General features: G+C 59.6%; 56 protein-coding genes. 37 read left to right on the forward strand and 19 right to left on the reverse strand.

What is annotated here, in order from left to right:
• Positions 1–121 precede the first annotated feature (121 nt).
• Entirely contained in the window at positions 122–1,630 is a 1,509-nt protein-coding gene (betC, locus tag J7399_RS13370) for a choline-sulfatase (RefSeq protein ID WP_209086853.1), read from the forward strand.
• Between the two features lie 128 nt (positions 1,631–1,758).
• Here betC and betI read toward each other — a convergent pair whose 3' ends face one another.
• Entirely contained in the window at positions 1,759–2,343 is a 585-nt protein-coding gene (betI, locus tag J7399_RS13375; protein WP_209086855.1) for a transcriptional regulator BetI, read from the reverse strand.
• A gap of 160 nt (positions 2,344–2,503) precedes the next feature.
• Between betI and betB the strand changes: the two genes are divergently transcribed.
• The 3 genes from betB (at position 2,504) to J7399_RS13390 (ending at position 6,045) form a co-directional block, all read left to right on the forward strand.
• Positions 2,504–3,955, forward strand: coding sequence for a betaine-aldehyde dehydrogenase (betB, locus tag J7399_RS13380; protein ID WP_209086857.1), 1,452 nt, complete (start codon positions 2,504–2,506; stop codon positions 3,953–3,955).
• A 42-nt stretch (positions 3,956–3,997) separates the two neighbouring features.
• Positions 3,998–5,653 (forward strand): choline dehydrogenase, encoded by a 1,656-nt coding sequence (gene betA, locus J7399_RS13385; protein WP_209086859.1) that lies wholly within the window; start codon positions 3,998–4,000, stop codon positions 5,651–5,653.
• Positions 5,654–5,805: 152 nt separating this feature from the next.
• Positions 5,806–6,045, forward strand: a complete 240-nt coding sequence (locus J7399_RS13390) for a DUF465 domain-containing protein (protein ID WP_209063901.1) — start codon at positions 5,806–5,808, stop codon at positions 6,043–6,045.
• Between the two features lie 117 nt (positions 6,046–6,162).
• Here J7399_RS13390 and J7399_RS13395 read toward each other — a convergent pair whose 3' ends face one another.
• From J7399_RS13395 to J7399_RS13405, 3 genes are all read right to left on the reverse strand, one after another.
• Positions 6,163–6,837: an outer membrane beta-barrel protein gene (locus tag J7399_RS13395; protein ID WP_209081124.1), complete on the reverse strand. Its 675-nt coding sequence runs from the start codon at positions 6,835–6,837 to the stop codon at positions 6,163–6,165.
• A 280-nt stretch (positions 6,838–7,117) separates the two neighbouring features.
• On the reverse strand, positions 7,118–8,518 hold the full coding sequence (locus J7399_RS13400) for a helix-turn-helix transcriptional regulator (RefSeq protein ID WP_209086861.1): 1,401 nt from the start codon (positions 8,516–8,518) through the stop codon (positions 7,118–7,120).
• A gap of 132 nt (positions 8,519–8,650) precedes the next feature.
• The gene (locus J7399_RS13405; RefSeq protein WP_209086863.1) at positions 8,651–9,865 is read right to left on the reverse strand and encodes a multidrug effflux MFS transporter; all 1,215 of its coding nucleotides are present in this window, start codon (positions 9,863–9,865) and stop codon (positions 8,651–8,653) included.
• 249 nt (positions 9,866–10,114) lie between these two features.
• On the opposite strand from J7399_RS13405, the gene J7399_RS13410 reads away from it, so the two are divergent.
• From J7399_RS13410 to J7399_RS13440, 7 genes are all read left to right on the forward strand, one after another.
• Positions 10,115–11,647 (forward strand): acyl-CoA carboxylase subunit beta, encoded by a 1,533-nt coding sequence (locus tag J7399_RS13410; RefSeq protein WP_209086865.1) that lies wholly within the window; start codon positions 10,115–10,117, stop codon positions 11,645–11,647.
• Positions 11,648–11,695: 48 nt separating this feature from the next.
• A complete protein-coding gene (locus J7399_RS13415) occupies positions 11,696–12,121 on the forward strand; it encodes a hypothetical protein (protein ID WP_209063895.1) in 426 nt (141 codons plus the stop codon).
• A gap of 109 nt (positions 12,122–12,230) precedes the next feature.
• Positions 12,231–12,632: a cupin domain-containing protein gene (locus J7399_RS13420; protein WP_209086867.1), complete on the forward strand. Its 402-nt coding sequence runs from the start codon at positions 12,231–12,233 to the stop codon at positions 12,630–12,632.
• Positions 12,629–12,982 (forward strand): hypothetical protein, encoded by a 354-nt coding sequence (locus J7399_RS13425; protein WP_209086869.1) that lies wholly within the window; start codon positions 12,629–12,631, stop codon positions 12,980–12,982. Before J7399_RS13420 ends, J7399_RS13425 begins: the two co-directional genes overlap by 4 nt.
• A complete protein-coding gene (locus J7399_RS20980) occupies positions 12,979–13,473 on the forward strand; it encodes a DUF6497 family protein (protein WP_247738778.1) in 495 nt (164 codons plus the stop codon). Before J7399_RS13425 ends, J7399_RS20980 begins: the two co-directional genes overlap by 4 nt.
• Before the next feature lie 202 nt (positions 13,474–13,675).
• Positions 13,676–13,822, forward strand: coding sequence for a hypothetical protein (locus tag J7399_RS13435; protein WP_209063885.1), 147 nt, complete (start codon positions 13,676–13,678; stop codon positions 13,820–13,822).
• 108 nt (positions 13,823–13,930) lie between these two features.
• Positions 13,931–14,284 carry a hypothetical protein gene (locus J7399_RS13440; RefSeq protein WP_209081114.1) on the forward strand — a complete coding sequence of 118 codons (354 nt, stop codon included), beginning with the start codon at positions 13,931–13,933 and terminating at the stop codon, positions 14,282–14,284.
• Positions 14,285–14,370: 86 nt separating this feature from the next.
• Here the strand turns inward: J7399_RS13440 and J7399_RS13445 are convergent, their stop codons facing one another.
• Entirely contained in the window at positions 14,371–15,519 is a 1,149-nt protein-coding gene (locus J7399_RS13445; protein ID WP_209063881.1) for a DcaP family trimeric outer membrane transporter, read from the reverse strand.
• 644 nt (positions 15,520–16,163) lie between these two features.
• Between J7399_RS13445 and J7399_RS13450 the strand changes: the two genes are divergently transcribed.
• The 3 genes from J7399_RS13450 (at position 16,164) to J7399_RS13460 (ending at position 19,555) form a co-directional block, all read left to right on the forward strand.
• Positions 16,164–16,367: a hypothetical protein gene (locus J7399_RS13450; RefSeq protein ID WP_209063879.1), complete on the forward strand. Its 204-nt coding sequence runs from the start codon at positions 16,164–16,166 to the stop codon at positions 16,365–16,367.
• Between the two features lie 172 nt (positions 16,368–16,539).
• A complete protein-coding gene (locus J7399_RS13455) occupies positions 16,540–18,567 on the forward strand; it encodes an acetyl/propionyl/methylcrotonyl-CoA carboxylase subunit alpha (protein WP_209063877.1) in 2,028 nt (675 codons plus the stop codon).
• 73 nt (positions 18,568–18,640) lie between these two features.
• A complete protein-coding gene (locus J7399_RS13460; protein WP_209086870.1) occupies positions 18,641–19,555 on the forward strand; it encodes an aldo/keto reductase in 915 nt (304 codons plus the stop codon).
• 43 nt (positions 19,556–19,598) lie between these two features.
• Here J7399_RS13460 and J7399_RS13465 read toward each other — a convergent pair whose 3' ends face one another.
• Positions 19,599–20,072 carry a DUF4174 domain-containing protein gene (locus J7399_RS13465; protein ID WP_209086871.1) on the reverse strand — a complete coding sequence of 158 codons (474 nt, stop codon included), beginning with the start codon at positions 20,070–20,072 and terminating at the stop codon, positions 19,599–19,601.
• 111 nt (positions 20,073–20,183) lie between these two features.
• Between J7399_RS13465 and J7399_RS13470 the strand changes: the two genes are divergently transcribed.
• From J7399_RS13470 to J7399_RS13500, 7 genes are all read left to right on the forward strand, one after another.
• The gene (locus tag J7399_RS13470; RefSeq protein ID WP_209086872.1) at positions 20,184–21,140 is read left to right on the forward strand and encodes a hypothetical protein; all 957 of its coding nucleotides are present in this window, start codon (positions 20,184–20,186) and stop codon (positions 21,138–21,140) included.
• A gap of 17 nt (positions 21,141–21,157) precedes the next feature.
• Complete coding sequence (scpA, locus tag J7399_RS13475) at positions 21,158–23,293, forward strand: methylmalonyl-CoA mutase (RefSeq protein ID WP_209086873.1); 2,136 nt, start codon at positions 21,158–21,160, stop codon at positions 23,291–23,293.
• A 200-nt stretch (positions 23,294–23,493) separates the two neighbouring features.
• Positions 23,494–24,102, forward strand: coding sequence for a VOC family protein (locus tag J7399_RS13480; RefSeq protein WP_209086874.1), 609 nt, complete (start codon positions 23,494–23,496; stop codon positions 24,100–24,102).
• Positions 24,099–24,578: a GNAT family N-acetyltransferase gene (locus J7399_RS13485; RefSeq protein WP_209086875.1), complete on the forward strand. Its 480-nt coding sequence runs from the start codon at positions 24,099–24,101 to the stop codon at positions 24,576–24,578. Before J7399_RS13480 ends, J7399_RS13485 begins: the two co-directional genes overlap by 4 nt.
• Before the next feature lie 42 nt (positions 24,579–24,620).
• Positions 24,621–25,298 (forward strand): molecular chaperone DjiA, encoded by a 678-nt coding sequence (locus tag J7399_RS13490; protein WP_209063862.1) that lies wholly within the window; start codon positions 24,621–24,623, stop codon positions 25,296–25,298.
• Positions 25,298–26,323 carry an endonuclease/exonuclease/phosphatase family protein gene (locus J7399_RS13495; protein WP_209086876.1) on the forward strand — a complete coding sequence of 342 codons (1,026 nt, stop codon included), beginning with the start codon at positions 25,298–25,300 and terminating at the stop codon, positions 26,321–26,323. The genes J7399_RS13490 and J7399_RS13495 overlap by 1 nt, the downstream gene beginning before the upstream one ends.
• A 25-nt stretch (positions 26,324–26,348) precedes the next feature.
• Entirely contained in the window at positions 26,349–26,741 is a 393-nt protein-coding gene (locus tag J7399_RS13500; protein WP_209086878.1) for a hypothetical protein, read from the forward strand.
• Positions 26,742–26,785: 44 nt separating this feature from the next.
• On the opposite strand, the gene J7399_RS13505 is transcribed toward J7399_RS13500, so the two are convergent.
• The 4 genes from J7399_RS13505 to J7399_RS13520 form a co-directional block, all read right to left on the reverse strand.
• Positions 26,786–28,321 (reverse strand): Ppx/GppA family phosphatase, encoded by a 1,536-nt coding sequence (locus tag J7399_RS13505; RefSeq protein WP_209086880.1) that lies wholly within the window; start codon positions 28,319–28,321, stop codon positions 26,786–26,788.
• Between the two features lie 86 nt (positions 28,322–28,407).
• Positions 28,408–30,582: an RNA degradosome polyphosphate kinase gene (locus J7399_RS13510; RefSeq protein WP_209086882.1), complete on the reverse strand. Its 2,175-nt coding sequence runs from the start codon at positions 30,580–30,582 to the stop codon at positions 28,408–28,410.
• A gap of 162 nt (positions 30,583–30,744) precedes the next feature.
• Positions 30,745–31,686 (reverse strand): sterol desaturase family protein, encoded by a 942-nt coding sequence (locus J7399_RS13515; protein WP_209086884.1) that lies wholly within the window; start codon positions 31,684–31,686, stop codon positions 30,745–30,747.
• A gap of 163 nt (positions 31,687–31,849) precedes the next feature.
• Entirely contained in the window at positions 31,850–32,227 is a 378-nt protein-coding gene (locus J7399_RS13520) for a helix-turn-helix domain-containing protein (RefSeq protein ID WP_209086885.1), read from the reverse strand.
• A gap of 190 nt (positions 32,228–32,417) precedes the next feature.
• On the opposite strand from J7399_RS13520, the gene J7399_RS13525 reads away from it, so the two are divergent.
• Entirely contained in the window at positions 32,418–33,182 is a 765-nt protein-coding gene (locus tag J7399_RS13525) for a nuclear transport factor 2 family protein (protein ID WP_209086886.1), read from the forward strand.
• 56 nt (positions 33,183–33,238) lie between these two features.
• Here J7399_RS13525 and J7399_RS13530 read toward each other — a convergent pair whose 3' ends face one another.
• From J7399_RS13530 to J7399_RS13540, 3 genes are all read right to left on the reverse strand, one after another.
• A complete protein-coding gene (locus tag J7399_RS13530; RefSeq protein ID WP_209086887.1) occupies positions 33,239–33,907 on the reverse strand; it encodes a DnaA/Hda family protein in 669 nt (222 codons plus the stop codon).
• A 6-nt stretch (positions 33,908–33,913) separates the two neighbouring features.
• Entirely contained in the window at positions 33,914–34,999 is a 1,086-nt protein-coding gene (locus tag J7399_RS13535) for an AI-2E family transporter (RefSeq protein WP_209086888.1), read from the reverse strand.
• Between the two features lie 113 nt (positions 35,000–35,112).
• Positions 35,113–36,798: an ATP-binding protein gene (locus tag J7399_RS13540; protein ID WP_209086889.1), complete on the reverse strand. Its 1,686-nt coding sequence runs from the start codon at positions 36,796–36,798 to the stop codon at positions 35,113–35,115.
• A gap of 461 nt (positions 36,799–37,259) precedes the next feature.
• Here J7399_RS13540 and proS point away from each other — a divergent pair, with 461 nt between their 5' ends.
• The 4 genes from proS to J7399_RS21100 all read left to right on the forward strand — a co-directional run bounded on the left by proS (position 37,260) and on the right by J7399_RS21100 (position 41,059).
• A complete protein-coding gene (gene proS / locus J7399_RS13545) occupies positions 37,260–38,612 on the forward strand; it encodes a proline--tRNA ligase (protein ID WP_209086890.1) in 1,353 nt (450 codons plus the stop codon).
• 208 nt (positions 38,613–38,820) lie between these two features.
• Complete coding sequence (locus J7399_RS13550) at positions 38,821–40,107, forward strand: lipoprotein-releasing ABC transporter permease subunit (protein WP_247742899.1); 1,287 nt, start codon at positions 38,821–38,823, stop codon at positions 40,105–40,107.
• Complete coding sequence (locus J7399_RS13555) at positions 40,100–40,783, forward strand: ABC transporter ATP-binding protein (RefSeq protein WP_209086891.1); 684 nt, start codon at positions 40,100–40,102, stop codon at positions 40,781–40,783. Before J7399_RS13550 ends, J7399_RS13555 begins: the two co-directional genes overlap by 8 nt.
• A gap of 153 nt (positions 40,784–40,936) precedes the next feature.
• The gene (locus J7399_RS21100; protein WP_280637799.1) at positions 40,937–41,059 is read left to right on the forward strand and encodes a hypothetical protein; all 123 of its coding nucleotides are present in this window, start codon (positions 40,937–40,939) and stop codon (positions 41,057–41,059) included.
• A gap of 59 nt (positions 41,060–41,118) precedes the next feature.
• Here the strand turns inward: J7399_RS21100 and J7399_RS13560 are convergent, their stop codons facing one another.
• On the reverse strand, positions 41,119–41,781 hold the full coding sequence (locus J7399_RS13560; RefSeq protein ID WP_209086892.1) for a DNA-3-methyladenine glycosylase I: 663 nt from the start codon (positions 41,779–41,781) through the stop codon (positions 41,119–41,121).
• Positions 41,782–42,122: 341 nt separating this feature from the next.
• Between J7399_RS13560 and J7399_RS13565 the strand changes: the two genes are divergently transcribed.
• The 7 genes from J7399_RS13565 to J7399_RS13595 all read left to right on the forward strand — a co-directional run bounded on the left by J7399_RS13565 (position 42,123) and on the right by J7399_RS13595 (position 48,384).
• Entirely contained in the window at positions 42,123–42,764 is a 642-nt protein-coding gene (locus J7399_RS13565; RefSeq protein ID WP_209086894.1) for a hypothetical protein, read from the forward strand.
• Positions 42,765–43,834: 1,070 nt separating this feature from the next.
• Complete coding sequence (locus tag J7399_RS13570) at positions 43,835–44,467, forward strand: ATP-dependent Clp protease proteolytic subunit (protein WP_209063822.1); 633 nt, start codon at positions 43,835–43,837, stop codon at positions 44,465–44,467.
• Between the two features lie 134 nt (positions 44,468–44,601).
• The gene (clpX, locus tag J7399_RS13575; RefSeq protein WP_209063820.1) at positions 44,602–45,867 is read left to right on the forward strand and encodes an ATP-dependent Clp protease ATP-binding subunit ClpX; all 1,266 of its coding nucleotides are present in this window, start codon (positions 44,602–44,604) and stop codon (positions 45,865–45,867) included.
• A gap of 235 nt (positions 45,868–46,102) precedes the next feature.
• Positions 46,103–46,372, forward strand: coding sequence for a glutaredoxin (locus J7399_RS13580; protein WP_209086896.1), 270 nt, complete (start codon positions 46,103–46,105; stop codon positions 46,370–46,372).
• Positions 46,373–46,635: 263 nt separating this feature from the next.
• Positions 46,636–46,977 (forward strand): hypothetical protein, encoded by a 342-nt coding sequence (locus J7399_RS13585; protein ID WP_209086898.1) that lies wholly within the window; start codon positions 46,636–46,638, stop codon positions 46,975–46,977.
• A 102-nt stretch (positions 46,978–47,079) separates the two neighbouring features.
• Positions 47,080–47,463: a RidA family protein gene (locus tag J7399_RS13590; RefSeq protein WP_209086900.1), complete on the forward strand. Its 384-nt coding sequence runs from the start codon at positions 47,080–47,082 to the stop codon at positions 47,461–47,463.
• Positions 47,464–47,499: 36 nt separating this feature from the next.
• Entirely contained in the window at positions 47,500–48,384 is an 885-nt protein-coding gene (locus J7399_RS13595; protein WP_209086902.1) for a DMT family transporter, read from the forward strand.
• A 3-nt stretch (positions 48,385–48,387) separates the two neighbouring features.
• Here J7399_RS13595 and J7399_RS13600 read toward each other — a convergent pair whose 3' ends face one another.
• Positions 48,388–49,503, reverse strand: coding sequence for a Hint domain-containing protein (locus J7399_RS13600; protein ID WP_209086904.1), 1,116 nt, complete (start codon positions 49,501–49,503; stop codon positions 48,388–48,390).
• Positions 49,504–49,712: 209 nt separating this feature from the next.
• Here J7399_RS13600 and J7399_RS13605 point away from each other — a divergent pair, with 209 nt between their 5' ends.
• The 4 genes from J7399_RS13605 to J7399_RS13620 all read left to right on the forward strand — a co-directional run bounded on the left by J7399_RS13605 (position 49,713) and on the right by J7399_RS13620 (position 51,565).
• Positions 49,713–50,123, forward strand: coding sequence for a glyoxalase superfamily protein (locus tag J7399_RS13605; protein ID WP_209086906.1), 411 nt, complete (start codon positions 49,713–49,715; stop codon positions 50,121–50,123).
• 102 nt (positions 50,124–50,225) lie between these two features.
• A complete protein-coding gene (locus J7399_RS13610; RefSeq protein ID WP_209086907.1) occupies positions 50,226–50,615 on the forward strand; it encodes an NADH:ubiquinone oxidoreductase subunit NDUFA12 in 390 nt (129 codons plus the stop codon).
• A gap of 7 nt (positions 50,616–50,622) precedes the next feature.
• Positions 50,623–51,072, forward strand: a complete 450-nt coding sequence (mlaD, locus tag J7399_RS13615) for an outer membrane lipid asymmetry maintenance protein MlaD (RefSeq protein WP_209081031.1) — start codon at positions 50,623–50,625, stop codon at positions 51,070–51,072.
• Position 51,073: 1 nt separating this feature from the next.
• The gene (locus J7399_RS13620) at positions 51,074–51,565 is read left to right on the forward strand and encodes a DUF2155 domain-containing protein (protein ID WP_209086908.1); all 492 of its coding nucleotides are present in this window, start codon (positions 51,074–51,076) and stop codon (positions 51,563–51,565) included.
• Here J7399_RS13620 and aat read toward each other — a convergent pair.
• From aat to J7399_RS13640, 4 genes are all read right to left on the reverse strand, one after another.
• The gene (aat, locus tag J7399_RS13625; RefSeq protein ID WP_209086909.1) at positions 51,496–52,146 is read right to left on the reverse strand and encodes a leucyl/phenylalanyl-tRNA--protein transferase; all 651 of its coding nucleotides are present in this window, start codon (positions 52,144–52,146) and stop codon (positions 51,496–51,498) included. The two genes, J7399_RS13620 and aat, sit on opposite strands and share 70 nt — an antisense overlap.
• Positions 52,147–52,165: 19 nt before the next feature.
• Positions 52,166–53,518 carry an acetyl-CoA carboxylase biotin carboxylase subunit gene (gene accC / locus J7399_RS13630; RefSeq protein WP_209086910.1) on the reverse strand — a complete coding sequence of 451 codons (1,353 nt, stop codon included), beginning with the start codon at positions 53,516–53,518 and terminating at the stop codon, positions 52,166–52,168.
• Positions 53,519–53,528: 10 nt separating this feature from the next.
• A complete protein-coding gene (gene accB / locus J7399_RS13635) occupies positions 53,529–54,032 on the reverse strand; it encodes an acetyl-CoA carboxylase biotin carboxyl carrier protein (RefSeq protein ID WP_209081025.1) in 504 nt (167 codons plus the stop codon).
• A gap of 334 nt (positions 54,033–54,366) precedes the next feature.
• The gene (locus J7399_RS13640) at positions 54,367–54,909 is read right to left on the reverse strand and encodes a helix-turn-helix transcriptional regulator (RefSeq protein WP_209081017.1); all 543 of its coding nucleotides are present in this window, start codon (positions 54,907–54,909) and stop codon (positions 54,367–54,369) included.
• Positions 54,910–54,977 lie beyond the last annotated feature (68 nt).

Consider the following 54,977-nt stretch of genomic DNA (forward strand, 5'->3'; position numbering starts at 1 on the left):
GGTGGGGCAGACCAAGATGTGAGCGCTCACAGGTCGCGACATTGCGGTGTCGCCTTTGAGATTGCGCCATGGGTGGGGTCGCGCCTAGTGTCGCGCAAAGCCGGCAACAGGAGGACCCCATATGACTCGCCCCAATATTCTGATTTTTATGGTGGATCAGCTCAATGGGACGTTGTTTCCCGATGGGCCTGCAGAGTGGCTGCATGCGCCGAACCTGAAAAAGCTGGCGGCGCGCTCCACACGGTTTCAGAACGCCTATACCGCCAGCCCCCTGTGCGCGCCGGGGCGGGCGAGCTTTATGACCGGGCAACTGCCCAGCGACACGCGGGTTTATGACAATGCGGCGGAGTTTGCCTCTTCTATCCCCACTTACGCGCACCATTTGCGCCGGGCGGGTTATCAGACCTGTCTGTCAGGAAAGATGCATTTTGTCGGCCCTGACCAGCTGCACGGCTTTGAGGAGCGCCTGACCACAGACATCTATCCGCCAGATTTCGGTTGGACGCCGGACTATCGCAAACCCGGAGAGCGGATTGAGTGGTGGTATCACAATATGGGCAGCGTCACCGGCGCGGGTGTCGCGGAAATCTCCAATCAGATGGAGTATGACGATGAGGTGGCCTATCACGCCACACGCAAGGTCTATGATCTGGCGCGGGGGCATGATGAACGGCCCTGGTGTCTGACGGTCAGTTTCACCCACCCGCATGATCCCTATGTGGCGCGCAAGAAATATTGGGATCTTTATGAGGATTGCGCGCATCTGCTGCCGGAGGTGGGGCCGATCCCCTATGAAGAGCAGGACGCGCATTCCAAGCGGATCTTTGATGCCAATGACTGGCGCAGTTTTGACATCACCGAAGAGGATGTGCGCCGCTCCCGTCGGGCCTATTTTGCCAATATCAGCTATCTGGATGACAAGATTGGCGAGGTGATGGAGGCGCTGGAGGCGACCCGTCAGGAGGCGATCATTCTGTTCGTGAGTGATCACGGCGACATGCTGGGCGCGCGCGGGCTGTGGTTCAAGATGAGCTTTTATGAAGGCTCAAGCCGGGTGCCAATGATGGTGGCGGCGCCGCAGATGCGGCCGGGGCTGGTGAACACGCCGGTGAGCAATATCGACGTCTGCCCCACGCTTTGCGATCTGGCGGGGGTGAGCATGGAGGAGGTCATGCCCTGGACCACGGGGGAGAGCCTTGTGCATCTGGGGCAAGGCGGCACGCGGGATACGCCGGTGGCGATGGAATATGCGGCGGAGGCCTCTTATGCGCCGATGGTGTCGCTGCGCTATGGCAAGTGGAAATACAACCGCTGTGCGCTGGATCCCGATCAGCTGTTTGATCTGGAGGCCGATCCTCATGAGCTGACCAATTTGGCCGAAGTGGCGGCCCATCAGGGCACGGTGCAGACCTTGCGCGCCAAATCAGAGGCGCGCTGGGATCTGGCGACGTTTGATGCGGCGGTGCGGGAAAGTCAGGCGCGGCGCTGGGTGGTCTATGAGGCGCTGCGAGAAGGCGGCTATTATCCGTGGGATTATCAGCCGCTGCAGAAAGCCTCTGAGCGCTACATGCGCAATCACATGGATCTGAATGTGGTGGAAGAAAATCAGCGGTTCCCGCGCGGAGAGTGAGGCGCTTTGGGTATTTTTGACCTGTAAGAAGCGGATGTGTCCTTGGCTTCTTACAGGTTTTCGATGCCTCGAAGGTGAATTGGAGCAGCCTAGAGAGCGCTGGTAAAGTGCCGCCTTCGGGTGACAGGTCAGGCGTTTGAGCGCAGCATCAGATCGGCGACTTCACGCGCTTCCTGACGGGCTTGGGCCGGGTTGAGTGGCGCATCTGATTGCGCGGCCTCAAGCCAGACCCCATCCATGTAGCATTGGAGTGCTTCGCGCATGGTTTCGCGGCGAGAATCCGGCACCAGTGCGCGCAGCTCGGCGCGGAAATGTGCATTCACCCGGGCGCGGTTGATGCGGTGCAGCCGTTGCAGAGAGGGCGCATAAGGCGCGTTGGCCCAGAATTGCATCCAGATTGAGCATTGCTCGATGGTGAAAAGCCGATCCGAAAAGTTGGCGTCAATCACCGCCATCAGGCGGTCATGCGGGGTTTTGGCGGTGGCGTAACGCTCCAGCATGGCATCCTTCAGCTTAGAAAGCAGGCGGCGCATGGTGGCCTCCATCAGCTTTTCCTTGGAGCCGAAATAATAGTTGATCGAGGCGGCGGAGGCCCCGGCTTCGGCCGCGATTTCCGCCATTGTGACAACAGCATAGCCGCGTTTGTGCACCGCCGTGATGGTGGCGGTGATGAGTTCCTCATGTCGGATGTCGCGGATACGTGTTCGGCCCATGGTGCCACTTTAACGTGCTGGTGGGCGGGAGCAATGTTGTTGTTTCAATAAAAAAAATGAAATGACCATTTAAAAAATGATCGAGCGGTGCTACGGTCGCGCCCAATTGAGATTCCGCGTGCCTGTCTGATCTGAGGGTGTGCCACCAAAGGAGCCGGCCATGCAGCTGCAACCAACCGCCAGTCATTTCATCAATGGGGCCTATGTGGAAGACACCGCTGGCGCGCAGATTGACATCGTCTATCCGGCAACCGGTGAGGTGATTGGCAAGGTGCATGCGGCGACGCCGGCGATCATTGATCAGGCGTTGGAGAGCGCCAAGGCGGGGCAGAAGATCTGGGCGGCGATGACCGGTCGGGAGCGTGGCCGCATCATGACCCGCGCTGCGGCGATGATCATGGAGCGCAACCACGAGCTTTCCGTGCTGGAGACCTATGACACGGGCAAGCCTTATCAGGAGACCATCGCGGTGGATGCCACCAGCGGTGCAGATGCGCTGGAATACTTTGGTGGAATGGCCGCAACCCTGACCGGTGAGCATATTCCGCTGGGCGAAGATTGGGTCTATACCGTGCGCGAACCGCTGGGCGTTTGTGTGGGCATTGGCGCGTGGAACTATCCGACACAGATTGCCTGCTGGAAAGGCGCGCCTGCTTTGGCCTGTGGCAATGCGATGGTGTTCAAACCATCAGAAACCACCCCGATGTGTGCTTTGAAGGTGGCGGAAATCCTGCATGAGGCCGGTGTGCCTGCGGGGGTTTATAACGTAGTTCAAGGCATGGGCGAAGTGGGTGGCGCGCTGGTGAATGATCCGCGCGTGGACAAGGTGAGCCTGACCGGTTCCGTGCCCACCGGCAAGAAAGTCTATGCAGCCGCCGCCAGCCATATGAAGCATGTGACCATGGAGCTGGGCGGCAAGTCTCCGTTGATCATTTTTGATGATGCTGATGTGGAAAACGCTGTGGGCGGGGCCATTCTGGGCAACTTCTACAGTTCCGGTCAGGTCTGCTCCAACGGCACACGGGTGTTTGTGCAAAAGGGCATCAAAGAGAAATTCCTCGCCCGTCTGGCAGAGCGTCTGGGCACGGCGGTGATCGGCGATCCGTTGGATGAGGCCACCAGCTTTGGCCCGATGGTGTCTGAGCGTCAGATGAATATCGTGCTTGGTTATATAGAGAAAGGCCAAGAGGAAGGCGCACGGCTGGTGTGCGGCGGCAAGCGGATGGATCGCGAGGGCTTCTACCTTGAGCCCACCGTCTTTGCAGATGTCACTGATGAGATGACCATCGCGCGCGAAGAGATCTTTGGCCCGGTGATGTCGGTGTTGGATTTTGACGACGAGGAAGAGGTGATTGCACGCGCCAATGCGACCGAGTTTGGACTGTCTGCCGGTGTGTTCACCTCTGATCTGACCCGTGGACACCGTGTGATTGGCTTGCTGGATGCGGGCAGCTGTTTCATCAACTCCTACAACGACGCCCCTGTGGAAGCGCCGTTTGGCGGAGTGAAAAACTCCGGCGTTGGGCGGGAGAACAGCAAAGAAGCGATCAATCACTACAGCCAGGTGAAATCGGTCTACGTGCGCATGGGTGACGTGGAAGCGCCTTACTAAACGCGGCCCGCGCGGACGCCCCTCTGTCGGAGAAGAATGACTATGCAGGCTGATTATGTGATCGTTGGAGCGGGCTCTGCGGGCTGCGCCATGGCGTATCGTCTGAGCGAGGCTGGGAAATCGGTGCTGGTGATCGAGCATGGTGGCACGGATGCCGGGCCGCTGATCCAGATGCCGGCGGCGCTGAGCTATCCGATGAACATGAGCCTTTATGACTGGGGCTACAAAACCCTGCCGGAGCCGCATCTGGGCGGGCGGACATTGGTGTGTCCGCGCGGCAAGGTGATTGGCGGCTCAAGCTCGATCAACGGCATGGTCTATGTGCGCGGCCATGCAGGCGACTATGACCATTGGGCCGAGAGCGGTGCAGATGGCTGGTCTTATGCGGATGTGCTGCCCTACTTCAAACGCATGGAAAGCTGGCATGAAAGCGGGCAGGGGGGCGATCCGGACTGGCGCGGGGCCAATGGGCCGCTGCACATCAGTCGCGGGCCGCGCAACAACCCGCTGCATGCCGCTTTTGTCGAGGCGGGGCGTCAGGCGGGCTATCCGGTTACTGACGACTACAACGGTCAGCAGCAAGAGGGCTTTGGCCCGATGGATATGACCGTTTACAAAGGACAGCGCTGGTCGGCGGCCAATGCTTATCTCAAGCCTGCGCTGAAGCGTGAAAACTGTGATCTCGTGCGGGGCTTGGCGCGCAAGGTGGTGATGGAAAACGGCCGTGCCGTCGGCGTGGAGATTGAGCGCGGTGGCAAGGTGCAGGTGATCCGCGCCAATATCGAGGTGATCCTCTCGGCCAGCTCGCTCAATTCGCCAAAGCTGTTGATGCTGTCGGGCATTGGCCCTGCGGCGCATTTGGCGGAGCATGGCATTGACGTGGTCGCGGATCGCGCGGGCGTGGGCCAGAACCTGCAGGACCACCTTGAGGTCTATATGCAGATGGCCTGCAAACAGCCGATCACCCTGTTCAAATACTGGAACCTGATTGGCAAAGGCCTCATTGGGGCGCAGTGGCTGTTCACCAAGAAGGGCCTTGGCGCGTCCAACCAGTTTGAAACAGCCGGGTTTATCCGCTCGCGTGCGGGGATTTCCTATCCCGATATCCAGTATCACTTTCTGCCGATTGCGGTGCGCTATGACGGGCAGGCGGCGGCTGAAGGTCATGGCTTTCAGGCGCATGTGGGGCCGATGCGCTCGCCATCGCGCGGCGAAGTCACGCTGTCCTCGTCTGATCCGAAGGCTGCGCCCAATATCTTCTTCAACTATATGTCGACCGAGCAGGACTGGGAGGATTTCCGCGCCTGTATCCGCCTGACACGGGAGATTTTTGCACAAGAGGCGATGCAGCCGTTTGTGAAACATGAGATCCAGCCGGGTGCGGATTTGCAGAGTGATGATGAGATTGACGGCTTCATTCGCGAGCACGCGGAAAGCGCCTATCACCCCTGTGGCACCTGCAAGATGGGCCGCGCGGATGATCCGATGGCGGTGGTGGACAATGAGTGCCGCGTGATCGGGGTGGATGGGCTGCGCGTGGCCGATAGCTCGATCTTCCCGCGCATCACCAACGGCAATCTCAATGGGCCGTCGATCATGACGGGGGAGAAGGCCTCGGATCACATTCTGGGACGTCAGCTGGCATCCTCAAATGCGGCGCCATGGTTCCACCCTGAGTGGCAGGTGGCGCAGCGCTGAGGCTATGAAAGCCTGCGCGCAGGGCTCTACCTCAGGTGACATGGCGTGTGCGCTAAAAACTGTATTTGTCGTGCGGATTTGATCGGGGTCAAAGTTGGCCCCGATTTTCGTTGGTATGGTGCTGTCGGACCTAAGAAAAAGGAGCGAACAGCATGTCTAACACCCCACATGAGTTGGCCGAAGAATTCCCTGAATTTGCAGAGAAAATGAGCGCGCTGAAAGTGAGCGATAAGCATTTTGCAAAGCTCGCGGCGGACTATCATGAGATCAACCGCAAGGTGCATACTGCAGAAACCAACGTGGCGCCGCGCGAAGAGCTGGCCGAAGTGGATCTGCGCAAGCGTCGCGGTGCGCTGAAAGATGAGATTTACGCCTATCTGAAAGCCAACTGAGCTTTGGCCATCTGCTAAAAAGCTACGCTCCGCCGGAGGGGACTCGGGCGGAGCGTATCCGTGTTTCATGACATATTAGGGCGCATTTCATGAAACACTGTGAACAAGGTGCTTGCCTTAGAACTTGAAGCGCACACCCAGGTTCACGGAGGTGTTGGACAGGTCGTCAGACACGCTGGCGGTGCCACCCGGGGAGGTGCGGGTGCCTGTGACGTCAAAGCCGCGGGTGTAGCGCACATCACCAAACAGGGCGACCTGATCGTTGATGTCATAGGAGGTGCCCGCGATCAGCTGGGCGGTGAAGACTTCGTCATCGCCGCGGATGGTCACGCCGTTGCCGTAAGAGATGTCCTGATCAAAGAAGCCAACACCCACACCGGCACCGAAGTACGGGGTGAACTTGGAGCTGGTTTCCACGTCAACGATCAGGTTGCCGAGCAGGTAAGTGGCGGAGATGTCGCCTGCGGGGTTGGCTTCTGCACCGGCACCGTTGCCGCTGAAGTCTACGGCGGTGACATCGTTGGAGCGGTAGGAGAGTTCGACTTCGCCGCGCAGGGACAGGCCGTTGCCAAAGCTGGTGATGCCGCGGCCCACTGAGATGCCGACTGCCAGATCATCATCAAGATCGGAGCGCACGTTCTGGGTGCCGCCGCCGATGATGCCGGAGTGGTTGGCGTCATCCGCGAAGGAGTAGCCGAGGGAGCCCTGCACATACCAATCGTTGGCGAAGGCTGGAGCTGCGAGGGTTGTGGAGGCGAGCAGCGCTGCGCCGAGGAGAGAGCGGGTGAACATGAGACTGGCCCTTTGTCTTGCTAATCGTGTTGTTGTGTCGTGGGGCCAAGCTGCACAGCGCGGGGGCAACTGTCATTTCACAAGCTCAAAAGAAAATGTGTGACCGCGCCATTGAACGATTTTCAAACTGGGCGCGAGTTTTGGGAAATATAACTATTTCAGAGGGTTGTGTGATGCGCACGCAGCGCGTGTGGCTCACAGGGGGCTGGGTCTCCCCCTTGGGGTGCAACATGGCTCACGCTTTGGTGAGCCGTGCGGCGGGTTTGGGCCGTGCTTTGGGTCAGCCCACGTCGTAGGGGAGCACATCGCGGCGGTTCTCGTCAATCGTCAGGCGACGCTCCAGCGGCGGCACAGAGCGCTGATGGCAGTGTGTGCGTTCACAAATCCGACAGGAGATGCCGATCGGCTCAAAGGCCTGCGGGTTGTCGAGCTCCATATGGTCGGCATAGACCAGCGCGTCGGCGTGGCGGATCTCGCATCCCAGAGCGATGGCGTAGCGGCGCACGGGCGCGCCGAAGTGGCCGCCGGATTTGGAGACATCCCGCGCGAGGGAAATATAGCGCACGCCGTCCGGGGTTTCGGCCAGCTGGCGCAGGAAGTGGCCGGGGGTCTCAAAGGCGCGGTGGACGTTCCAGAGCGGGCAGGCGCCGCCGAAGCGGGCAAACTGCAGGCGGGTTGCGGAATGGCGCTTGGTGATGGTGCCGGCCTGGTCCACGCGCACAAAGAAGAAGGGGATGCCCTTGTTGCCGGGGCGCTGCAGGGTGGAGAGCCGGTGGGCGATCTGTTCGATGGAGGCGCCAAAGCGGTTGGCCAGCAGCTCCAGATCGTGGCGCGTGTCCCGCGCGGCCTCCAGAAAGGTGCCGTATGGCATGAGGGCTGCGCCAGCGAAATAGTTGGCAAGGCCGATCTTGGCGATGGCGCGGGCGGCGTCGCTTTGGAAGCGGGCGAAATCCAGCGTGGCTTCAAGCAATGTGCCGTGCTGGAGCAGGGCGACTTGCAACAGAAGCTGGAAGGTCTGGGTTTCAGGCTGGGCGTAGCGTGAGATTTGCAGGCGCTGGGTGTCTGCATCAAAGGCGCGCAGGTGGTCGACATCGGTGAAGGACACGGCGATGCCAGCCTCCCGCAGCGAAGCAAGGGCGGCAGCGCGGATGCCGCCGTGTTCAACCGCCTGTTGGGCAAAGCGCTCGGCGGCGTGGTCCACCGCGTCGATGTAGTTGTCACAGTAGTGGAAGAAGTCACGGACCTCATCCCATGGGCTCGACTGCATCTGCACGTCCTGACGCCCGAGCGCTTCGTCCAGAGAGGCGAGGCGTTCGTGGGTTTGCCGGTAAGCGCGGTGCAGCTCCAGAAAGGCGCGGGCCAGCGCGGGGGCGTTGGAGGCGGCGAGGCGCAGATCGGCCAGCGGGGCGGAGGTTTCGGCAAGGACCGGATCCGCCAGCGCTTCGCGCATGTCAGAGACAAGGCGCTCGCTGTCTCCGGTGCTGAGCTCTGTCACGTCCAGCCCGAACTCTTGGGCGAGGGCGAGCACAACCGTGGTGGAGACCGGGCGGTTGTTGTTTTCCATCTGGTTCAGATAGGGCAGGGAGACGCCGAGTTTCTGGGCGAAGTCCTTTTGTGTGAGCGTCAGCCGCGTGCGGATTTCGCGTAGCTTTGCGCCTGCGTAGAGCTTTTGCGTTGGCACAGTGGTCCTCCCGTGGTCCTCCGGTTTGCATAGCTGCAAAGATAGCTTTGCAAACCGCGCTGCGCCAGCGGGATTTTGCAGGGTGCGACGATGGGGCGGTGCAGGTTTGACGCGCAGAAGTGTGGCGCGCGCTCAGAGGCGCAGTTGCTTTTCGCGCAGCATCACAAGGGCGATGGCCAGCACTGCGCAGCCTGCGGTGGCCACCATCAGCCAGAGCAAGGGGAAAGCGCCGGTTTCCGGTGTCAGCAATGTGCCTGCCAGCGCCGAAAGCGCAGCGCCGCCGCCAATCATGATTGCGCCGGTGAGGCCGGAGGCGGTGCCTGCCAGCTGCGGGCGCACGGACAAAGCGCCTGCGGTGGCGTTGGGGATGGCGAGGCCATTGCCGATGCCGACAAAGCTCATGAAGCCAAAGAACACCTCGGCGGAGCCATAGCCCATGTAAAAGATCGACAGCGAGGTGGCGATGCCAAGGCCGCAGATCAGGCAGCCTGCCAGAACCATGCGGTTCACGCCGATGCGCGCTGAGTAGCGGCCTGCCAGGAAGTTGCCGATGAAATAGCCCACCGCCGGGGCGCCGAAATAGATGCCCATCTGCGAGGAGGTCATGCCAAAAAGTTCCGTGGCCACATAAGGCGCGCCGCCGAGGTAGGCAAAGAAGGCGCCGGAGGTGAAGCCATTGGCTAGCGAGTAGCCCCAGAAGCGCGGGCTGGTCAGTAGCTCGGGATATTGGCGGACCTGTTCTCCAAGGCTGAGACCGCTGGCGGATTTGGTTTCACCGAGATCGCGGTAGGCCAGCCAGAAGATCGCCAGCCCCACAAGAAAGAGCATCCAGAAGCTGGCTTGCCAGCCAAAGGCCGCAGCCAGTACGCCGCCAAGGGCGGGGCCGAGCATGGGCACCACGGTCATGCCCATGGTGACATAGCCGATCATGGAGGCCGCTTCATCGGTGGAGACCATATCGCGCACCACCGCGCGCGTCAGCACCATGGCGACAACCACCGCCGCCTGAAGCATGCGGAAGGTCAGGAAGGTGGCGGCATTGGGGGCAAAGATGCAGCCCAATGTGGCGAGCAGAAAGATCACCATGCCGCAGAGGATCACCGGGCGGCGGCCAAACTTGTCAGATATCGGCCCGACCACAATCTGCAGCACGCCGTTCACCGCGAGATACACCGCGATGGAAAGCTGCATCACCGCATAGTCCGTGCCGTAATAGGTTGCCATGGAGGGTAGGCTTGGCAGGAAAATGTTCATGCACAGCGCAGAAACCCCGGCCAGCAGGATCAAGGTGATGATGTTTGGTGGCGTGGTGCGGTCCAGGAAAGTGCCGCGGGTCTGGCTGTTCATGGGCTAAGAGGTAGGGGGGCACCCTTTCAATGTCCATGAAGAAATTTCAGATGTGAAGGATTTGCGGATTTGCAATTCGCACCCATGGGGTTTCATCTGATTTGCAAATTTGCCGAATAAAGCTTTTGCCGCGGGGATGTCCTTCTTATGGTATCGTTCAACCGAGGTGTGCGCCTGTGTTTTCCGGTGGTCTGGCGGCAAAAGCCAAGCAGTCGGGGTGGTGCGCAAGAGAGATCATGAGGGACTGCCATGAAAGATATTTTGCAGCAATTGGAAGAGCGTCGTGAGGTTGCACGCCTGGGCGGCGGTCAGCGCCGGATCGACAGTCAGCACGCCAAAGGCAAGCTGACCGCGCGGGAACGGATCGAGCTTCTGCTGGATGAAGACAGCTTTGAAGAGTTTGACATGTTCAAAACCCATCGCTGCACCGAGTTCGGCATGGAGAAAGACAAGCCCGCAGGCGACGGTGTGATCACCGGCTGGGGGACTATTAACGGCCGTATGGTCTATGTGTTCTCTCAGGACTTCACGGTGTTTGGCGGCTCGCTGTCTGAAACCCACGCGCAGAAGATCTGCAAAATTCAGGACATGGCGGTGCAGAACGGCGCGCCGATCATTGGTCTGAACGATTCCGGCGGGGCGCGTATTCAGGAGGGGGTGGACTCTCTGGCGGGCTATGCCGAGGTGTTCCAGCGCAATGTTATGGCCTCCGGTGTGGTGCCACAGATTAGCGTGATCATGGGCCCCTGTGCCGGTGGCGCGGTGTACTCACCTGCGATGACCGACTTCATCTTCATGGTCAAAGACACCTCTTATATGTTTGTGACCGGCCCCGATGTGGTGAAAACCGTGACCAATGAGGTTGTGACCGCAGAAGAGCTGGGTGGCGCAAGCACCCACACCAAGAAATCCTCCGTTGCGGATGGTGCGTTTGAAAATGACGTGGAAGCGCTCGCCGAAGTGCGCCGTCTGATCGACTTCCTGCCACTCAACAACCGCGAAAAGCCACCAGTGCGCCCGTTCTTTGACGAGCCGGGCCGGATCGAGAAAAGCCTGGATACGCTGATCCCGGACAATCCGAACACGCCTTATGACATGAAAGAGCTGATCCATAAGGTGGCGGATGAGGGCGATTTCTACGAGATTCAGGAAGACTACGCCAAGAACATCATCACCGGTTTCATGCGTCTGGAAGGTCAGACCGTGGGGGTGGTGGCCAACCAGCCGATGGTGCTGGCAGGCTGTCTGGACATTGACAGCTCCCGTAAGGCGGCACGGTTTGTGCGCTTCTGTGACTGCTTTGAAATTCCGATCCTGACGCTGGTGGACGTGCCGGGCTTCTTGCCGGGCACCACACAGGAATATGGCGGCGTGATCAAGCACGGTGCAAAGCTGTTGTTTGCTTATGGTGAAGCGACGGTGCCGAAGGTGACGGTGATCACCCGTAAGGCTTATGGCGGTGCTTATGACGTGATGTCCTCCAAGCACCTGCGCGGCGACTTCAACTATGCCTGGCCCACAGCGGAAATCGCGGTGATGGGCGCGAAAGGTGCCACCGAGATCATCCACCGTGCGGATCTGAATGACCCGGAGAAGATCGCGGCGCACACTAAGGATTATGAAGACCGGTTTGCGACCCCGTTTGTGGCCGCAGAGCGTGGCTTTATCGACGAGGTGATCATGCCGCAGAGCACACGCAAGCGCGTGAGCCGGGCCTTCGCGAGCCTGCGCAATAAGCAGCAGAAAAATCCTTGGAAAAAGCACGACAACATTCCGTTGTAATGCGCTAGAAGTGGATTCATTGAAAATCCATACAGGGAAAAGTTGAATATGAGATCGCTTATCTTTGCTTCTTGCGCATTGCTTTCATTGCCGGTTGCGGCGCAGAGCCAATCCTGCCGGGGCGTGCAGGCGTTTGATCTTGGCGGTGGCACCAAAGGCTGTGTCGTCACCATTGAGGAGAGCGCCATCGTCACCACGCGTTCGCGTGATGACGGTGCCAGCACCCAAACCCGTCGAGCGGCGCAACCTTTGGTGGCTGCGGCGATGACTGGGCCGGTGCCGGGCAAGCGAAGCGTTGTGAAAAAGCAGATGGTTGCGATGTGCAAAGCCACACAAGGCAAAGTGCGTGAGCAATTCTCTGACGCAAAATACAACCGGGTCATCTTGTACATGGATTGGCGCGATGCTGGCGGCGAGCTGTATGGCGGCTTTTCGACAGATACCTGCCGTGGTTTCAGGTTCTTTGATGGCTGATAGTGTGCGCGCATATCTCCCCAGTGTTGGGCAGGCCTCGGCAATGGGGTGCGCGCTCTCTTTGGGGGCGGGCACAATGTGTCCGTTCCTGCGAAGGGACGGTTTGATCATGACCGAGCTCTTCAAAAATCAAGCATTTACGATCTCCCATGCCGATGACGGAAAGTTCGTTGGCCAGGGGCTGCGGACGTTTTTTGAGTATCGGGATCTCGGGATCAAAGACGGCACCCAAGGCAAGTTTGGCGCGCATGTCATTCGGGCGGTGCCGGGGATGGAAAGTCCGGGGGCTTGGCACAGCCATGAGCTGGATTTCCAGATGGTTTATGTGACCAAAGGCTGGGTGGTGTTTGAGTATGAGGGGCAGGGCGAGCATGTGCTGCGCGAAGGCTCCTGCGTGCTGCAGCCGCCGGGCATCAAGCATCGCGAAGTGCGTCATAGCGATGATATGGAGCTGATCGAGATCATCAGCCCAGCAGAGTTTGACACCTCCGATGAGGAGGCGCCCGCATGAGCAAGGCGCGCTGGCATATTCTGCGCGAGGGCGACCGGCTGACCGTGGCGCGGCGTGTGCCTGTGCGCTGGGATCTGGCGGTGCAGACCACGCTGCCGGATGCCGATCGGCTGCGGATTGCTCAGCAGGTGCGTCAGGATATGTGGCGGGCGCTGCAGGATCTGCGCGGCTTTGCACCGGTGGTGCAGGTGACGCGTGTGGATGGCATGCTGCAGGTCAAGGCTGGCGGCGCAGTGGCCGGTGCTGTGGCGCGCGAAAAGCTGGAAGCCGAGATTTCTGAGGTCCTGAACTGCCCCAAGCGCCGCGCGCGCTGGCTGCGCCATGCGCAACACAAAAGGGTGGCAGCATGACGATTTTCGCCTCAAACCCTTGGATTGTGAAAAAAAGTTCCGCGTTGCGCACATTTTTTGGAGCTTTTGTTAAAAAACTGTGTAAGCCTGCGACTCACGTTGTTTTTGCCGCATTTGGAGGGCCCCTTTTGGGTGCAGCGGCCACAGCTGGAGTTTTGGAGGAGGCTCCAGCTGTGCCCTCCGGTAACACAGTTTCCCTACATGAAGTGCTGTTTGAGACCCGTGCGGACACCAGCCGTGTGGCTCGGTTTCGCTATGTCATGCCTGTGATGCAGCAAGGGGTGACCTTTGCAGAGATCGAAGGGGACTTCTTTCACCTGTGCAACGGCGTCGCGGTGCCGTATCTGGCGGTTTCCGAAGAAAAAGTCGATCAGGTGATCATATCCATGGCGGACAGAGAAACAGAATTCGGCGTGATGACCCATCTCGCCCAGCAATATTTTGAAGCTTTCAGCGTGCAAGACGGCACCTGTATCTGGGAGGGCTTCTGATGGCGCTACTAGATATTGTTGCGGATTTGGCGGCACAGCGCGACGTTGCGGCAAAGTGGCCACATCGCATGAACGTCGACCGCTATCCCTATCTTTTCACAGCGCAATCCCATAATCTCCGCGCATGTCGCAACACCGCGGCAGTGAGGCAGGCAGGGTGCACACGCCCTGTCCATACTGAAAACGATAAGTGGAGAAACAGATGTCCAAGAGCATCAAGTCATTCCTCGCGATTGGCCTTGTGGCCCTCGTGGCGGCCTGCGGCCAAGACGAACCAATTGAAGAGTTCGTTGTGGTTGACCCAGAGCCGATCTCAACCGAGCCAGCCTACACTGGCAAATACAAGTAAGGCGCATAGCCTTTCGATTCGCACGACTCGTGAGCAGGCCGCGCGGCCTGCTTGCACCACACAACAGGTGATGCGGATACCGCTCCCTCAGCAGAAGGGAGCGCTGGCATGATCAAGCATCGCGGCTTCCCCGGGCGTCTTCCGGGTTCAGATTTTCAATTCACAATTCGACGCGCCAACCCACGCGGCGTGACACCGATCACCCGCAGAGAGCGTTTCAAGGACCGCAAACCGGCTGACCGGCGCGCGGACACGGCCTTTATGGCGGCGCTTTGGGAGCATTTCGGAGATCAGCCCTTTGAGCGCGGCAATCTGGATGCCGGGCGTCTGAGCTGGCTTTTCGGGCGCGAGGTGATCGCGGTGGACGATCCGTTTGATCCGGAGAGCTATGACGCACTTTTGGTGATTGATGAGGCCGTGGCACGGGCCTCTTTCCCGGACGCGTTTGAAGACGACTACTGATGCACCAGCCGGGCGCACATATCACGTTGCCCCCAATGGGTATGGCCCCACCTGCCGCTGTTGGCGGGCAGGGCCATGGCTTCGCTTTAGAAGTTCAGCTGCACAGCCAGCTGGATACGGTCGGAGTCAAACGTGCGCCCGGTGGCCACATCGTTGCGTTCCCCGATGAAGTATTCCGCGCTGAAGGTCAGATCATCCGTCACCTTGTAGAAGGCGTTGAGGTGGATGGTTTCCAGCTCGTCAAAGGCGAGGGTACCTGTGGACGTGGCGAGGTCGTAATCCTCCCGGCCGTAGGCGATGCCAACGTTCCAGCGCTCGCCAATGTCCTGACGGAATTCCAGCGTGTAGCCGGAGACGTCATTGGCCTGACCGCCGACAGCCGCATTGCCTGCACCGATGAGCAGCGGGCCGAGGGCTTCGCCGTCAACATAGGTGGCCTGGAAGAGACCGCCCGCCCAGGGACGTACCGCGCCGGAGAGGGTGAAACCACTCTGGTCGATGTCCTGTCCGCCGGTGCGCACAGTGCCAGCAAGGCCTGCCACGCGGGCGCTGAAGAGGTCGGTGTCGTAAGACAGGGCCGAGGTGAAGGTCGGGTCATCAGAGGTGGTGTTGTTTTCCTCGATGGAGGCACTGAAGGTCAGGGCGTCCCAGCTGTGGGTGTAGCGGATCTGCGGCACACGGGCGAAGGCGATGCCGACGGGGCCGTTGAATTCCACCGTGGTGGGGTATTGGCTCAGCGGCATGAAGTTGGTCCAGTCCTGACCGATCAGCCAGTGGTCGCCCAACTGAACGCTAGCGTGGCGCAGGCGCAGCTCTGCGGTGCCGCCAGATCCAAACAGGTCCAGCTCAAGGCGTCCGGAGACATTGCCGATGCCGGTGTCGGTGCTGGTGCGGAAGCCGAGGCGGGATTGCCGCGCGGTGGCGCCAAAGCTGCCGTCGGTGGCGTTGGCCGGCTCCCCGATGGCGTTCGGGAAGGCCGTGTCGCCCTGCCGGAAGTCGGTGTCATAGTAGAAGTCGGCTTTCAGGTAGCCGTAGATGTCGACGCTGGTGCCGCCAATGCTGAAGTCGCCGCCGCCGGTGCTGGCCGGTTCGCTGCCGGCCTCAAGCGCCTCGACGCGGGCGCGCAGCGCGTCAAGCTCGGACTGCGTGCCTTGATCCTGGGCCTGCGCGAGAGTGCCGGTCGTCCCTATGGTCAATGCCGCGACAGTCAAGAGTTTATGTCTGGGTTTGCTCATGTGGCTGGTCCTTTCAATGACGTGCAACACCCCATGCGTTTCACGGGTTTGCGGATTGTCGAAATGACGTCGCCGCGAGCCAGCGTGAGCAAAAATTCAGTGCTTTGTGACAGTTTTGTGAAGGTGTGCTCTGCAGGGTCCTTATGTAAGGGTAAGGTGTTGAAAATGCAGACCACGCCATTGTTGGCCCATTGTGATCGCCCCCCTCTTGAAACTGCACTTGTGTACCAATTGGTTCCCAATTTTCGCGTGTTTGTGAAGGCAGTTGATCGCCAGTCCGCGCAGTGCCTGCCAAATACGGTCGGCGGGAAGTTGCCTTGGGGTGAGCGGATTGAGCAGGATGCGGCCTACGGTGGCACGTCGGGGCAGAATGCGCTTTGGTTCCCAAAATTTGGTGTCATCATGATTTCCGTGGGATGCGCCGTTCTGGCGGGTTCCTGTAACAGTGTATTCCGTTACCCTTCCCCTTCCGGGTGGTTCTGTCGTGTCCCTTCAGAATCACCCGTTTTTTCGGTTCAGATCTCGCCTGAGGCAGGCCAGAAAAGCGCGGGACCGCAGGCTGTCAAAGAGCTGTGCAGCGGGCAGACGGATGCAGGCAGAAACGCAGAGGGCATAAGACCCTCACAGGTATCGGAAACTCAGCAATGCGTATCAAAGCAGCAATTCTCGGCGTCTGTGCGCTCACCGCGCTTGGCGCCTGTGGCGACAACCTTGGCGAACAGGCGCTCATCGGCGCGGGCGCAGGCACTGCGGCCTCTGCGGTCGTGGGCGGCAGCCTCGCCGCTGGCGCGGTCATCGGCAGCGCAGCCAACGTCGTTTATTGTAAAGAATTCTCCAACAAGTGCTGATGAAGCGCGGGCGGCGGCAGCTGTCGCAGCCCCGGCATCAGTTCTGAGATATTCGGCTGCCCGTCAGTCGAACCCGAAAACGAAGCCATCCACCCGTTTGCGCGGGCGGGTGGCTTTTTTGTTGCCAAACCAGACCGCGCAAGCGGCCTGACAAGACCAAAAGGACGAGACGATGTTCGACAAGATCCTGATTGCCAACCGGGGCGAGATTGCCTGCCGTGTGATCAAATCTGCCCGGAAGATGGGCATCAAGACGGTGGCGATTTACTCTGACGCCGACAAGCAGGCGCTGCATGTGCAGATGGCGGATGAAGCGGTGCATATTGGCCCGCCGCCCGCCAACCAATCCTACATCGTGATCGACAAGGTCATGGACGCCATCAAGAAGACCGGCGCGCAGGCGGTGCATCCGGGCTATGGCTTCCTGTCGGAAAACGCGAAATTTGCCGAGGCGCTGGAAGCGGCTGGCGTGGCCTTCATCGGCCCCCCTAAAGGGGCAATCGAGGCGATGGGGGACAAGATCACCTCCAAAAAGATCGCACAGGACGCCAATGTCTCCACCGTGCCGGGCTATATGGGCCTGATCGAGGATGCGGATGAGGCCGTGAAAATCTCCAACGAGATCGGCTATCCGGTGATGATCAAAGCCTCCGCTGGTGGCGGCGGCAAAGGCATGCGGATCGCGTGGAACGATGAGGAAGCGCGCGAGGGGTTCCAATCGTCCAAGAACGAGGCGGCCAACAGCTTTGGTGATGACCGTATTTTCATCGAGAAGTTCGTGACCCAGCCGCGTCACATTGAAATTCAGGTGCTGTGTGATGCCCATGGCAACGGTGTGTATCTGGGCGAGCGTGAATGCTCGATCCAGCGCCGGAACCAGAAGGTTGTGGAAGAGGCGCCAAGCCCGTTCCTTGATGAAGCCACCCGTAAGGCGATGGGCGAGCAATCTGTCGCGCTGGCCAAGGCGGTGGGCTATGCCTCTGCCGGGACCGTGGAATTCATCGTGGATGGCGAGAAGAACTTCTACTTCCTTGAGATGAACACCCGTCTGCAGGTGGAACACCCTGTGACCGAGCTGATCACCGGTGTGGATCTTGTGGAGCAGATGATCCGTGTCGCCAATGGCGAGCCGCTGACCATCACACAAGACGATGTGAAGCTGCAGGGGTGGGCGATTGAGAACCGTCTTTATGCGGAAGATCCCTATCGCAACTTCCTGCCGTCCATTGGCCGCCTGACCCGCTACCGCCCACCGGCGGAGACCAAAGCCTACACCCCGGGCACCCAACCCGGTGATGCGGGCGATGAGGTCGTGCGCAATGATACCGGTGTCTATGAAGGCGGCGAGATCAGCATGTATTATGACCCGATGATCGCCAAGCTTTGTACATGGGCCCCGACCCGTGACGCGGCGATTGAGGCGATGCGGGTGGCGCTGGACAGCTTTGAAGTCGAAGGCATTGGTCACAACCTGCCGTTTCTGAGTGCGGTGATGGATCACCCGATCTTCATCAAAGGCGACATGACCACTGCCTTTATCGAAGAGCAGTATCCGGAAGGCTTTGACGGTGTGGAACTGCCTGAGGCGCAGCTGAAGCGCGTGGCGGCGGCTGCGGCGGCGATGTACCGCGTGGCGGAAATCCGTCGCACCCGTGTGTCGGGCCGCATGGACAACCACGAGCGCCGTGTCGGCAAGAAGTGGGTTGTCTCCCTGCAGGGGCATGACTTTGCTGTGAAGGTGAAGGCCGACAAGGAAGGCTCCACTGTCAAGTTTGAGGATGGCAGCAAGCTGCGTGTGGCCTCTGACTGGACGCCGGGTGACCAGCTGGCTGAGGTCGATGTGGATGGCCGTCTGGTGCTGAAGGTTGGCAAAATCTCCGGCGGGTTCCGTCTGCGGACCCGTGGCGCGGATCTGAAGGTGCATGTGCGCACGCCGCGTCAGGCCGAGCTTGCCAAGCTGATGCCGGAGAAGCTGCCGCCGGACACCTCCAAGATGCTCCTGTGCCCAATGCCGGGTCTGATCGTGAAGGTCGACGTGGAAGTGGGGGACGAAGTGCAGGAAGGTCAGGCGCTGTGCACGGTGGAAGCCATGAAGATGGAAAACATCCTGCGGGCCGAGAAGAAGGCCGTGGTCAGCAAGATCAACGCAGCTGCAGGCGACAGCCTTGCGGTGGATGATGTGATCATCGAATTCGAATGATCTGATCCAGACAATGGCTCGTCCGGCTTGGATGTCGGGCGGGCTCTCACCGCCGAAACCATAGGAGCCCGCCATGACCGGAGACGCATTGCAGATTGCAAAGACGACCCAAATTGGCCCGTTTTACACCGGGCGGCTGGCCTATGGGTGCTGGCGGTTTGCAGGGTCTACAGCGGCGGAGGCGGCGCAGAAGGTGCATGCGGCGCTGGAGATTGGTGCCAACCTTGTGGACACGGCGGCGATTTACGGATTTGGCGCCGAAGGCTTTGGCGCTGCGGAAGAGGTGCTTGGTGCTGTCTACCGCGCGGAAAAAGACCTGCGCGCGCGCACGGTTCTGGTGACCAAAGCGGGCATTCACCCGCCTGTGCCTTACGACAGCCGCGCGTCCAACCTGATTGCGAGCTGTGAAGGCTCGCTCGCGCGGCTTGGCACCGACACCATCGACGTTTTCTTGATCCATCGCCCCGACCTGCTGGCCTCGTTTGAGGAGGTGGCGGACGCGCTGACGCTGCTGCGTAAAGCGGGCAAAATCCGGGAAGCGGGGGTGAGCAATTTCACCCACACACAGATCCGGGCGCTGCAGAGCAAGCTCGATTTTCCGCTGGTCGCGAGCCAGCCGGAATTTTCACCGCTGGCGATTGATCCGCTGGAAGATGGCACGCTGGATATTGCGCAGGAGCTGAACCTTGCGGTGATGGCCTGGTCGCCGCTTGGCGGAGGCCGTTTGACGGCGGCGCATCAGCCGGAAGCGGGCACGCAGGAGGCCCGCGTGCTGACCGTGCTGGAAGGGATTGCCACGCGCGAATCCGTCGGCGTGGACCATGTGGCACTGGCTTGGGTACTGGCGCATCCCGCCAATCTTATTGCCCTGATCGGCACGCAGAATGTGGCGCGGATCAAAGACAGCGCCAAAGTGTTTGACGTGCGTCTGAGCCGTCAGGATTGGTATGATGTGCTGGTCGCCGCACGCGGGAAAGCGATGCCGTGATATCGGCCGCCGGGCATATCACACCGCGCGCAGAGGCGCGCGTTCACGGCTGGCGGCGGTCGCGGATTTCCTGCTGGCGCAGCGGGTTTTTGTCGATGCTGGCAGAGATTTCGCGCACGGACCACGGCAGCGGTTTGCGGAAATATACAATGCCGTCCTTGCCAACAAAGGCCATCATGAAGCCGCGCGGGCGCAGTTTCTGGCGCAGCGGGGATTTGGCCGCCGGATCGGTGTCGGTGAAGACAATCACGTCTCGCTCAAGCAAAGCTTCAGGGCGCGCATTGATGAGCTCCATCTGCTGGATGAAGCGCGGATCGCGCTCGGTGTCGGCAAACACCACGATCAGCCGATTCACCCAGCGGAAATCCTCGAGCTGCGCATCAAGGCCTGAGCGCACAAGTTGTGGTGCATTTTCGGTGTTTTCTGCGCCGGGGGCGGTTGGGGCTTCGGTGGCCTGTGCCGCAACGCCGGTGGCTGACAGAAAGGCAATTAGAACAAGGGCTAAGCGGTGTGTCATTCTCTCTCCTGCTGCGCCCAATATAAGCGTGCTGACCCACAATACGATCCCTAACCGTAAAATGGGTCAAATTTTACAGTCGATTAGCAAGATATCCATGGGTGTCTGTGCATGATGGCGGTCTCTGTATATCCGGCCGCCCATGCGGGTATGGCCTTTAGCAAGGTGCGCGCAGCCATGGACGTCATCCTACATGTCGGGGCCCATCTCTCTGGGGTTTCCACACTCGCAAGCTATCTCAATCGCAACCGCCGGTCGCTTCAGGCCCGTGGTTTGGCGGTCTGGACTACAGAACACACTCGCAAGGGCCTGTTTGACGGGGTCACTCTCAGATCCGGTCTGCATGGCGTGGAACGACGCCGTGCACGCGGGGCCGGGCGGGTGCAATTGCGGTCTGCCATGCTTGAGCGTGACAAGGTCAAGGATCTGATGGTGCTTGAGCCGGACATGCTGGGCAGCATGGAAAACAACCTCGCCGCAGAGCGGCTCTACCCGGCGGCGGGGGAGCGGGTGGCGCGGGTTGTGCATGCTTTTGGCGGACGTGTGAAGCGCGTGATCATCGGCATTCGCGCGCTTGAAGACTATTGGGGAGGGGCTTTGGCGCACGGGTTGCGCTGGGGCCGGGACCTGCCGGATGAGGCAAAGCTGGAGCGACTGGTCACACAGCCGCGCAGCTGGCGCAAAGTGGTGCTGGATCTGGCCTGCGCCGCGCCGGATGCTGAAATTCTGGTGATCCCCTATGAGCGTTTGGGTGCGCGGCCTGAGGTCGTGCTGGGATATGCGGTCAGCGGACGTTTTGAGGCGCCGACCAACTTCCGCCTGAACGGTCTGGCTCAGGTGCCGAAACTGCCTGAGCTGAGAGAGATCCTGCGGGACCGCGGGGAGTCACCTGACGCACTGCCCAATGGGATGGGGCGCTGGCATCCGTTTGATGCCTTCAAGGTTGATATTTTGAGAGAAATCTACGTCGAAGATCTGGCCTGGCTGCGCGCCGGGGCGGATGGATTGGCGTATCTGATTGAAGACAGCGCACCGGAGAGGGCTGGCAGTGCCAGCCGCTTTGGCTAGCAAAAACGAAGACGAGGATGACGTCGATGACAGACACCAAGAAATGGGCCGAACTGGCGGAAAAAGAGCTGCGTGGAAAACCGCTTGAGGATTTGACGTGGAAAACGCTCGAAGGCATTGATGTCAAACCGCTCTACACGGAAGAAGACACACAGGACCTGCCGCATATGGGCAGCCTGCCGGGCTTTGGCCCGTTCACACGCGGCCCCAAGGCGACGATGTATGCCGGCCGCCCCTGGACCATCCGCCAGTATGCGGGCTTCTCCACCGCCGAAGAATCCAACGCCTTTTACCGCCGCAACCTCGCGGCCGGTCAGCAGGGTGTGTCTGTGGCTTTTGATCTGGCGACACACCGCGGCTATGACAGCGACCACGAGCGCGTGGTGGGTGACGTGGGCAAGGCCGGTGTGGCGATCGACTCCGTTGAGGACATGAAGATCCTGTTTGACGGCATTCCGCTGGACAAAGTGTCTGTGTCGATGACCATGAATGGCGCGGTTATTCCGATCCTTGCCAACTTCATTGTGGCCGGTGAAGAGCAGGGCCATGATAAGAGCCTGCTGGCGGGCACCATTCAGAACGACATTCTGAAAGAGTTCATGGTGCGCAACACCTATATCTATCCGCCTGAGCCAAGCATGCGGATTATCTCTGATATCATCGAATACACCTCCAACGAGATGCCGAAGTTCAACAGCATATCGATTTCCGGCTACCACATGCAGGAAGCGGGCGCGAACCTCGTGCAGGAGCTGGCCTACACGCTGGCGGACGGACGTGAATATGTGCGTGCGGCGATGGATGCGGGCATGGATGTGGACAAATTCGCAGGCCGCCTGAGCTTCTTCTTTGCGATTGGCATGAACTTCTTCATGGAGATCGCCAAGCTGCGCGCGGCACGCACGATCTGGCACAAGATCATGACCGAATTTGGCGCGAAATCCGAGCGCTCCAAGATGCTGCGGACCCACTGTCAGACCTCTGGTGTGAGCCTGCAGGAGCAGGACCCTTACAACAATGTGATCCGAACCGCTTATGAGGCGATGAGCGCGGTTCTGGGCGGCACCCAGTCGCTGCACACCAACGCGCTGGATGAAGCCATCGCGCTGCCAACCGATTTCTCCGCACGCATTGCGCGCAACACCCAGCTGGTGCTGCAAGAAGAGACCGGCGTAACCAATGTGGTCGATCCGCTGGCGGGTTCTTACTACATCGAAAGCCTGACCAATGAGCTGATCGAAAAGGCCTGGGCGCTGATCGAAGAGGTCGAGGAGATGGGCGGCATGACCAAGGCGGTGGCCAGCGGGATGCCGAAGCTGCGCATCGAGGAAAGTGCTGCAACCCGCCAGGCGATGATCGACAAAGGCGACGAGGTGATCGTTGGGGTCAACAAGTACCGCAAGGAGCAGGAAGACCCGATCGATATTCTGGATGTGGACAACGTGGCCGTGCGCGAAAGCCAGATCGCCCGTCTGGAGCGCATCCGGGCAGAGCGTGACAGCGCCGCCTGTGACGCCGCACTTGAGAACCTGACAAAAGTGGCGAAGGAAGGCGGCAACCTCTTGGCCGCAGCAGTGGAAGCCGCGCGTGCCCGCGCCTCGGTAGGAGAGATCAGCATGGCAATGGAGAAGGAATTCGGCCGTCACCGCGCTGAGGTGAAGACGCTCGCCGGTGTCTATGGCGCAGCCTATGAGGGCGACGAGGGCTTTGCGGCGATTCAGAAATCCATCGAGGATTTTGCCGAAGAAGAAGGCCGCCGTCCGCGTCTGCTGGTGGTGAAGATGGGTCAGGATGGCCATGACCGTGGTGCAAAAGTGATTGCGACCGCCTTTGCCGATATCGGCTTTGACGTGGATGTGGGACCGCTGTTCCAGACCCCGGCAGAAGCGGCGCAGGACGCGGTAGACAACGACGTGCATGTGGTCGGGATTTCCTCGCAGGCAGCAGGTCACAAGACGCTGGCCCCACAGCTGATCGAAGCGCTGAAGGACAAAGACGCGGAGGATATCATCGTGATCTGCGGCGGCGTTATTCCGCAGCAGGACTATGAGTTCCTGCAGAATGCGGGTGTGAAGGCGATCTTTGGCCCGGGCACCAACATTCCGGAAGCGGCGCAGAACATTCTGGAGCTGATCCGCGACGCCCGTAAGTAAACGGGGCTTGGCGGTGCGGGTGGGCAGCCCCCGAACGCAGTTTTAAACGGAGGCCAGCCCCGTACACAGGTTGAAACGGGGGCCAGCCCCCGTACCCCCGGGATATTTCGGGCAAGAGGAAGGGGCGCGGTTTCGCGCCTCTTTTTGCGTTGTGGTGGCGCGCGCTTTGGGCTTTGGTGGCGCCAAAGCAGGAGGGTGTGATGCTGAGATTGGATCATTTGGCCGTGGCCGCGGAAACGCTGGCAGAGGCGGTGGCGCATGTGGAAGAGGCGCTGGGCATCAAAATGGGGCCGGGTGGCGAGCACGCGCATTTTGGCACGCACAATCAACTGATTGGTCTGGCGGATGGGCTTTATCTGGAGGCGATTGCCGCCAATCCGGCGGCAGAGGCGTTGCCCTATCCACGGTGGTTTGATTTGGATCGTCTAGAAGGCGGGCCGCGTCTGGGGAACTGGATTTGCCGCAGTGATGATCTGGACGGCGAGTTGGCGCGTCTGGATGTGGAGGCGGGCAAGCCGATTGCCCTGTCGCGCGGGGATCTGAAATGGCGGATGGCGGTGCCGGAAAGTGGCGTGCTGCCGTATGACAACCGCTTTCCGGCGCTCATTCAGTGGGATGTGGCGGTGACACCGGCGGAGCTTCTGCCCGCCTCGGGCGTGGCGCTGACCCGGCTGGAAGTCGCGCATCCGGAAGCGGCGGCGCTGGAAGCGGCGGTGGGTTTGCAGGACGAACGTGTGGTGTTTGTGGACGGGGCTTCCGAGCTGCGCGCAACCTTTGAGACGCCGCATGGCACGCGGGTGCTGCGATGACGCTGCGCAGAGCCGATGCGGCAGATGCTGAGGCGGTGGCGGCGATTTGGAATGCCGAGATCCGCGACGGTGTGAGCACCTTCACCACGGTTGAGAAGACTTCAGAGCAGGTGCGCGCGGCAATTGAGGCCAAGGCGGCAGCGTTCTTTGTAGCAGAACAGGCGGGGCAGATTGTGGGCTTTGCCACCTATGGCGCGTTTCGCGGCGGGCCGGGATATGCGCGCACGGTGGAACACACGGTCTATTTGACACCTTCGGCGCGCGGGCAGGGCCTTGGGCGCGCTTTGCTAGGCCAGCTTGAGGATGCAGCAAAAGTGGCCGGGCATCATGTGATGGTGGCCGGTGTGGGGAGTGAAAACGCCGCAGGCATCGCATTTCACAAAACCATGGGATTTCAGGAGGTTGGACGGCTTCCTGAGGTGGGGCGCAAGTTTGATCGCTGGATGGATCTGGTCTTGCTGCAAAAAATGCTGTGATGCAGCACTGGCATTTGACGGCAGAGAGGATAGGTTAGGAATATGTCTATTTGGTCCCGCATCAGCCAAGCTTTGTCCGCCCTCAGCCAGGGGGAATCCCTCGCGGAGGTTTTTGAACAGTTGCGCGCGCCGCCGGAGCGCTCTGTGGCTTTCACCATTGCGGTGATCGCGCTGGGGGCGAAGATGGCCAAAGCCGACGGTCTGGTGACTCGTGATGAGGTGACAGCCTTTCGCGAAGTCTTTCAGATTGCCCCCAAAGATGAGGCCAAGGCGGCCAAGGTCTTTAACATGGCGCGTCAGGACGTGGCGGGGTTTGAGGAATATGCCCATCGCATCAAAGGCATGTTTGGCGCGGTGCGCGGGCGGCCCGGGGATTTGATGGAAGGGCTGTTCCATATCGCCGTGGCCGATGGGGAGTATCACCCCAATGAGGACATCTTCCTCAGCCGCGTTGCGGAAATCCTCGGCATGGATGACCATTGCTTCAAAGCTTTGCGGGCGCGCTATGTGCCGGATGCGGAGCCTGATCCTTATAGCGTGTTGGGGGTGGACCCGGAGACGCCAATAGAGGATATTAGAAAGGCCTGGCGACAACTTGTGCGCGACACCCATCCGGACAGCATGATTGCGCGGGGCGTGCCTGAAGAAGCGGTGAAAATCGCTGAAAAACGTATGATTGATATCAACAGAGCCTGGGATCAGATCAACGAGGCCGCGTGATGCGCATCGCCACATATAATGTGGAGTGGTTTTCGAGCCTCTTTGATGAGGACAACAGGCTTTTGCGCGATGACGAGGCATCCGGGCGGCAAGGCGTGAGCCGGGCGGCGCAGATTGAGGCGCTGGGGCGCGTGTTCACCGAGATGGATGCGGATGCGGTGATGGTGGTGGAAGCGCCCGATCAGGGGCGGCGGAGAGACACCGTTGCGGCGCTGGAGCACTTTGCCGGGCAGTTTCAGTTGCGCGCGCGCAAGGCGATCATGGGTTTTGCCAACACCACCCAGCAGGAAATCGCCTTACTGTTTGATCCGGCGGCTCTGGTGCCGATGCATGATCCGCGCGGGGCGGAAGCCGGACCGGAGGGCGCGGTGGGCGCGCCACGGTTTGACGGGGCCATGCGGATTGATCTGGATGTGGATGCGCGGGAGGATCTGGTGCGGTTTTCAAAACCGCCGCTGGAGCTTGACGTGACCACGGCCAAGGGCCGCACCTTCCGCATGATCGGGGCACATCTGAAATCCAAGGCCCCCCATGGCGCGCGCGGGGACGATGAGGTCATGCGCATCTCCATTGCCAACCGGCGCAAGCAGCTGGCGCAGGCGATCTGGCTGAGGCGGCGGATCGAAGAAGATCTGGCGGCGGGCGATGATGTGATCCTGCTCGGCGATTTGAACGACGGGCCGGGGCTGGATGAGTTTGAGCATCTGTTTGGCTATTCTTCGGTGGAGATCCTGATCGGGCCGGAGGATGGCGCGCGTATGTTTGATCCTCATGCGCAGGATGCGCTGCGCCACCCGTTGGCGGCACAGGCCAGCACGGCGCGGTTTCATATCGAGCGGCAGGGGCGCTATTTGTCGGCCTTGCTGGATTACGTGATGATTTCGGAAGGGCTGCGCACTGAGCGGCCAAAATGGCGCATTTGGCATCCGTTTGAAGATCATGCCTGTTGGCAGAATGCCCCGCTGCGCGAGGCTTTGCTGGCGGCGTCAGACCACTTTCCCGTGGTGCTGGACATTGATCTCTGAGCGGGGCGGCGCAGGAAGGAAGACCATGAAACAGAGATTTTTGGCCGCGGGCCTATGCGTGGCTGTGAGCCTGTCGGGAAGCGCAGGCTGGGCTGAGGAAGAAGCCGAGGGGCGCAGCCTGATGGAAGAGGGGGCGCTGTTGTTTTTCAAAGGCCTGCAGGAAGAAATGGCACCCGCGCTGGAAGGGTTGCAATCTTTCATGGAAGACGCCGGGCCGAGCATTCAGGCCTTTATGCTGGAGATGGGCCCCAAGCTGGGCGAGGTGTTTTCGCAGGTGCAGGACTGGAGCCAGTATCATGCGCCGGAAATGCTTCCCAATGGAGACATTATTTTGCGCAAGAAGGTGCCTGAGGTCATCACGCCGGAAGACGAGGGTGATGTGGGCGAAAGCAGTGAGGATGGCGCGATAGAGCTGTGAGTGCGCACGCCCGGCGCGCACTCTTGGGCACAAACGCGATCTGATCAGTCGCGCACTTTTACGGTTGGGGCGGCCCCCAGCGTGTTGCAGAGCGCGTTGAAGCGGGATTCGGCGACCTCGCCGTAAAGCGCGCCGGTGCTGGTGGGCAGACGCAGGTGCAGCTCTGCCTTTTTCGGGTAGTATTTCAGGCTGCCCATATTCTCGCTGTCACTTTGCCAGAGCATCGCGCCAAAGCGCATGGATTTGCCGATGACTTCGGCCTGATGGCGCTGTTTGTCGCTCAGCAGGCGGGCGAGCTCTTCAAAGCGGGTGCCTTCGGCCTTGTTGCGGTAGCGGTGCAGCAGGGAAAGGCCAAGGAACACACGTTCGCTGTGTTTCAACCCGCCGAGATTGGCGCGGGTGGTGCTGTCAAACACGGTTTCAGCCCGGTAGTCGGGATGGGCGCGCCAGCTGACGTCATGCAGCAGGCAGGCGGCTTTGATGAGGCGGTGCTGTTCCGGCTTGGCCGCATTGAACAGCGGCTGGATGAAGCGGTAGAGCGCTTTGCCAAAACCGGGGATGCGGGCGTCTTTGGCTTCCATGAAGCGGCAGGCCTCAATCAGCGGATCACGCTGGCGGATGCGCTCTGGCATCTGTTCATATAGCACGCCTTCGCGGATGCCGTAGGAGCTGATGGCGATGTCATGCGGCTTGAAGCGGCGCAGCACGCCTTTGAGCACTTCGATGGCCAGCGGGACAAGGTCCATACGGGAGCTGGAAATGCCGCAGCGCGCGCGCAGCTCGTCCGGGTCCTGAGACTGGATATATTTGGCGGTTTCGCGCACCGAGGTGGCGGTCATGCGGTATTCATGCAGCACTTTGAGCGGGTAGTTCTGCCGCTCCATGTCGATGCGGGCGATGGCGCGCCAGCTGCCGCCCACGAGGAACAGGCGGTTTCGCTGGTTGCCCATCTGGTTGTAGAGCTGGTCGAGCGTCTCGTTGATAAAGGCGCGGCGGCCCTTTTTGCCGCCTTTGACGTCGCGCAGCTTGAGCGGGCCAAGCGGGGAGGTCACGCGGCGGCCCACCTGACCGTCGTTGATTTCCGCAAGCTCCATCGAAGCGCCGCCAATGTCACAGATCAGACCGTAAGCGCCGGGCCAGCCGGTGAGCACGCCTTGCGCGGAGAGGCGGGCCTCTTCTGCGCCGTCGATCACGTGAATCATCACGCCGGTCTGCTCGAGCACTTCCGCGCAGAAGGCCTGTCCGTCGCTGGCTTCGCGCACGGCGGCAGTGGCAACGGCTGTGAGGCCAGAGACCCGCATGGTGCGCGCGATCTGGGCAAAGCGGGCGATGGCAGAGAGCGCACGCTCGCGCCCTTTCGGGTTCAGTCTGCCGGTCTCGGCAATGCCAGCGCCCAAGGCACACATGATTTTTTCGTTGTAAAAATAGGCCGGGCTGCGGGCGGCCCCGTCAAAGACCACCAGTCGGACGGAGTTGGATCCCACATCCACCACGCCAACACGAGACAGGGCTCGGGCTTCGGGATCTTCAAAGATGGGGCGTTCAAACAGGCTGTGATCCTGTTTCGGGTCATTGGGCATAGGCGTCTGGTCCGGCCAAAAAAGTCGCGTGGTTCTGCATCATTACTGTGCGCCACGCGGCTTTTTCGGTCAATCAGACGATGAGGTCAATCATCCGTATGGGTCAGTTTGGGCACATCTGATGCGCCAGCCGATCCGCGGCCTGAAAGGGAGGGGTTTTCCATGAAGAAACGGTGGCAGTTGAAGGCAAATGCGCCCTCAGGTACCGGCAGACGTGCAAAGCTACCGTCGGGTTTCATCACCCAGCTTTGCGCCACATCCGCAAGGTTGGCAGCCAGAACCTGACTCATGATTTGCGCTTTCACCGTGGCGTTTTTGACCTCGACCAGCGTTTCCACACGGCGTTTGAGGTTGCGGCCCATCCAGTCGGCCGAGGACATAAAGACGCGGGCCTTCTTGTTCGGAAGCTCCTGACCATTGGCAAAACACATCACGCGGGAGTGCTCCAGAAAGCGGCCGACGACGGATTTGACGCGGATGTTGTCAGAGAGCCCTTCGATGCCGGGACGCAGACAGCAGATGCCGCGCACCACGAGTGAGATCTTCACACCGGCCTGAGAGGCCGCATAGAGCGCGTCGATCACCTCCGCATCCACCAGCGAATTCATCTTGGCCCAGATCGCGGCAGGCTTGCCTGCGCGGGCATTTTCCGCCTCTGCGCCGATCATTTCCAGAAGACGGGGCTTCAGCGTGATCGGGGAGATCGCCAGATTGTCGAGCTTTTCCGGTTCCACATAGCCGGACAGGAAGTTGAACACCTTGTTGGCGTCGCGTCCCAGATCAGCGTCGCAGGTGAAAAGGCTCACATCTGTGTAAATTTTGGCGGTGATCGGGTGGTAGTTGCCGGTGCCATAGTGGGTGTAGGTGACGAGCCTGTCACCCTCGCGCCGCACCACGGTGGAGATCTTGGCGTGGGTTTTGAGATCCAAGAAGCCATAGACCACATGGGCGCCTGCGCGCTCCAGCCGGCGGGATTGGCGGATGTTGGCGGCTTCGTCAAAGCGCGCCTTCAGCTCCACCAGTGCGGTGACGGATTTGCCGTCCTCGGCGGCCTCACAGAGGGCGCTCACGATAGGGGAGTTTTTGGACGTCCGGTAGAGGGTCTGTTTGATCGCCACCACATTGGGATCATGGGCGGCCTGCTGCAGGAAACGCACCACCATGTCGAAGGTTTCATAGGGGTGATGCAGCAGCATGTCTTTCTGGCGGATCGCGGCAAACATATCGCCGTCAAAATCCTGCACACGCTCCGGCACACGCGGGGTGAACGAGGGCCAGAGCAGATCCGGGCGCTCGTCCACCACCAGTTCCTTGAGGTCGGCAAGGCCAATCATGCCTGCGATATCCACAACCTCATCGCCGCGCACTTCGAGCTCATCCATGATGAGTTTTTTGAGCGAGGCGGGGGCGTCTGCGGTGATCTTGAGACGGACCACTTCGCCGCGGCGGCGGCGTTTCAGGGCCACCTCAAATTCGCGCACGAGGTCTTCGGCCTCGTCTTCGACCTCAAGATCGCTGTCGCGCAATACGCGGAAGGCGCAGTGGCCTTTGACTTTGTAGCCGGGGAACACGCTGTCCAGATGCAGGATCAGCAGCTCTTCGAGCGGCAGGGCGCGGACGGTGTTGCCCTCAGAGGGCAGGAAGACAAAGCGGTCGATCTGATGCGGGATCGGCAGCAGCGCCTGAAGGGGACGTTTGTTTTTCTTACGCTCAAGCTGCAACGCCAGCGAAAAGCCGGTGTTGGGGATGAAGGGGAACGGGTGCGCCGGGTCGATGGCCAGAGGCGAGAGAACCGGGAACACGCGGTTCATGAAGACATTGGCGAGGAAGGTCTGGTCGTCTTCTGAGAGGGCCTCGCGGTCCAGAATATGGATGTCTTTGTCTTCGAGCGCCTCGCGCAACTCGTTGAACATGCGCTGCTGTTCCTGCAGCAGGTTGCGGGCGTCTTCGTTGATCAGAACAAGCTGTTCCGCCGGGGAGTGGCCATCCTGAGCGGGGCTGGTGTGCCCTTCGCGTACAAGCTCGCGCAGACCGGCCACGCGCACGGTGTAAAATTCATCGAGGTTGGTGGCGGAAATCGACAGAAAGCGCAGGCGCTCCAAGAGCGGCACACGCGGGTTTTCGCTTTCTTCCAGCACACGCCAGTTAAAGCCGAGCCAGCTCAGCTCGCGATTGTAGAAACGGTCCGGCCCGGAGATGTCCAGATCAGGCATCGCGGTGGCGGCGGGGAAGTCGGATTTCAGAAAGTCAGCTTGGGTCATGCGGCTCTCATGCCATTGGCAGGTAACGAGAAGATGACTTTAGGGCGGATTTTGAGGGGGGTCCAGCGCTGGGGCGGCAGATGGCTGGGAAAGCGGGTGACGTTTACGTGTCAGCCGCTCTTTGAAGCTGCGCTGACACTCAACTGGCCCAATTTGTCACCATCAGCCGCGCTGGAAGATCCGTTTGGCTTTGATCAGTGGCTCAATGTAGATGCCATAAACGGTGCGGTAGTCCTGTGTTTCTTCGCCAATGCCGAAGTCCAGCTCTTCGCGCCCTTTGGGGACATAGAGCGTGCCGCCCATACGATCCCAGATCGCTAGGCCGCCCCCCATGTTTTTGTCCCAATGCTTGGGGTCGCTGGAGTGGTGGATCTGATGCATGGCGGGTGAAATCAGCCATTTTTCAATGCGCGGGCCGTAGCTGACCCAGGCGGGGCTGTGGCGAAGGACACCGCCGATGAGGTTTGAGCCGAAGAAGATCACATTTGCGCCGCCAAGCTGATAGACGGTGAGCTGATCCCCGAAGAGGCCCACGAATACCCCGTTCACCAGCGCAGCGGCGCTGATCGTGCCGGTTAGGAAGAACACGGCGTCCAGCGGGTGATGGCGCTCGGCTGTGGCGAAGTTCAGATGTTCGGCGGAGTGGTGGATCTTGTGAAATTCCCAGAGCACCGGGATTTTGTGCTGCAGATAGTGCAGCCACCAGCGCATGAAGTCATTCACCACATAAAGCGAGACGGTTAGTGCCACGGCGACCCAGATTGAGCCGCTTTCGGATTGGAGATCTGCGCCAAAGGATTTCACGCCGCTGGCGACGATGGCGCTCAGGCTCCAAAGCTTTTTGAGGAGCCAGTCAAAGGCCAGAACCATGATGATTGGGTTTGCGATCAGAATGATGTAGTCGATGAAGGCGGAACGCGAGCCCCAGACCTCTTTTCTAAAGAACACCGAATGGAATTTGCGGTCATCGCCGCCCACGCGATGGGCGCATACGGCGATGGCCATGCCGCAGAGGACATAGACCCAGAAATGCCGCAGATTTGCGTTGTGGGTTATTCCCGTGATTTTTGACAAGGCCAGTTGGGCCAGTTCGGTGATATCCATTCGCGCCCCCGCGTATGCAAATTGTTCAGTTAGAACGGATGATGCCTAAAAGTGTCTGCATTATGGCTGTCATCGTGTTTTTGGGTGGCGCGTGTTGTTTTGGCTGGGCCCCAACGGGGCAATGCCGCTTTCTGAAACAGGTTTGGCGTTTGGACGGTGCGCGTCAGCCCGCCTGATCGCGGTCGTATTCCATGCGGTGTTGGCGGACCTCGGACATTTGCTCGTGCGACCAGAACACCAGCGGCTTCAGAAGCTCCAGCAGGGTGCGGCCCAGTGGGGTGAGCTCATAAGACACGGCAACGGGCGGGCCGGGGTCGACGGAGCGGGTGATATAGCCGTCACGCTGCAAGCCGCGCAGGTTTTCGGTCAGCACGCTTTGGGTGACGTCACCAATACAGCGTTTGAGGCTGCCGAACCGCTTGGGTTCATCCTCCAGCGCCATGATGATGATCATGCGCCATTTGCCGGTCACGTTGGAGAGGATCGAGCGAATGGAGCAGTTTGAAGCTTCTGCTTTGTTGGCAACGCCGATTGGTAGCATGTGAGGCTCTGGTATCGTTTCAAAACTAACCTGAACAGTAGCGCAGCGTGGGATAGAATGCAAATTCCCTTTGTTGTGTTGGTATGTTTGACCATACTAGGTCAGTTTAAGGTACGTAATTGCTATGTGGTAGGGATTTGATACCAAGTTTGTACAGAGACGAAACAGACACGAATCAGAGGATCAAATCATGTCACCGAAAGAACTTGTTCTCGCGCTTTTCACTGCTGCATTTACAGATCACGACCCTGAGGCCGCCCGTGCGCTGGTCACCGCAGATTACATTCAACACAATCCGCAGGTGCCGACCGGTGCTGAAGGGCTGATGGGGCTGGTGCCGCTTGTGGAGCAGTCGGGCATGACCGTCACAACGCACCGGGTCATCTCGGAAGGGGATCTGGTTGTGTTGCACAGCACCTTTGACAATGCCGATGCCTTTGGCGCGCCAAGTCTGGCGGCGTTTGATGTGTTTCGGGTGGAGGATGGCAAGGTTGCCGAGCATTGGGACAACCTCCAGCCCATTCCGGAAATCACCGCGTCAGGTCGGGGCATGACCGATGGCCCGACCGAGGTGGCTGATCTGGACCGCACCGAGGAAAACAAGGCGTTGGTGCTTGGCTTTGTACGGGACGTTCTGGGCGGTGCGGCGCCAGAAAAAGCGCCGATGTACTCAGAGGTCTACATGCAGCACAATCCGCAGCTGGCGGATGGGATTGACGGGTTGATTGCAGGCACCAAAGCCTGGGCCGAGCAGGGCTTTGTGATCACCAAGTTTGAACCGCAGATTGTGGTGGCGGAAGGCAACTTTGTCTTTGTGGCCTCGGATGCCACTGTCAGCGATCAGCCGTGGGCTTTCTTTGATTTGTGGCGGGTTGAGGATGGCAAGATTGTTGAGCACTGGGATGTGGTGTCTCCAACGCCCGCGCAGATGGTGCATGACAACGGCAAATTCTAAGGACAGGCAGTCACTGGCGCGCCGATGTGTATTGGCGCGCCTTTGGGGCAGGCGTTTCAGTCCTGCTCCAGCACCCGTTTCGCCAGCACTTTGGTAATCGGGCGCTTTTCGCTTAGAGAGAGCTGATCCACGGCTTCGACCACGCGGGCCACACCTGCAAAGGAGCGGTCCATATGTTTGGCGATGTAGCTCAGCACATCGGGGGTTGGCATCAGCTGGCGGTCGCCGAACTGTTTGGCCATCACCGCCATCAGCAGCATGTCATCGGGCTGATCCAGGGTGGCCACCGTTGTGCCCTGCATGCGGCTCAGGAGGTCGGGCAGGGTGAGGCCCCATTGCAATGGGGTGCCAAGCCCCGTGAGCAGGAGCGTGTTGCCCTCTGCCAGGGTCAGGTTGTGCAGGTGAAACAGCGCGGTCTGGGCCTCTGAATTGTCTGCAATCAAATGCACATCTTCCACGGCCACGGGTGTTTTAGCGAGTGCGGGCACGTCGTCTTTGTGAAGGCTCGTCGCGCTGACGATCTGCGCTTCGGCCAGGGCGGCCCACACATGGGTCAGATGGGTCTTGCCCGAGCCCAAAGGCCCTGACAGCACAAGTTTGCCGCCCGCCCAATTGGGCCAGAGGTCGACAAGCCCCAGAGCCATGGCGTTGGCGGGGCTGACAAAGAAATCATCACGCCCAAGCGCTGCCCGGACGGGCAGATCAAAATTTAGCTGTTCAGCCATTGTCGTTTATTCAGCGTCCTGCGCGCTTTCGCTCTGCGAAGCGCTGTGCCCGTAGTAGAGTTTTGAGGACATGTATTGGCCTGTGGCGAAACGTGCAAGCACACCGATGGCGGCGGCGACCGGAACGGCGACCAGCATGCCGACAAATCCGAAGAGCGCGCCGAAGACGGACAGTGCCAGAAGCAGCCAGACCGGGTGCAGGCCCACCGATTTGCCAACAAGCTTGGGGGTCAGGATGTTACCTTCCACCACCTGCCCGATGGCAAAGATGATGCCAACCAGACCAACCTGTAGCCAGTCCCCCCAGAATTGAAAGAGCGCCAAACCGATGGCGAGCGCGCCCCCGATCAGAGCGCCAAGGTAAGGAATGAAGGTCACAAGGCCCGCAATGGAGCCAACCACCAGGCCAAATTGCAGCCCCACCACCATCAGGGCGACGGCGTAATAGGTGCCAAGGATCAGACAGACCGTGCCCATGCCGCGCACAAATGAAGCCAGTGTCTTGTCGATGTCGCTGGCGAGGCGGCGAATGATCGGCGCGTGATCACGGGGCAGCAGCCCGTCGACCTCGGCCACCATCCGGTCCCAATCGAGCAGAAGATAAAAGGCCACCACCGGTGCGATCACCAGAAGCGTGACCACATTGAGCACAGACATGGCGGAGCTGAGCGCGGTCTGCAAAAACGCGCCGCCGCGTTCTTTGAGAACGGCTCCAAGCTGCTGCAGGGTCTGGTGCATGACCGAGTCCGGTTGCTGCATGCTGGGGAATTTGGCGGCTACAAAGGCGCGCACCTGTTGCACCACTTCGGGCAGGGTCTCCACAAGCGCGATGAACTGCTGGATCAGGGTTGGCACCACAGCGAGCACCAAAACCGCAAAGACCAGAAGCCCCACCAGCGTAATCAGCGCGGTGGCGGCAGCCCGAGAAAGGCCACTGTTTTCAAGGCGGTCGGCAACCGGATCCAGGAAATAGGCAATCGCGCCGCCCAGCACGAAGGGCAGCAACACATGCCCGAGCGCCCAAAGCAACAGGGCAGATACCAGAACAAAAATACCCCAGAACTGAAATTGCTTTTTGGCGGGAAGGGCCATGTAACCGATGCTCCAAGTTGACTTAACTGGGCACAGTCATCGCCGAAGCGGCCCTAGGTTGCAAGCATAAGTGGTTTTCCTGCCCTTGCCAAAACGGCGGGGCAGGTGGTGGCTTATGCGTGGAGGCGGAACGGCTCAAGCACCGACAGCAAATCAATTCTTTTCAGAGGCTTGGCCAGACAATCGTCAAAGCCTGCGTCAAGATAGCTTTGCACCTGTTCGGGGAAGGCATTTGCTGTAACTGCCACCAGTTTGGTGCACCCGGCGGAGACCCCGGAGGCAGGATCTGTGCGCAGGGCCTGAGCGATCTGATCGCCGCTGAAATCGGGCATCTGAATGTCGACAAACAGGAAGTCAAAGCGCGTATCGCGCGCCTGCTGCAGCGCGGTGGCGCCGTTGGTGGCGGTTTTTACCGATGCGCCCATGCTCTCCAGCATCTTTGACAGCACCAGGCGGTTGACCGAGCTGTCGTCCGCGACCAGTGCCTCTTTGCCGGCATAGGCATTGTGCAGGATTTCCGGCGAGATCTTCTGTTCGTCCTGCGCTTTGGTGATCGGCATGGGCAGGGTCACATGGAAGGTCGTGCCTTCGCCCAGTTTGCTCTCTACCTCGATCTCGCCACCCATGAGGTCGACCAGTTTTTTGACGATGGACAGGCCAAGACCGGTGCCGCCCTTGCGGCGCGCCACAGAGGCGGTGGCCTGTGTGTAGGGTTGGAACAGGCGGCTCAGCTGTTTCTCATCCATGCCGCTGCCGGTGTCTGATATACTGAAACGCAGGCCAGTTGGCAGCGTGTGCAAGGTGATGCCCACAGCGCCACTGTCGGTGAATTTGATGGCGTTGCTGATGAGGTTGCCCAGAATTTGACGCAGGCGGAATTCATCCCCCAAGCGCAACAGATCGGTGCAGGCGCCTTGCTCCTCATAGGTCAGAGCCAGCGCTTTGGCCTCAGAGCTGCCCCGATAAAGCGCCATCACCGCATGTGTGGTCTCTGAGGCGGAGAAGGGGAGCTCCTCCAGCGTGAGTTCGCCCGCATCAATTTTGCTGAGGTCCAGCGAGTCATTGAGGATGCGCAGCAGACCCATGGACGAGGTCTCAATAGAGCTGAGCAGCTCCACACATTCGCTGTTTTTGGGTTTGTCGCTGGCATATTCATGCAGCATGTCCACCGAGCCAATGATGCCATTGAGCGGCGTGCGGATTTCATGGGCCATATGGGCCAGAAATGTCTCGCGTGCCTCTGCGGCCCGTTGCGCGAGCGCTTCGGCTTCCTTGGCTTCGACCAGCGCGGCTTTGAGGGCGATCTGCTCGTTCACGCAGCGCGCGATCTGTTGCAGCGTGCGCTGATCTTCCGCGCTCCAATCCCGCGGCTCGGGCGTGGCTGCGCAGAGCGCACCAATCGGTGTGCCATCAGGCAGATGGATGGGCATCCCAAGATAGCCGATCACATTGAGGTCTTTGATAGCACCGTTGAATTTGAGCACAGGGTGTTCGCGGGCGTCAGAGACAACCAGCGGCGCATTGCTGGCGCGCACGTGCTGACAGAAAGAATGGCTGAGTGGTGTCTGGCGCGCCTCGGCATAGGCCGGAGGTAAGCCGACGTGGCTTTTGAAATATTGCCGGTCTTCGCTGGGCTGCACGATAGAAACCAGAGCAACGGGCGCACCGAGCACGCGGCTCGCCAAGGAGCTCAGGTTGTCGAAGGCCTGTTCTTCTACCGCGTCTACAAGCTCAAGCGCCTGTAGGGTGCGGTCGTCAGCCGGCGACATATTGGATGCCGGTTTCACAGGAATGTTCATCTTCTAGCTCATGCGTTCGCGGTTTAGACTGGGCAGTTGCCCGATGCGCCCAAAAAACCTAAGGGCGCAGCCAGTTGTGCAAAGACCCGACTTCGTAATCTCAGTGAAGACTGCGGTCTACGCATATATCTAGTGCGTTTAGCGTTAATCCAAGGTGAAATTTCATACGTAACTCCCCTTATTTAATACAAACTTTACCTATTGAGCGGTTGTTCGCCCGCGCCTGAGGTCGATCGGCGAACTTGCGCTCTCGACGCGCGCGCCAAGTTATTTTTTCGTGAGCGGGCTTGGTCTCCTCCCACTTGGTTGGTTGCGAACAGGGGGAACGTCCGGTGGGATATCTCTGGCGATATGCGGGCTTGGCTTGCCTCGCGGCAAGCTTTGGGCTAGCCCATGGCGAACGCTGACATACGCGCGCCCAGAGCTATGAGTGGGCCGCCCCATTGGAGAGAAAACCGCAGATGCGCCTGTCCCGCTATTTCCTGCCTGTGTTGAAAGAAACGCCTGCTGAAGCGCAGATTGTGAGCCACCGCCTGATGTTGCGCGCTGGTATGATCAAGCAATCCAGCGCCGGGATTTACTCCTGGCTGCCGCTGGGCTTCAAAGTGCTGCGCAAGATCGAGAACATCGTGCATGAAGAGCAGGTGCGCGCGGGCCACATTCCAATGCAGATGCCAACACTGCAGTCGGCGGACCTCTGGAAAGAGAGCGGCCGTTATGACGCTTATGGCGAAGAGATGCTGCGCATCAAAGACCGCCATGACCGCGACATTCTTTATACGCCAACCGCAGAAGAGCTGATCACCGATATCTTCCGTTCCAATGTGAGCTCTTACAAAGATCTGCCGCTGACCATGTATCAGATCCAATGGAAGTTCCGCGATGAGATCCGCCCGCGTTTCGGCGTGATGCGGGGCCGCGAATTCTACATGAAAGACGGCTACAACTTTGACCTCACCAAAGAGGATGCGCTGCACGCCTATAACCGCCATCTGGTGAGCTATCTGCGCACCTATGAGCGGATGGGGCTTCAGGCGATCCCGATGCGGGCAGATGGTGGCCCGATTGGCGGCGACTACACCCACGAATTCCTCGTGCTGGCGGAAACCGGTGAGTCTGAGGTGTTCTATGACAGCGCGGTGACCGATCTGACCTTTGGTGATCGCGAGATCGACTATGACAGCGTAGCGCAGTGTCAGGGCGTGCTGGAGGAGTTCACCTCCAAATACGCGCGCACCGATGAGACTCATGATGAGGCGCTGTTCAATGAGATCCCGGAAGAGCGCCGCCGTGTGGCGCGTGGCATCGAGGTGGGACAGATTTTCTACTTCGGCACCAAATACTCTGACGCGCTGAACGCGCAGGTGCAGACTGCTGAAGGTGAGAAAGTCTCTGTGCATATGGGCAGCCACGGCATCGGCGTGAGCCGCCTGCTGGGCGCCATCATTGAGGCGAGCCATGACGACAAGGGCATCATCTGGCCTGAGGGCGTGACTCCGTTCCATGCGGGCATCGTGAACCTCAAGCAGGGTGACGCAGAAGCGGATGCGGCCTGTGAAGCGCTTGAAAAAGCGCTGATCGCAGCGGGTCTTGAGCCGCTTTATGATGACCGCAAAGAGCGCGCGGGCGGCAAGTTTGCCACCATGGATCTGATTGGTCTGCCATGGCGCATCACCGTTGGCCCACGTGGTCTGAAGAATGGTGTGGTCGAGCTGACCAGCCGCCGCAGCGGGGAGAGCGAAGAGCTGTCCCCAGAAGCGGCAGTGGCCAAGCTGATCGAGATCTACGCCGATCACCGTGTGGTTGGGCTGTAAACACAGTTCAAATGTGCGCCTTGCGGCGCGCTTGATTTTGAAAACCCCCGCAAGTCTGCGGGGGTTTTTTTGTTGCCTCCGGCGGGGATATTTGGCGCAAGAGGAAAGGCTGCGTTTGCGCTCAGTGTTGCCGACGGGCGCGCGCTGCCGGGTTGACCCTGTGAAAGGGGCCTCATAGGGTCGCGCTCAACCAAGAACCGGAGCAGACATGGCAGGCAGAACCGCCCCTTTTTCCCGATTTGAGTGGATGATCGCTTGGCGTTATCTGCGCGCGCGGCGTGCGGAAGGCGGCGTGAGTGTGATGACCTGGATCAGCCTGATTGGCATCACGCTGGCGGTCTTTGCGCTGATTGCGACTTTGTCGGTGCGCGCAGGCTTTCGGGCAGAGTTTGTTGACACGATTTTGGGCGCGAATGCCCATGCAACCATCTATCAACGCGGGGAAATTTCTGACACCGGACAGATTGATCGCACCATTCACGACTTTGACGAGATGGCGGCGCGCTTGCGGGCGGTGCCCGGGGTGACACGTGCCGCGCCACTGGTCAAAGGGCAGGTGATGGCGAATATGCGCAGCCGCAATGCGGGCGTGGAGGTCTTTGGCATGCGGGCTGAGGATCTGGCGGAGCTGCCGCGGATTGCCGATCCGGAGACCAGCGATGGGGATCTGGCCCGCTTTGGCGAGGGCATTGCCATTGGCTCTGGCGTGGCGCGCGAGCTGGGGGCGCTGGTGGGCGACCGGATCAAGATCATTTCGCCCAACGGGGTGAAAACCGCCTTTGGCACCTCGCCGCGGGTGAGTAGCTATGAGGTGGTCTATATCTTCTCCGCTGGACGCTATGACATTGATCGCACACGGGTTTATCTGCCGTTTGAGGCGGCGCAGACCTTCTTTGATCGTGATGGTGTGGCTGATGAGATCGAGGTTATGGTGGCTGATCCGGAAAACGTGGGCGAGATGGCTGTTCCGCTGTTGCAGGCGGGCGGAGATAGGGCGCTGGTCTGGACCTGGCAGCAGGCGTCGGGGGGCTTTCTGAATGCACTGGAGGTTGAGGACAATGTGATGTTTGTGATCCTGTCGGTGCTGGTGCTCATTGCGACCATGAACATCGTTTCAGGCCTTGTGATGCTGGTGAAAAACAAGGGGCGCGACATTGGTATTCTGCGCACCATGGGGCTGACCGAAGGCTCTGTTTTGAGGGTGTTTTTCATCTGCGGGGCCTTCACCGGGGTGATTGGCACTGTGATGGGCGTGCTGCTGGGCTGCCTGTTTGCGATCTACATTGATCCGATTTTTTCCTTTGTAAACGTACTGTTGGGCGGTGAGGCTTGGGATCCGTCGATCCGCAATATCTATCACCTGCCAGCGCGGCTGCAGATGGAGGATGTGATCAGCGCGGTGAGCCTGTCGCTGGGGCTGTCCTTCATTGTGACGATCTTTCCGGCGCGGCGAGCGGCGCGGATGAACCCGGTGGAGGCGCTGCGCTATGAGTGATGTTGTGCTGAAACTTGAGGGCGTAGAAAAGCGCTATAACAAAGGCTTAGCGGGTGAGATCCATGTCTTGCGCGGGGCGGAGCTGCGCCTGAAGGCGGGCGAGATGGTGGCGCTTGTGGCGCCCTCAGGGGCGGGGAAATCCACGCTTCTGCATATGGCGGGATTGCTCGATACGCCGGACGCGGGGACGGTGGAAATCGGCGGGCAAAGGCTCTCTGGAAAGTCTGACCGGCAGCGCACCAAGGCGCGGCGGCAGGACATTGGCTTTGTCTATCAGTTTCACCATTTGTTGCCAGAATTCAGCGCCTTAGAGAATATCGCTTTGCCGCAGATGGCCAATGGGGTGGCCAAAGGGCCTGCCTCAGAGCGGGGGCGGGCGCTGTTGGAAACCGTGGGCGTAGCGCATCGGGCGGATCATCGGCCTGCGGAGCTGTCTGGCGGGGAGCAGCAGCGGGTGGCCTTTTGCAGGGCACTGGCCAATAAGCCACGGATTTTGTTGGCAGATGAGCCGACAGGGAACCTTGACCCAACGACCAGCGATCAGGTGTTTGACGCGCTGATGACGCTCGTGCGGGAGACCGGGCTGGCGGCATTGGTGGCGACGCATAATATGGAGCTGGCGGCGCGGATGGACCGGGTGGTGCGGCTGGAAAACGGGCTGCTGGTGGACGGCTAAATTTCTCGGCTGAGCGCGGGTGTTGCGTAAGAGGTTAATGGGACAGATTTGCCCTGTTTTCAACGTCGGTATCGCGTCGGTAACGCGGCTGTATTGCGGCGGTTCAATATCTTGGGGCAGGGGCGTTTATGAACGCTAGGGGCGTTGCGTCGCATGCGGGCCTTGGCCCCAGAACAAGCCGAAGGCGCTGGGGCAGCGCCCGACCGTCCGCAGGGCGGGCGCTTTGGCGACGGGCGGCGGCAGCTTGATGAAACCGGATGTGTTTGGTTGGCATAAACGGGCAGGTTGCCAGCTGGGTGCGTCCACCCCCGGTCGGGCTTTTGACAGGCGCGCGCCTACACGCTCATCGCCAGCACACGGCTGATTTCGGTGAGGCTACGGCCGGATTGCTCCATCCAGATGTTGAAGGCCTCCTGCACCTTTTTCATCGCGCCTTTGGAAGTGGGCTGTTTGTCCACCACGCCTTCGGCGATCAGGCGGGCGACCACATCGCGGGACAGGATGAAGCTGTCTTTGCCCAAGAAGCGCAGCGCATATTGACCGGTGTTTCCACCGATGCGGGAGCCGCCCTTTTTCATGAAGTCGAGCAGGCCGATATAGTCGGTCGCGGGCCAGCCGCCGAGCACCACGCCCGCGCCGCCCTCTGCGCGCAGGGATTGCAGGAAGTGGGCGTTCTCGATCACGGTGCGGATTTTGGGGCCGTTGCGTACGATGTCTGAGTTGGACATCAGGCGGTCCATATCCTCGTCATGCAGAAAGGCGCAGCGGTCCACATCAAAACCGTGGAAAGCGGCTTCAAAGCCCTCCCATTTGTTCTCGATGACCTGCCAGTTGAAGCCCGCCTGAAAGACGCCTTTGGTGAATTGGGCAAGCCAGCGGTCCTCTGGGATTTGGGTGAGCCCTTCGGCGGTTTTGGGTTTGCTCAGTTGGGCTTCAAGCGCGGCAGGGCCGCCTTTGCGGTCGGCGGCGATGGCGAAGATCTCGTCGAAGGGGCGCATGGGGTGGTCCTTTGGGTGGCGTTGATCTTCAGAACATTGTTGCGATTTCTTGGGTGAGTGCCAGAGGTTTGTCTGCGCAGTTTCTCAAGTGGCTTGATCAGAATTGCACAAGGTTTATTGCTGAGCCGCCGCGCGCAAGCCGAGGAGTGGAAGCGAAGCGCCCGCGTTTTGTTGGAGGCAAACCTCCGGTTTGACGGGGACGGTTCACCTCTCGGGAGCTTACTGCGCAAGCCCCTGCCGGTCGGCGGGGCGCTGCCAAATCTTGGATTTGGCATAGGAGAGGCTTTGCGACGGGGATGGGGGGCGAAGATTTTGGTGAAGGGGGGCAATGCCGCCTATGGATGAGTTTCTCACTCGGCGAAACGTTGTCCTTGCAAGCGATCCCTGACGGGCTGGGTTCACATAAAGATAGCGCAACGTATCGGAAGGCGGCTGACTTGAACTTTGCTTTTGGGCGAACACTGCTTGTTGCTGTTGCTATGAAGACGATGTTCTGCGCAGCGGCTATTGCCGAAAGCCAGCCGTCTCAATCGGTGTTGGACATCGCTTTCTCCGCAAACGAGGCGAGAGACACCGCGCGACTGTTGGAGATCGTTGAGGCAGAGCCAGCGATACTGAGGCAAAGGAACACAAACGGTGTCAGTCTCTTAGAAGCTATCTACCTGCACTATAACGACGATTTGGTTGCTCAGAGTCATCTCAAATTTCTGGAGGCTTTTTTGGAAAGCGATTGGTTCGGGCAGGAATTCGACACGGAGGAGCTGTTTGACTTGGCTCTTGGGGCTCTTAAGGGAGTGGATCGGCAATTGTCCGATATCGCGCTTACTCCTGATATGCGAGTTCATGACGATCGCGCGCCGTTTATCAAATTGCTTACAAAAACTGCTGATGCGGTAGTTCCTTCAACGTCGCTGCGTAGCCAGACTGGCTTAGAGATCATCCTTGGGGTTTGCGACAAACGTCAATTTGCAGTTGGTCAGTAGAATTTTATTGGATCACATCTGACTTCTGTTGTGACGAGTGGCTTGTCTGAGTTGCATCGCGACTTTGCGGTTTCTTATCGCCAGACAGGTGTACTTTCGCGAGATTGTGTTGATGTCTTTCTGAGCTAGTTTTGCTGAACGAGATAAGTGGTGGTTGGCGCGGCCTCGCAACTTTCGCGCACGAACCGAGGGGTGGGAGCGAAGCGCCCGCCCCGTGGGGGCGGTTCGGGCGCTGCCAAAGCGGAGCTTTGGCATTTTTTTGGGGGGGCTTCCTACCCAGCTAAGAAAAAAATGGATAGGCTTATTGTGGTCAATGGGGCACCAATTACAACGGGCTGCAGCCAGAGGGAGCGCGCGAGTTTTTCCTTCTCTGTCAGTGTCGACACATCCGTAAGTTTCAAGCAAAACTGGTCTATTCTGTAGGCGAGTGAGTTGCGTCGCTTATGTTCTGCTAGAATACTTTTGTCGCCAAGTTGTCTGGCCAAGTTGTGATCCAAAAACAGTATAAGGTTAGCCAGCCAAAGCGCGCGCGGCTGTGTCCATCTGGGCGTTTTGTGAGGTGCGAAGCCTGCTGCCCAAAGGCAAAAAAAAGCCGCGATGACCATAGAAAGTAGCGCGGGTGCGTTTGAAATCATTTGTCATGCATCCAGCTACTGTCATAACACCTTGGAACTTAACTTGTGGCGGGGCTGCGAGAAAACCAAGCAATTTTTTGGTTGAAAGGAAGTTTGATCCCGCTCACGAACCGAGGGGATGGGAACGAAGCGCCCGCGTTTTGCCGAAGGCAAACCTTCAGTTTGACGGGGGCGGTTCACCTCTCGGGAGCTTGCTGCGCAGGTCCCTGCCGGTCGACGGGGCGCTGCCAAAGCGGAGCTTTGTCATAGGGGGCCTATCAGGTGAGCGATTTTGTGACTCTCACCTCTGACCCTTTACGTTGTGCTTTCGCCCCCCACCTTTACCCCGCTTTAACTCAAAAATACTTAGGTGGCCTTGCAGCCCTCCGAGCCCACCACTAAGACTCTCTTGGTAGGGTCCGACGGTCGGGCCGAAGCGATCAACAGGCAGGCGATATGAAAGACCCTTTTGAGACTTATATGAACACCCTTGTGCCCATGGTTGTGGAACAGACCAGCCGTGGTGAGCGCGCCTATGATATTTTCTCGCGCCTGCTGAAAGAGCGCATCATCTTCCTCAACGGTCCTGTGCATGACGGCATGTCCTCGCTGATCGTGGCGCAGCTTCTGCACCTTGAGGCGGAAAACCCCTCCAAAGAAATCAGCATGTACATCAACAGCCCCGGCGGCGTGGTGACCTCCGGTCTGTCGATCTATGACACCATGCAGTACATCAAGCCGAAGGTGAGCACGCTGGTGATTGGCCAGGCGGCCTCCATGGGCTCCTTGCTGCTGACCGCCGGTGAAGCGGGCATGCGTTTCTCTCTGCCAAACTCGCGCGTGATGGTGCACCAGCCATCCGGCGGCTATCAGGGTCAGGCGACGGACATCATGATCCACGCCGAGGAAACCCTGAAGCTGAAGAAGCGTCTCAATGAAATTTACGTGAAGCACACCGGCCGCACCTATGAAGAGGTGGAGCAGGGGCTTGAGCGCGACAACTTCATGAGCCCGGAAGAGGCCAAAGACTGGGGTCTGATCGACGAAATCGTCGAAAATCGCGCCAAAGGCGACGACGAAGAGAATTGAAAATAAGTGCCCGGTGACGCGTGGTCGCCATCGGGCACTTTCGCATTGTACCCCGTTTGCGCCTGTCCTAAGCTGGCTGAAACGCGGGGGCCTCACAGAACTGAGGCCGAGGTTTTGGGCCTGAAAGGGAAGACATGTCGAACACATCCGGTGGTGACAGCAAGAACACTCTCTACTGCAGCTTCTGCGGCAAGAGTCAGCACGAAGTGCGCAAACTGATTGCGGGTCCAACCGTTTTCATCTGTGATGAATGTGTCGAACTTTGCATGGACATCATCCGCGAAGAGACCAAGGCCAGCGGGCTGAAGGCTTCAGAGGGTGTGCCAACACCGCGCGAGATCTGCGACGTGCTGGACGACTATGTGATTGGTCAGGCTGTGGCCAAGCGAGTGCTGTCTGTGGCGGTGCACAACCACTACAAACGCCTCAACCACGCCCAGAAGGGTGGCGATATTGAGCTGGCGAAATCCAACATCCTGCTGATCGGCCCGACGGGCTGCGGCAAGACGCTGCTGGCGCAGACGCTGGCGCGGATTCTGGATGTGCCTTTCACCATGGCGGATGCGACCACGCTGACCGAAGCCGGTTATGTGGGTGAGGATGTCGAGAACATCATTCTGAAGCTTCTGCAGGCGTCGGAATATAACGTGGAGCGTGCGCAGCGCGGCATCGTTTATATCGACGAGGTCGACAAGATCACGCGCAAATCCGAGAACCCGTCGATCACCCGTGACGTGTCTGGCGAAGGCGTGCAGCAGGCGCTTCTGAAGCTGATGGAAGGCACCGTGGCGAGCGTGCCTCCGCAGGGTGGCCGCAAGCATCCGCAGCAGGAGTTCCTGCAGGTGGACACGACCAACATCCTGTTCATCTGTGGCGGCGCGTTCGCCGGTCTGGACCGGATCATTGCGCAGCGCGGCAAGGGCTCTGCAATGGGCTTTGGCGCCGATGTGCGGGACAATGATGAGCGCGGTGTCGGCGAGATCTTCCAGGATCTGGAGCCGGAAGATCTGCTGAAATTTGGTCTGATCCCGGAATTTGTCGGCCGCCTGCCGGTGCTGGCAACGCTGGAAGATCTGGACGAAGACGCGCTGGTGATCATTCTGACCCAGCCCAAGAACGCGCTGGTGAAACAATATCAGCGTCTGTTTGAGCTGGAAGATGTGCAGCTGACCTTCACTGATGAGGCGCTGAAAGCGATTGCCCGCCGCGCGATTGAACGTAAGACCGGTGCCCGTGGCCTGCGCTCCATTCTCGAAGAGATCCTGCTGGACACCATGTTCGAGCTGCCGGGTCAGGAGAGCGTGACCGAGGTTGTGGTGAACGAAGAAGCCGCAACCACTCAGGCCGCGCCGCTGATGATCCACGGCGAAGCAGAGAAAGAGCCAGCCTCTGCGGGCTGAGGCTTTCTGCGGATAGAGTTTGAAAGGGCGCTCCGGTTGGGGCGCCTTTTTTGTTTGGTGGTGATGTGAAGCGCTGAGGGCAGGGGCTTTGCCCCTCTGCGCGCGGGGCGCGCACATTCACCCCAGGATATTTGACGAATGAGAAGGCGCAGCGCACGCAAATGTGAGCGGGGGGCTGGTTGCCATTGGGGGCGCGGGGGCCAATATCGGGCGCGCTAACAAAGGACCTGTTCAAATGCCCAAAGCCGTACTCTATCGCATGGATCTGCCCAACTATACCTGTGGCTATGGCACCGCTGCGCGTGACCTGCTCAAGCGGGAGAAGTTTGAGATTGAGGAACATATCCTGCGCACACGGCGGGAGACGGATGCGTTTAAAGACAAGCATCACATCACCACGACGCCGCTGATTTTCATTGATGGGGTCAAAATTGGCGGGTTTACCGATCTGAAGAAGCATCTGCAGGGGCAAAAGCCTAAGTCCAAACGGTTTTGGAAGCGCTAGGCGTCGTCGTGAAAATCTGGAGCGCTGGGGTTTACCCTCATCCAGTGTCGGGGCTGGACTAAGTCGCCGAACTTGGGGGTTCAGTCTTATTGTGCGAAGCCCCAAGCCAGCGGCGATTCGCCGTCAGGCGATTGTATCTTGGGTGCTTGGGGTGTTGCCCCGACGGCGCAATTTAGGGGGTGAAGTTTGCAGCATGTTGCTTCCATCTGTACACGTATAGAGAAAGTTTGCCAAATGGAATGCGCGCTTTTGTTGAGGGGGCCATGCGCCATATCTCAGGTGGAAAGTGGACAAGCTCACCCTACAAACCACCCTTAAGGCATGATCGGGAAAACCTGTTGCTCGCTGGTGCGTTGGTTGAGGCTTTTTTGATCCTTATGGATCGGGGTGAAGGTCTGGAAATTCAGATACCGCGAAGCCAATTGGAAGAAATGCTCGGCGGAATAATTGTGAGCAAAGGGCTGGCGGTCCTTGAGAAGTGGGGGGTATTTACCCGAAGCCGAACTGGCAATGAGGCAGCGGTATACAAATTCGAAAGCCGCGAGCATTTGGAAGCAGTTTTGAAAGGGCTCCAGCAGGCGGAGGCAGACACGCGAAACTGCTAAGAGCAACAAGAGGCGTTAACGTCCACGCCTGACGTCGGTAGCCATTGACAGTTCCCCTCTACCGGAGGATGTCTGACCTGAACAAATATTCAGGAGCGCATCATGGGCGTACGTCACATTTCCACCGGATCCCCCTTTGAAGAAAAAATTGGCTATTCCCGTGCGGTTGTGGCCGATGGCTGGGTCTTTGTGTCCGGCACCACGGGCTATGATTACGAGACCATGACCCTGCCTGAGGATGTGGTGGATCAGTGCCGCAACACGCTGGCGACCATCGGCAAGGCGCTTGAGGCGGCGGGTAGCAGCCTCGATGATGTGGTGCGGGTGAACTATATTCTGCCCGATGGCAGTGATTTTGAGAAATGCTGGCCGGTGACCAGTGAGGTTTTTGCCAAAGCCAAGCCAGCGGCGACGATGATCATCGCGGACCTTATGGAAGACGCCATGAAGATCGAGATCGAAGTCACCGCGCGCGTGGCCTCCTAAATCGCTGTCCGCAGCCCTCAGCGAAAGCGCTTTGACATGACCTCTCATATTGCCACGGATCGTGCGGCCAATCGGCTGGGCAGCCTGTTTATGGTTGCGGCTATGGCCGGCTTTGCGGTGGAGGATGCCTTTTTGAAGGCCGCCGCTCAGAGCCTGCCGATCGCGCAGGTGATGGTGTTGTTCGGGGCGGGCGGGGCCATGGTGTTTGCTCTGTGGCTGCGCGCCAAAGGGCAGCCGTTGGCCCCTAAGGAGGTGCTGTCGCGCCCGATGCAGGTGCGGGTGTTCTTTGAGATTTTCGGGCGGCTGTTTTTCACCCTGTCGCTGGCGCTGACGCCGCTGTCCTCAACCACGGTGATCCTGCAGGCCACACCGATTGTGGTGGTGGCCTTTGCGGCGCTGGTGCTGGGCGAACGTGTCGGTTGGCGGCGCTGGTTGGCAATTGTGATCGGATTGCTGGGCGTTGTGCTGGTGGTGCGGCCTGGCGGGGACAGTTTCACCCTGCTGTCGTTACTGGCGGTTGGCGGGATGCTGGGCTTTGCCGGACGTGATCTGGCCAGCCGGGCCGCCCCTGCGAGCCTTGGGACGGCTGTTTTGGGGCTCTATGGGTTTCTGGCGATTGTGCTGGCCGGGGCGCTTTATGGGGTGCTGTGGGAGCAGCAGCCGTTTCACACCCCGCAGCCCAACGCGCTTCTGGCGGTGGCGGCGGCGGTGGCTTGTGGCGTCTTTGCCTATAGCGCGCTGATGCGGGCGATGCGCACCGGGGAGGTCTCTGCGGTGACCCCGTTCCGCTACAGCCGTTTGCTGTTTGGCGTGGCACTCGGGGTGATTGTGTTTGGTGAAGGGCTCGACGCGATGATGATCGCAGGCAGCCTGCTGATCGTGCTCTCAGGGCTTGTGATCCTCTGGCGCGGGAAGCGGTGAAGTTCAGGCGCTGAGAGAGCGGGTGATCTCTGCCCTCCGGTTTTCCTGAAGGGTTTGAAAGCCGTACCCGAGGTCGCCTTGCTCGTCCGCAGGCCGTTTGGCGAGCCAGTCGCGGGTCTGGCGTACCGACAAAGTGGGGCGGCAGGTGTCTGCGTAGGCGTTGCTGTCACCAATGTGGGCGCTCAGTGAGCTGCGGTTTTCCTCAGACAGCGCGGCGAGGGCCATGGGGCCGGGAAAGAAGCTTTCGGTCGCAAGCCCTTCGGACAAAATCACCGCGTGGCTTGGCAGCAGAATATGAAAATACTCCACCTGCTGCCATTCAGAGAGCACCCGGATGCCAGCCAGAGAGGTCAGCGCCTTGGCCGGGGCAAAGAGCTCGGCGTCCTGTTGGCGGATCAGCACCCGGTGCTGGGGGGAGACAATCAGATCGCGAAACGGCAGATCGCAGCCGAGCGCACCCGCTGAAATGAGGATCGGGTGGAGCTTTGAGGTTGCAGGCAGCGCCTTATGGGTGGAGGTCGCCCATTGCACGGGTTGGGGGCCGTGATCAAAGGTCAGAACCAGATCGCCGGGGCAGAGATCCTGAACTTTGCGGGGGCCTGCTGGGGTGGCGATATGGGTGTTTGCGGCAAAGCAGGGCACGCCATCCACATCTTTGAAGTCGCTGTATTTGCTGTCCCCGTAGTTGCTGCCCATGACTTTGACGTATTTGGCACCATCCATAAGCGAGCCGTCGGTGGCAAATCCCCAGACATCAGAAGTGTTCCCGCCTTTTGAGAATACGGTAAGTTTGATCTGAGGGCCTGTTGGAAAGCCGTAGGCATCGAGCTTTTGCACATAGATGTGGGACTCAGATTCCACCTTGGTGCCATCTGCGATCAAGCCCTTACCGTCGACGATGACGTGGTTGTCCGCGGCGTTGTCGTTGAACATGGAGGAGTCGCTGCTGGTGTCCTCCAGTGAAATCATGAAATCCTTATAGCCGCCGGTGAATTGAAATACGGTGCCATCCGGGGTCGAGGAGTTGTTGATGATGGAGCTGCCTGCGGTGCCAAATGGGCTGTCGGAGGTGATCTTCAGCGCCTGACTGTCGCTGGCCATGAATTTGCGCATTACCATGAGATCATCCTTTGTGGGCTGTTTGCACCAGCGTTAAAGGAAACTCCCTTACATACCTTTGATGGTTCGCATTTTACGCATTTGGCCGTTTCTTGCTGAGATGCGTCGGGTTTCCCATACTCCTAGGTCAAGAAGATTGACAACGCTCAGGCGGTGGCCTTTGGTGAAGGGAGAATGCGTTTCAACTCTGACGGGAGCGGCGGGGACCTATGGCGGAAACAGCTTCACAAGGCGGCCATGAGGGCGGCAGCGTCCTGAAATCAGCCATCCCGATCTTGCGGATGTTTGATGAGGCACATGCGCGGGCTTTCTATTTGGATTTCCTGGGTTTTTCCAAAGATTGGGAACATCGCCACGATGTGGATTTCCCGCTTTATATGCAGATTTCCCGGCAGAACTGCCTGTTGCATCTGACCGAGCATTTTGGCGATGCGACACCCGGGAGTGGCTGCTTTGTGCCGATGGAGGACGTGGAGGCCTTTCATGCGGAGCTTGTTGCGCGCAACCCGGACAACCTGCGGCTGGGGCTTGAGACCATGCCCTGGGGCCAGCAGGTGAAAGTGACCGATCCGTTTGGCAATAAGCTCACATTTTGCGAGCAAAACGCGCAGGCGCAGTGACCGGGCGCACGGCCTGTTCGCGATCTCTTTACCAAGGGGCTCTGCGGACTGGACCTTTGAGGGCAAATGGTCCATATGGAACATGTATTTGCGGAGACTCCCATGGGCATTCTGAGCACAATCAACAACGTATTGACCTGGTGGAATGGCGCCACGCTGAACACCAAACTCTATACGGTGCGCAAAGGCATCAAAGTTGGGGAAGATGCTGAAGGCAATGTCTATTACCGCAACGCCAATGATTCAAAACGCTGGGTGATCTACAACGGTGAAGCCGAAGCCAGCCGCGTGGGCGCGGATTGGCATGGATGGCTGCACCGGACCTTTGACGAGGTACCCTCGGAAAAGCCATTGGCGCATAAAACGTGGGAAATCCCACATCAGGAAAATGTGACCGGCTCGGCTTTGGCCTATGCGCCGGCAGGATCGATCAGAGCCACGGGCAAAGCTCCGGTAGAGCGCTCTGATTATGAGGCTTGGAGCCCGGAGTAATTAGCCCATGTCGGCGGTACGTACTGAGACTTTTGTAGGCGCGGCTGTGGTCGCGGTGGCAGCAGGCTTTCTGCTGTATGGCGCGCAGTTTTCCAATGTGGGCGGTGATACGGGCGGCTATGGGCTGAACGCATCTTTCCGCTCCATTGAGGGTATCAGCGTGGGCACGGATGTGCGGCTGGCCGGTGTGAAGATCGGTACGGTGACCGATGTGCAGCTGGACCCGGCAACCTTCCGCGCGACGGCGAATTTCAACGTCGCCAATGGCATTGAACTGCCTGATGACAGTGCGGTTGTGATTTCCTCTGAAGGGCTGCTGGGCGGCAATTTTGTGGAAATTCTGCCGGGTGGCTCGCCGTTCAACTTTGAGGCCGGCGACGAGATTGAAGACACGCAGGGTTCTGTCAGCCTGATCTCGCTGTTGCTGAAGTTTGTCAGCGGCAGCGGAGAGAGCTGAGATGCGCAGAGCGGCAACGGCGCTTGCGCTGACGGCGGGTTTGGCTGTTGCGCCCGCGGTGGCGCAGGAGATCATCATCGAGACGCTCGACATTGCGCCGCTGCGCTATGAGCCGCTTGATATTCCTCTGGGCGATGTGACCAGCGAAACAGTTGTGGCCGCCTCTGTGGGCGAGGGGGCGATGCTGCGGGGGCTGGACAAGCTCACCGGGCAAGTGGCTGATTTTGAACTGCAAAACGGCTATAGCGTCAACTTTGGCACCCTGCGTGTGGATATGGCGCAATGCCGTCACCCCAGCGAGAACGCCACTGGTGAAGCCTATGCGTTTATCTCGGTCTTTGAGGATCAGGGGGCAGGGGCAAATCTGTTTCAGGGCTGGATGATTGCCAGCTCTCCGGCGCTGAGCGCGCTGGATCACCCGCGTTATGACGTCTGGGTCTTGCGCTGCAAAGTGGCTGAGGCCAGCACCTCTGAGGCTGTCGGCAGCGAGTGAGCGGTGATGTCAGCGTCCTGTCGCTGCGCCCATGTGAGCATCCGATGATAATCTGCGCGGGGCACCTCAATGGCGCCCAGTGAGGCGAGGTGTTCGGTCAGAAACTGCGTGTCAAACAGTGTGAAGCCGCAGCGGCGCAGATGCTCTATCAAAAAGGCGAGCGCCACTTTGGAGGCGTCTGTGGCGCGGGAGAACATGCTTTCGCCAAAGAAGGCGGCACCAAGGGTCACGCCATAGATACCACCCACCAGACGGGAGCCGTCCCAGACCTCCAGAGAATGGGCCTGTTCGCGCTGGTGCAGATCGACATAGAGCTGGTGGATCTGTGCGTTGATCCAGGTTTCATCGCGATCGGCGCAGCCGTAGAGCACCCCCTCAAAATCGGCGTTCAGGGACACGTCATAAGCGCCACGCCGGATGCGGCGGGCCAAGCTGCGGGAGATGTGGAAACCATCGAGGGGGAAAATACCGCGGCGGATCGGGTCCACCCAGAAGATGTCCGGGTCATCGCGGTTTTCGGACATGGGGAACACCCCCATGCCATAGGCGCGCATCAAGAGGTCCGGTGTGACCTCGCTCATGATGCGCGCCCAAGCAGGATCAGCCCTCCGCCATATTGGCGTCGAGCCACTTCTCCAACCAGTGAATGTTGTATTCGCCGGTGTGGATGTCTTTTTCCTGAAGCAGCATGTGGAAGAGCGGCGTCGTGGTTTCGATGCCGTCGATGATCAACTCACCCAGAGCGCGGTCCAGACGCGCGAGCGCCTCGGCACGGTCGCGGCCATGCACGATCAGCTTGCCGATCAGGCTGTCGTAATATGGCGGGATGGAGTAGCCGTCATAAAGCGCGCTGTCCATGCGCACGCCGAGGCCGCCAGGTGCGTGGTAGGCTGTGATCTTGCCGGGACGCGGGGCGAAATCCGGCAGTTTCTCAGCGTTGATACGCACTTCAATCGCGTGGCCGTTGATCTCCAGATCATCCTGGCCAAAGGACATGGGCTCGCCTGCGGCCACGAGGATTTGCTCGCGTACAAGGTCCACACCAAAGATGCCTTCGGTCACCGGGTGTTCCACCTGCAGACGGGTGTTCATTTCGATGAAATAGAACTCGCCGTTTTCATAGAGGAACTCGATGGTGCCCGCGCCGATGTAGTTGATCTTGGCAACCGCATCCGCACAGATTTTCCCGATGCGCGCGCGCTCTTCCGGTGTGATGGAGGGGCCGGGGGCCTCTTCAAACACTTTCTGGTGACGACGCTGCAGGGAGCAGTCCCGCTCGCCCAGATGCACTGCATTGCCTTTGCCGTCGCCAAACACCTGAATTTCGATGTGGCGCGGGGTGGTGAGGTACTTCTCGATATAGACTTCATCGTTGCCAAAGGCGGCTTTGCCCTCGGCGCGCGCGGTCATAAAGGCGCTTTCCATGTCCGCGGCGGTTTGCGCCACTTTCATGCCGCGACCACCCCCACCGGCGGTGGCTTTGATGATGACCGGATAGCCCATCTCTTCGCCAAGCTTCTTGGCCGCGGCCAGATCCTGCACACCGCCGTCAGAGCCGGGCACGCAGGGCACGCCGAGTTTGATCATCGTGTCTTTGGCGGTGATCTTGTCGCCCATCACACGGATGTGCTCGGCGGTTGGGCCGATGAAGGTCAGGTCGTGGTCTTCGACGATCTGCACAAAGTTAGCGTTCTCAGACAGGAAGCCATAGCCCGGGTGGATCGCCTGAGCGCCGGTGACTTCGCAGGCCGCGATGATGGAGGCCATGTTCAGATAGCTGTCTGTGCCCGGCGCAGGGCCGATACAGATCGCCTCATCCGCCATCCGCACGTGCATCGCATCCGCATCGGCGGTGGAGTGCACCGCGACCGATTTGATGCCCATTTCGCGGCACGCACGGATCACGCGCAGGGCGATTTCTCCGCGGTTGGCGATCAGGATTTTGTCAAACATTACAGAACCCTTATTCGATGATCACCAGCGGCGCGCCGTATTCCACGGTGTCGCCATCTGCCACCAGAATGCGCTTCACGGTGCCGGATTTGGTGGCCGGGATGTGGTTCATGGTTTTCATCGCTTCCACGATCAGCAGGGTGTCGCCTTCGCTGACGGTCTGACCGACGCTGATGAAGGAGGCCGCGCCGGGTTCCGGCTGCAGGTACACGGTGCCAACCATCGGCGAGGTCACAGCGCCCGGGTGGCTTGCTGGATCTGCTTCTGCTGCTGCCGGTGCGGCGGCTGCCGCAGGGGCTGCCGGTGCGGCGGCTGGGGCTGCGGCTGCGGGGGCAGCGACGGCGACTTGGGCCGGTGCGGCGACCACTTGGGTCTGGCGGCTGACACGCACGTTCAGGCTGTCGTCCTCGCCATATTCGCGCATGACTTCCAGCTCGGTCAGGTCGTTTTCGCGCAGGAGCTCTGCCAGTGCAGAGATGAAGGCCACATCGGAGTCGTGATTTTTCTTGCTCATTTCCGTTTTCTATCCTCTTCGCGCAAAACGCGGTTGAGTCTTATTCTGGTTTCCCTTGCGGCGCTTATAGAGAAAAAGCACCCTGTAGGAAAGCTGAACTGGCCTTTCAGATGGGGGGAAAAGACGTTGTTTTCCAGCCTTGAACAGGCATTTGTGGCCAATTTTACGCGCAGCGCTGTCCTCAGATGTCAACGCAGTGCTGTCCGTGCGCGGTGACTCGGTGACGTGGGGTCACAATTTGTCCTGCCTTTCGGGCGCGCGTGCCGCAGATGTCGGGCAGTGTTGGCCTGTGCCGGGCAATGCAGCTGAACGGCAAGAGCCGGCGCAGAGGGCGCTAGAGCGGCATGCCGGCAAGTTTCGCCACAAGTTCGGCCAGCTTGCGCGCGCCAAATTTGCGCAGCAGGCGGGCGCGGTATTCCTCAACGGTGCGATAAGACAGATCCAGCTCCAGACCGATTTCCTTGGAGGTCATGCCGCGGCAGGTCAGGATGGCCACTTCACGCTCGCGCTGGGTGAGCTCGACCACGGGGCGGTCCTCAGACAGGTCTGCAAAAGACCAGACGCTTTTCTGAAACGGGTTGTCGGGTGAGGTGGACTGGCCGCGTACGCGGCACCAAAACAGCGTGCCATCGCTGCGGCGCATCACGCGCTCATCACTGTAGCGCCCGGTGTCGGCAATGGCGGAATAGACCCGCTCGCCAATGGTCCGGTAGTCTTCCTGCGAGGCGTAGAATTCGGCAATAGAGCGTGCTGCGCAGGCCTCTGCAGGCAAGCCAAACATCTCGCCAAAGCGCAGATTTGCGCGCGAAATGATACGGTTCTGAAGAATGCAGAGCCCGACGGGGGCGTGATCAAAGGCCAGTGCGTGAAGTTCCATGGGGCGCAGTGATGGCATAGCTGTGGGGAAAGGGGAAGGGGGGCGTTAGGGGCTTGGCTATACGGTGT

Origin of the sequence: Shimia sp. R9_1 (genome assembly GCF_017743775.1) — a bacterium.
Lineage (GTDB): Bacteria > Pseudomonadota > Alphaproteobacteria > Rhodobacterales > Rhodobacteraceae > Shimia.

What these genes read in the sequence shown, in the direction of transcription:
- J7399_RS13460 (WP_209086870.1), top strand. Translation starts at nt 18,641, where the DNA reads ATGACCGGAGACGCATTGCAGATTGCAAAGACGACCCAAATTGGCCCG.
- betC (WP_209086853.1), top strand. Translation starts at nt 122, where the DNA reads ATGACTCGCCCCAATATTCTGATTTTTATGGTGGATCAGCTCAATGGG.
- J7399_RS13530 (WP_209086887.1), bottom strand. Translation starts at nt 33,907, where the DNA reads ATGGCTGAACAGCTAAATTTTGATCTGCCCGTCCGGGCAGCGCTTGGG.
- J7399_RS20980 (WP_247738778.1), top strand. Translation starts at nt 12,979, where the DNA reads ATGACGATTTTCGCCTCAAACCCTTGGATTGTGAAAAAAAGTTCCGCG.
- J7399_RS13435 (WP_209063885.1), top strand. Translation starts at nt 13,676, where the DNA reads ATGTCCAAGAGCATCAAGTCATTCCTCGCGATTGGCCTTGTGGCCCTC.
- J7399_RS13405 (WP_209086863.1), bottom strand. Translation starts at nt 9,865, where the DNA reads ATGAACAGCCAGACCCGCGGCACTTTCCTGGACCGCACCACGCCACCA.
- J7399_RS13425 (WP_209086869.1), top strand. Translation starts at nt 12,629, where the DNA reads ATGAGCAAGGCGCGCTGGCATATTCTGCGCGAGGGCGACCGGCTGACC.
- J7399_RS13585 (WP_209086898.1), top strand. Translation starts at nt 46,636, where the DNA reads ATGCGCCATATCTCAGGTGGAAAGTGGACAAGCTCACCCTACAAACCA.
- J7399_RS13390 (WP_209063901.1), top strand. Translation starts at nt 5,806, where the DNA reads ATGTCTAACACCCCACATGAGTTGGCCGAAGAATTCCCTGAATTTGCA.
- J7399_RS13510 (WP_209086882.1), bottom strand. Translation starts at nt 30,582, where the DNA reads ATGACCCAAGCTGACTTTCTGAAATCCGACTTCCCCGCCGCCACCGCG.
- J7399_RS13505 (WP_209086880.1), bottom strand. Translation starts at nt 28,321, where the DNA reads ATGCCCAATGACCCGAAACAGGATCACAGCCTGTTTGAACGCCCCATC.
- clpX (WP_209063820.1), top strand. Translation starts at nt 44,602, where the DNA reads ATGTCGAACACATCCGGTGGTGACAGCAAGAACACTCTCTACTGCAGC.
- J7399_RS21100 (WP_280637799.1), top strand. Translation starts at nt 40,937, where the DNA reads ATGCGGGCCTTGGCCCCAGAACAAGCCGAAGGCGCTGGGGCAGCGCCC.
- J7399_RS13570 (WP_209063822.1), top strand. Translation starts at nt 43,835, where the DNA reads ATGAAAGACCCTTTTGAGACTTATATGAACACCCTTGTGCCCATGGTT.
- J7399_RS13600 (WP_209086904.1), bottom strand. Translation starts at nt 49,503, where the DNA reads ATGGTAATGCGCAAATTCATGGCCAGCGACAGTCAGGCGCTGAAGATC.
- J7399_RS13610 (WP_209086907.1), top strand. Translation starts at nt 50,226, where the DNA reads ATGGGCATTCTGAGCACAATCAACAACGTATTGACCTGGTGGAATGGC.
- aat (WP_209086909.1), bottom strand. Translation starts at nt 52,146, where the DNA reads ATGAGCGAGGTCACACCGGACCTCTTGATGCGCGCCTATGGCATGGGG.
- betA (WP_209086859.1), top strand. Translation starts at nt 3,998, where the DNA reads ATGCAGGCTGATTATGTGATCGTTGGAGCGGGCTCTGCGGGCTGCGCC.
- J7399_RS13590 (WP_209086900.1), top strand. Translation starts at nt 47,080, where the DNA reads ATGGGCGTACGTCACATTTCCACCGGATCCCCCTTTGAAGAAAAAATT.
- J7399_RS13495 (WP_209086876.1), top strand. Translation starts at nt 25,298, where the DNA reads ATGCGCATCGCCACATATAATGTGGAGTGGTTTTCGAGCCTCTTTGAT.
- J7399_RS13535 (WP_209086888.1), bottom strand. Translation starts at nt 34,999, where the DNA reads ATGGCCCTTCCCGCCAAAAAGCAATTTCAGTTCTGGGGTATTTTTGTT.
- J7399_RS13500 (WP_209086878.1), top strand. Translation starts at nt 26,349, where the DNA reads ATGAAACAGAGATTTTTGGCCGCGGGCCTATGCGTGGCTGTGAGCCTG.
- accC (WP_209086910.1), bottom strand. Translation starts at nt 53,518, where the DNA reads ATGTTTGACAAAATCCTGATCGCCAACCGCGGAGAAATCGCCCTGCGC.
- J7399_RS13410 (WP_209086865.1), top strand. Translation starts at nt 10,115, where the DNA reads ATGAAAGATATTTTGCAGCAATTGGAAGAGCGTCGTGAGGTTGCACGC.
- J7399_RS13540 (WP_209086889.1), bottom strand. Translation starts at nt 36,798, where the DNA reads ATGAACATTCCTGTGAAACCGGCATCCAATATGTCGCCGGCTGACGAC.
- J7399_RS13640 (WP_209081017.1), bottom strand. Translation starts at nt 54,909, where the DNA reads ATGGAACTTCACGCACTGGCCTTTGATCACGCCCCCGTCGGGCTCTGC.
- J7399_RS13465 (WP_209086871.1), bottom strand. Translation starts at nt 20,072, where the DNA reads ATGACACACCGCTTAGCCCTTGTTCTAATTGCCTTTCTGTCAGCCACC.
- J7399_RS13450 (WP_209063879.1), top strand. Translation starts at nt 16,164, where the DNA reads ATGCGTATCAAAGCAGCAATTCTCGGCGTCTGTGCGCTCACCGCGCTT.
- J7399_RS13525 (WP_209086886.1), top strand. Translation starts at nt 32,418, where the DNA reads ATGTCACCGAAAGAACTTGTTCTCGCGCTTTTCACTGCTGCATTTACA.
- scpA (WP_209086873.1), top strand. Translation starts at nt 21,158, where the DNA reads ATGACGTCGATGACAGACACCAAGAAATGGGCCGAACTGGCGGAAAAA.
- J7399_RS13445 (WP_209063881.1), bottom strand. Translation starts at nt 15,519, where the DNA reads ATGAGCAAACCCAGACATAAACTCTTGACTGTCGCGGCATTGACCATA.
- J7399_RS13455 (WP_209063877.1), top strand. Translation starts at nt 16,540, where the DNA reads ATGTTCGACAAGATCCTGATTGCCAACCGGGGCGAGATTGCCTGCCGT.
- J7399_RS13395 (WP_209081124.1), bottom strand. Translation starts at nt 6,837, where the DNA reads ATGTTCACCCGCTCTCTCCTCGGCGCAGCGCTGCTCGCCTCCACAACC.
- J7399_RS13515 (WP_209086884.1), bottom strand. Translation starts at nt 31,686, where the DNA reads ATGGATATCACCGAACTGGCCCAACTGGCCTTGTCAAAAATCACGGGA.
- accB (WP_209081025.1), bottom strand. Translation starts at nt 54,032, where the DNA reads ATGAGCAAGAAAAATCACGACTCCGATGTGGCCTTCATCTCTGCACTG.
- J7399_RS13420 (WP_209086867.1), top strand. Translation starts at nt 12,231, where the DNA reads ATGACCGAGCTCTTCAAAAATCAAGCATTTACGATCTCCCATGCCGAT.
- mlaD (WP_209081031.1), top strand. Translation starts at nt 50,623, where the DNA reads ATGTCGGCGGTACGTACTGAGACTTTTGTAGGCGCGGCTGTGGTCGCG.
- J7399_RS13565 (WP_209086894.1), top strand. Translation starts at nt 42,123, where the DNA reads ATGAGTTTCTCACTCGGCGAAACGTTGTCCTTGCAAGCGATCCCTGAC.
- J7399_RS13620 (WP_209086908.1), top strand. Translation starts at nt 51,074, where the DNA reads ATGCGCAGAGCGGCAACGGCGCTTGCGCTGACGGCGGGTTTGGCTGTT.
- J7399_RS13415 (WP_209063895.1), top strand. Translation starts at nt 11,696, where the DNA reads ATGAGATCGCTTATCTTTGCTTCTTGCGCATTGCTTTCATTGCCGGTT.
- J7399_RS13520 (WP_209086885.1), bottom strand. Translation starts at nt 32,227, where the DNA reads ATGCTACCAATCGGCGTTGCCAACAAAGCAGAAGCTTCAAACTGCTCC.
- J7399_RS13470 (WP_209086872.1), top strand. Translation starts at nt 20,184, where the DNA reads ATGATGGCGGTCTCTGTATATCCGGCCGCCCATGCGGGTATGGCCTTT.
- J7399_RS13560 (WP_209086892.1), bottom strand. Translation starts at nt 41,781, where the DNA reads ATGCGCCCCTTCGACGAGATCTTCGCCATCGCCGCCGACCGCAAAGGC.
- J7399_RS13550 (WP_247742899.1), top strand. Translation starts at nt 38,821, where the DNA reads ATGGCAGGCAGAACCGCCCCTTTTTCCCGATTTGAGTGGATGATCGCT.
- J7399_RS13595 (WP_209086902.1), top strand. Translation starts at nt 47,500, where the DNA reads ATGACCTCTCATATTGCCACGGATCGTGCGGCCAATCGGCTGGGCAGC.
- proS (WP_209086890.1), top strand. Translation starts at nt 37,260, where the DNA reads ATGCGCCTGTCCCGCTATTTCCTGCCTGTGTTGAAAGAAACGCCTGCT.
- J7399_RS13555 (WP_209086891.1), top strand. Translation starts at nt 40,100, where the DNA reads ATGAGTGATGTTGTGCTGAAACTTGAGGGCGTAGAAAAGCGCTATAAC.
- J7399_RS13605 (WP_209086906.1), top strand. Translation starts at nt 49,713, where the DNA reads ATGGCGGAAACAGCTTCACAAGGCGGCCATGAGGGCGGCAGCGTCCTG.
- J7399_RS13580 (WP_209086896.1), top strand. Translation starts at nt 46,103, where the DNA reads ATGCCCAAAGCCGTACTCTATCGCATGGATCTGCCCAACTATACCTGT.
- betB (WP_209086857.1), top strand. Translation starts at nt 2,504, where the DNA reads ATGCAGCTGCAACCAACCGCCAGTCATTTCATCAATGGGGCCTATGTG.
- J7399_RS13490 (WP_209063862.1), top strand. Translation starts at nt 24,621, where the DNA reads ATGTCTATTTGGTCCCGCATCAGCCAAGCTTTGTCCGCCCTCAGCCAG.
- J7399_RS13485 (WP_209086875.1), top strand. Translation starts at nt 24,099, where the DNA reads ATGACGCTGCGCAGAGCCGATGCGGCAGATGCTGAGGCGGTGGCGGCG.
- J7399_RS13440 (WP_209081114.1), top strand. Translation starts at nt 13,931, where the DNA reads ATGATCAAGCATCGCGGCTTCCCCGGGCGTCTTCCGGGTTCAGATTTT.
- J7399_RS13480 (WP_209086874.1), top strand. Translation starts at nt 23,494, where the DNA reads ATGCTGAGATTGGATCATTTGGCCGTGGCCGCGGAAACGCTGGCAGAG.
- betI (WP_209086855.1), bottom strand. Translation starts at nt 2,343, where the DNA reads ATGGGCCGAACACGTATCCGCGACATCCGACATGAGGAACTCATCACC.